The sequence below is a fragment of the Gammaproteobacteria bacterium genome (assembly GCA_028819075.1).
Taxonomy (GTDB): domain Bacteria; phylum Gemmatimonadota; class Gemmatimonadetes; order Longimicrobiales; family Gaopeijiaceae; genus BD2-11.
Genome location: JAPPMM010000036.1, coordinates 1 through 40,504 on the forward strand (window position 1 = coordinate 1; position 40,504 = coordinate 40,504).

Annotated in this window: 41 protein-coding genes and 2 tRNA genes; 20 read left to right on the forward strand and 23 right to left on the reverse strand. The window is 68.9% G+C overall.

What is annotated here, in order from left to right:
- The 12 genes from OXU32_07885 to OXU32_07940 all read left to right on the forward strand — a co-directional run.
- A partial coding sequence (locus OXU32_07885) for a hypothetical protein (protein MDE0073887.1) occupies nucleotides 1–689 on the forward strand: 689 nt, incomplete at its 5' end.
- A 12-nt stretch (nucleotides 690–701) separates the two neighbouring features.
- A complete protein-coding gene (locus tag OXU32_07890) occupies nucleotides 702–1,688 on the forward strand; it encodes a type IV secretion system protein (protein ID MDE0073888.1) in 987 nt (328 codons plus the stop codon).
- A 20-nt stretch (nucleotides 1,689–1,708) separates the two neighbouring features.
- Nucleotides 1,709–2,392, forward strand: a complete 684-nt coding sequence (locus OXU32_07895) for a VirB8/TrbF family protein (GenBank protein MDE0073889.1) — start codon at nucleotides 1,709–1,711, stop codon at nucleotides 2,390–2,392.
- Nucleotides 2,389–3,321 (forward strand): hypothetical protein, encoded by a 933-nt coding sequence (locus tag OXU32_07900; protein ID MDE0073890.1) that lies wholly within the window; start codon nucleotides 2,389–2,391, stop codon nucleotides 3,319–3,321. The genes OXU32_07895 and OXU32_07900 overlap by 4 nt, the downstream gene beginning before the upstream one ends.
- A gap of 295 nt (nucleotides 3,322–3,616) precedes the next feature.
- Complete coding sequence (locus tag OXU32_07905) at nucleotides 3,617–5,650, forward strand: type IV secretion system DNA-binding domain-containing protein (protein ID MDE0073891.1); 2,034 nt, start codon at nucleotides 3,617–3,619, stop codon at nucleotides 5,648–5,650.
- The gene (locus OXU32_07910; GenBank protein MDE0073892.1) at nucleotides 5,647–6,627 is read left to right on the forward strand and encodes an ATPase, T2SS/T4P/T4SS family; all 981 of its coding nucleotides are present in this window, start codon (nucleotides 5,647–5,649) and stop codon (nucleotides 6,625–6,627) included. Before OXU32_07905 ends, OXU32_07910 begins: the two co-directional genes overlap by 4 nt.
- Nucleotides 6,624–6,830 carry a hypothetical protein gene (locus tag OXU32_07915; GenBank protein ID MDE0073893.1) on the forward strand — a complete coding sequence of 69 codons (207 nt, stop codon included), beginning with the start codon at nucleotides 6,624–6,626 and terminating at the stop codon, nucleotides 6,828–6,830. Before OXU32_07910 ends, OXU32_07915 begins: the two co-directional genes overlap by 4 nt.
- Nucleotides 6,827–7,861, forward strand: coding sequence for a zincin-like metallopeptidase domain-containing protein (locus tag OXU32_07920; GenBank protein MDE0073894.1), 1,035 nt, complete (start codon nucleotides 6,827–6,829; stop codon nucleotides 7,859–7,861). The genes OXU32_07915 and OXU32_07920 overlap by 4 nt, the downstream gene beginning before the upstream one ends.
- Nucleotides 7,862–7,949: 88 nt before the next feature.
- Entirely contained in the window at nucleotides 7,950–8,771 is an 822-nt protein-coding gene (locus OXU32_07925) for a hypothetical protein (protein MDE0073895.1), read from the forward strand.
- A gap of 19 nt (nucleotides 8,772–8,790) precedes the next feature.
- A complete protein-coding gene (locus OXU32_07930) occupies nucleotides 8,791–9,105 on the forward strand; it encodes a hypothetical protein (protein MDE0073896.1) in 315 nt (104 codons plus the stop codon).
- 23 nt (nucleotides 9,106–9,128) lie between these two features.
- Nucleotides 9,129–9,506: a hypothetical protein gene (locus tag OXU32_07935; protein MDE0073897.1), complete on the forward strand. Its 378-nt coding sequence runs from the start codon at nucleotides 9,129–9,131 to the stop codon at nucleotides 9,504–9,506.
- On the forward strand, nucleotides 9,503–10,675 hold the full coding sequence (locus OXU32_07940; GenBank protein ID MDE0073898.1) for a site-specific integrase: 1,173 nt from the start codon (nucleotides 9,503–9,505) through the stop codon (nucleotides 10,673–10,675). Before OXU32_07935 ends, OXU32_07940 begins: the two co-directional genes overlap by 4 nt.
- A 46-nt stretch (nucleotides 10,676–10,721) precedes the next feature.
- Here OXU32_07940 and OXU32_07945 read toward each other — a convergent pair.
- The 16 genes from OXU32_07945 to OXU32_08020 form a co-directional block, all read right to left on the reverse strand.
- Nucleotides 10,722–10,795: transfer RNA gene (locus tag OXU32_07945), tRNA-Pro, on the reverse strand.
- A 115-nt stretch (nucleotides 10,796–10,910) separates the two neighbouring features.
- A complete protein-coding gene (locus OXU32_07950; protein ID MDE0073899.1) occupies nucleotides 10,911–11,555 on the reverse strand; it encodes a non-canonical purine NTP pyrophosphatase in 645 nt (214 codons plus the stop codon).
- Nucleotides 11,556–11,735: 180 nt separating this feature from the next.
- Nucleotides 11,736–12,209: a D-glycero-beta-D-manno-heptose 1-phosphate adenylyltransferase gene (gene rfaE2, locus OXU32_07955; protein MDE0073900.1), complete on the reverse strand. Its 474-nt coding sequence runs from the start codon at nucleotides 12,207–12,209 to the stop codon at nucleotides 11,736–11,738.
- Between the two features lie 29 nt (nucleotides 12,210–12,238).
- Nucleotides 12,239–13,177, reverse strand: coding sequence for a hydroxymethylbilane synthase (gene hemC, locus OXU32_07960; GenBank protein ID MDE0073901.1), 939 nt, complete (start codon nucleotides 13,175–13,177; stop codon nucleotides 12,239–12,241).
- Nucleotides 13,178–13,232: 55 nt separating this feature from the next.
- Nucleotides 13,233–14,936, reverse strand: coding sequence for a Na(+)/H(+) antiporter subunit D (locus tag OXU32_07965; protein ID MDE0073902.1), 1,704 nt, complete (start codon nucleotides 14,934–14,936; stop codon nucleotides 13,233–13,235).
- The gene (locus OXU32_07970) at nucleotides 14,926–15,282 is read right to left on the reverse strand and encodes a hypothetical protein (GenBank protein MDE0073903.1); all 357 of its coding nucleotides are present in this window, start codon (nucleotides 15,280–15,282) and stop codon (nucleotides 14,926–14,928) included. The genes OXU32_07965 and OXU32_07970 overlap by 11 nt, the downstream gene beginning before the upstream one ends.
- Nucleotides 15,283–15,316: 34 nt before the next feature.
- Nucleotides 15,317–16,795, reverse strand: a complete 1,479-nt coding sequence (locus OXU32_07975) for a proton-conducting transporter membrane subunit (GenBank protein MDE0073904.1) — start codon at nucleotides 16,793–16,795, stop codon at nucleotides 15,317–15,319.
- Nucleotides 16,792–18,273 (reverse strand): monovalent cation/H+ antiporter subunit D family protein, encoded by a 1,482-nt coding sequence (locus OXU32_07980; GenBank protein ID MDE0073905.1) that lies wholly within the window; start codon nucleotides 18,271–18,273, stop codon nucleotides 16,792–16,794. The genes OXU32_07975 and OXU32_07980 overlap by 4 nt, the downstream gene beginning before the upstream one ends.
- Complete coding sequence (locus OXU32_07985) at nucleotides 18,270–18,674, reverse strand: cation:proton antiporter subunit C (protein ID MDE0073906.1); 405 nt, start codon at nucleotides 18,672–18,674, stop codon at nucleotides 18,270–18,272. The genes OXU32_07980 and OXU32_07985 overlap by 4 nt, the downstream gene beginning before the upstream one ends.
- Entirely contained in the window at nucleotides 18,675–19,097 is a 423-nt protein-coding gene (locus tag OXU32_07990; GenBank protein ID MDE0073907.1) for a Na(+)/H(+) antiporter subunit B, read from the reverse strand.
- Nucleotides 19,094–19,699, reverse strand: a complete 606-nt coding sequence (locus OXU32_07995; protein MDE0073908.1) for a DUF4040 domain-containing protein — start codon at nucleotides 19,697–19,699, stop codon at nucleotides 19,094–19,096. Before OXU32_07995 ends, OXU32_07990 begins: the two co-directional genes overlap by 4 nt.
- Nucleotides 19,700–20,020: a monovalent cation/H(+) antiporter subunit G gene (mnhG, locus tag OXU32_08000; GenBank protein ID MDE0073909.1), complete on the reverse strand. Its 321-nt coding sequence runs from the start codon at nucleotides 20,018–20,020 to the stop codon at nucleotides 19,700–19,702.
- Entirely contained in the window at nucleotides 20,020–20,310 is a 291-nt protein-coding gene (locus tag OXU32_08005; protein MDE0073910.1) for a monovalent cation/H+ antiporter complex subunit F, read from the reverse strand. Before OXU32_08005 ends, mnhG begins: the two co-directional genes overlap by 1 nt.
- Complete coding sequence (locus OXU32_08010; protein ID MDE0073911.1) at nucleotides 20,310–20,801, reverse strand: Na+/H+ antiporter subunit E; 492 nt, start codon at nucleotides 20,799–20,801, stop codon at nucleotides 20,310–20,312. Before OXU32_08010 ends, OXU32_08005 begins: the two co-directional genes overlap by 1 nt.
- Nucleotides 20,802–20,850: 49 nt before the next feature.
- A complete protein-coding gene (lptE, locus tag OXU32_08015) occupies nucleotides 20,851–21,399 on the reverse strand; it encodes an LPS assembly lipoprotein LptE (protein MDE0073912.1) in 549 nt (182 codons plus the stop codon).
- Nucleotides 21,400–21,425: 26 nt separating this feature from the next.
- Complete coding sequence (locus OXU32_08020; GenBank protein MDE0073913.1) at nucleotides 21,426–22,136, reverse strand: hypothetical protein; 711 nt, start codon at nucleotides 22,134–22,136, stop codon at nucleotides 21,426–21,428.
- A 65-nt stretch (nucleotides 22,137–22,201) separates the two neighbouring features.
- On the opposite strand from OXU32_08020, the gene OXU32_08025 reads away from it, so the two are divergent.
- Nucleotides 22,202–22,981, forward strand: coding sequence for a UDP-2,3-diacylglucosamine diphosphatase (locus tag OXU32_08025; protein ID MDE0073914.1), 780 nt, complete (start codon nucleotides 22,202–22,204; stop codon nucleotides 22,979–22,981).
- Here OXU32_08025 and OXU32_08030 read toward each other — a convergent pair.
- Nucleotides 22,978–23,634 carry a hypothetical protein gene (locus OXU32_08030; GenBank protein MDE0073915.1) on the reverse strand — a complete coding sequence of 219 codons (657 nt, stop codon included), beginning with the start codon at nucleotides 23,632–23,634 and terminating at the stop codon, nucleotides 22,978–22,980. The two genes, OXU32_08025 and OXU32_08030, sit on opposite strands and share 4 nt — an antisense overlap.
- Before the next feature lie 376 nt (nucleotides 23,635–24,010).
- On the opposite strand from OXU32_08030, the gene OXU32_08035 reads away from it, so the two are divergent.
- From OXU32_08035 to OXU32_08045, 3 genes are read left to right on the forward strand one after another with little or no spacing between them, the layout of a single operon-like run.
- Nucleotides 24,011–25,684 (forward strand): pitrilysin family protein, encoded by a 1,674-nt coding sequence (locus tag OXU32_08035; GenBank protein MDE0073916.1) that lies wholly within the window; start codon nucleotides 24,011–24,013, stop codon nucleotides 25,682–25,684.
- On the forward strand, nucleotides 25,681–27,198 hold the full coding sequence (locus OXU32_08040) for an insulinase family protein (GenBank protein MDE0073917.1): 1,518 nt from the start codon (nucleotides 25,681–25,683) through the stop codon (nucleotides 27,196–27,198). The genes OXU32_08035 and OXU32_08040 overlap by 4 nt, the downstream gene beginning before the upstream one ends.
- Before the next feature lie 43 nt (nucleotides 27,199–27,241).
- A complete protein-coding gene (locus tag OXU32_08045; protein ID MDE0073918.1) occupies nucleotides 27,242–27,787 on the forward strand; it encodes a GNAT family protein in 546 nt (181 codons plus the stop codon).
- Nucleotides 27,788–27,809: 22 nt separating this feature from the next.
- On the opposite strand, the gene OXU32_08050 is transcribed toward OXU32_08045, so the two are convergent.
- The 6 genes from OXU32_08050 to OXU32_08075 form a co-directional block, all read right to left on the reverse strand.
- Complete coding sequence (locus OXU32_08050; protein ID MDE0073919.1) at nucleotides 27,810–29,714, reverse strand: prolyl oligopeptidase family serine peptidase; 1,905 nt, start codon at nucleotides 29,712–29,714, stop codon at nucleotides 27,810–27,812.
- Between the two features lie 10 nt (nucleotides 29,715–29,724).
- Nucleotides 29,725–30,501 (reverse strand): alpha/beta fold hydrolase, encoded by a 777-nt coding sequence (locus tag OXU32_08055; GenBank protein ID MDE0073920.1) that lies wholly within the window; start codon nucleotides 30,499–30,501, stop codon nucleotides 29,725–29,727.
- Nucleotides 30,502–30,577: 76 nt separating this feature from the next.
- Nucleotides 30,578–32,005: a sodium:solute symporter family protein gene (locus OXU32_08060; protein ID MDE0073921.1), complete on the reverse strand. Its 1,428-nt coding sequence runs from the start codon at nucleotides 32,003–32,005 to the stop codon at nucleotides 30,578–30,580.
- Nucleotides 32,005–32,274, reverse strand: coding sequence for a hypothetical protein (locus OXU32_08065; GenBank protein MDE0073922.1), 270 nt, complete (start codon nucleotides 32,272–32,274; stop codon nucleotides 32,005–32,007). The genes OXU32_08060 and OXU32_08065 overlap by 1 nt, the downstream gene beginning before the upstream one ends.
- Before the next feature lie 176 nt (nucleotides 32,275–32,450).
- A tRNA-Sec gene (locus OXU32_08070) sits at nucleotides 32,451–32,547 on the reverse strand.
- Between the two features lie 155 nt (nucleotides 32,548–32,702).
- The gene (locus tag OXU32_08075; protein MDE0073923.1) at nucleotides 32,703–33,392 is read right to left on the reverse strand and encodes a DUF2796 domain-containing protein; all 690 of its coding nucleotides are present in this window, start codon (nucleotides 33,390–33,392) and stop codon (nucleotides 32,703–32,705) included.
- A 265-nt stretch (nucleotides 33,393–33,657) separates the two neighbouring features.
- Between OXU32_08075 and OXU32_08080 the strand changes: the two genes are divergently transcribed.
- From OXU32_08080 to OXU32_08095, 4 genes are all read left to right on the forward strand, one after another.
- Nucleotides 33,658–34,983, forward strand: a complete 1,326-nt coding sequence (locus tag OXU32_08080) for an agmatinase family protein (protein MDE0073924.1) — start codon at nucleotides 33,658–33,660, stop codon at nucleotides 34,981–34,983.
- A 173-nt stretch (nucleotides 34,984–35,156) separates the two neighbouring features.
- Nucleotides 35,157–36,248 (forward strand): deoxyribose-phosphate aldolase, encoded by a 1,092-nt coding sequence (deoC, locus tag OXU32_08085; protein ID MDE0073925.1) that lies wholly within the window; start codon nucleotides 35,157–35,159, stop codon nucleotides 36,246–36,248.
- A 14-nt stretch (nucleotides 36,249–36,262) separates the two neighbouring features.
- Nucleotides 36,263–38,719: an aldehyde dehydrogenase family protein gene (locus OXU32_08090; protein ID MDE0073926.1), complete on the forward strand. Its 2,457-nt coding sequence runs from the start codon at nucleotides 36,263–36,265 to the stop codon at nucleotides 38,717–38,719.
- Between the two features lie 190 nt (nucleotides 38,720–38,909).
- The gene (locus OXU32_08095) at nucleotides 38,910–40,130 is read left to right on the forward strand and encodes an integrase arm-type DNA-binding domain-containing protein (GenBank protein ID MDE0073927.1); all 1,221 of its coding nucleotides are present in this window, start codon (nucleotides 38,910–38,912) and stop codon (nucleotides 40,128–40,130) included.
- The last annotated feature ends 374 nt before the right edge of the window (nucleotides 40,131–40,504 follow it).

The window sequence follows — 40,504 nt, forward strand, 5'->3', positions numbered from 1 at the left end:
TGGAGCGCGCCGCCAAGGGCGAGATCGACGCGCTCCTCCGACCGTTCTCCGACCTCGCCGCCGATCCCGTCGGCCTCGTGCGTGACGGACTCGGTTGGCGGTCCGACTTCACGGGCGCAGCCCGAGGGACGGTCGATGCCGTCCGCGCGATGGGGACCGGGCGCTCGTTCACGCGACACTGGCGCACCGCCCGCAACGCGGCCGACCGGGTGTCGGATGCCGACATTCTCGCTCTGTTCAGCAACCTTCCGCCGCAAGCCGCGACGCGGGCGCTGGAGAACCACCGCAGCGCCCGCGAGTCCGCCGACCGGCAGCGCGTGCTCGACTACGCGGCCCTCGACGCGGCGGCGGCGCTCGCCGGGACCATCGAGAGCGCGCAAGGCTCGTTCGGCGACCTCACCGCGAATGGGAACTTGTCCAACACGGCCCTCCAGCAGGCCGGGGTGGCGGCCTCGCTGAGCCAAGGGAGGATCAACGCGGCGCTCGGCCAAGTGCTCGCCCACGAAGCCGCTCGCGAGGCGAGCCGGGCGAGGCAGGCCGAACTCGCCCACCTAGAATGGCTCGGGCGCTGGCACGACGGTCGGGCGCGGGCGAACGCGCTCGCCGGGACGATGCGGAACGCGGCTTCGCTGAACCGGGCCGCGCTCCGAGACGGGCTCCTGTTCCGCGTCCCCTCGTTCTACCGGTAGGGCGCGACGGCCATGCAACTGCCCCCGCAGTCCATCGACCCCAACGTCCCGGCGCAGATCCCCGCCGACCAGCTTCAGGACTTCAAGAGCTTCCTCGACGTGGTGCTCGACACCGTCGTAGGCGGAGCCGCGCCCGACGTTCACACGCTCGGGCTTCAACTGTGGGGCGGGCTCGCCGCCGTGATGGTCGCCTGGACCGGGCTCAAGATCGCGTTCAGCGGCACGTTCCAGCCCTGGGAGATCGTCAAGCTCGTGATCGGGATCGCGATCCCCCGCACGCTGCTCCACTACTACGTCGTCCCGATCCCCGGCGTCGGGCTCACGTTCCCGGCCATGGTCGCCGGAGGCGGGATCTGGCTCCAGAACCTGTTCCTGTCCGACGTGGTGTCGGCCGGCTACACCGAGATGACCGCGCTCGTGCAGGCGTACTCCGCGCACCTGGGCGCGGCGTGGTCCACGGGCAACCTGCTCTCGGTCGTGACGGCGGGCGCGACCGTGATCTTCTCCTCGCTGGTCACGCTCGTGATGGGCGCTTCGCTCGTGGTTTGCCTGCTGGCGCTGTTCTGCGTGACCTACGCGCAGGTGATCTGGGCGCAGGTCGCCATCGCCATCGCGATCCTGCTCGGTCCGGTGTTCATCGCGTTCCTGCTCTTCGAGCCGCTCTCGTTCCTGTTCTGGGGATGGTTCCGGACCATGATGGTCTACACGCTCTACGGCGTCGTGGCCGGTGCGGTGCTCAGGGTCTTCATGGGCGTCGGCATGGGCTACATCACGACCTACGCCGATGCCCTGATGGGCACCGGCACGGCGGACCCGTTCGAGCTCTGGCTCTGGGCCGTCGTCCTCATGCCGCTCGTCGTCTCCGGCCTCATGGCCGGGCTCAAGGTCGGCGAACTCGCCTCGATGCTCGTCTCCGGTTCCGGCTCCGCCGGGTCCGGGTTCGTCGCGCTCGTCATGCAGGGAGCCGGCAAGGCCGCCGCCCCCGTCAAGCCCGTCTGAGATCCTTGGAGATGCCAGGAATGAGAAGAGCGCGAATGAACGGAGATGGAGACGCGGGCCGCGAGTACGCCGAGATCTGGGGCGAGGCCGTGCAGGCGAACCGGAAGCTCCGGACGATCCTGATCTTCCTCTCGGCAAGCATCGTGCTTGGCGTTTTCGTGCTGCTTCGGATCGCGGGCGCCGAGCCGCCCAAGCCGATCGTCGTCCGGGTGGACGAGGTGGGCCGCGCCGAGGCGCTGGCCTACGAGGCCGCGACCGCGCAGGCCGATCCGCTCGATCCGACAACAAAATACTTCCTGAACCGGTTCGTCCACGACTTCCACTCGCGCCGCCGCGCGACCGTCGAGGAGCACTGGACCCGCAGCCTCCGGTTCCTGTCGACGGACCTGGCGAACGCGGCGTTCCAGAGGGACGGCGCGGAGGTCGCGAGCGTGGCGGCGGGGACCGCCGACACCGAGACCGAGGTCGAGCAGGTCGTGCTCCGCATCCACCCCGCGCCCGAGCCGCCGCACGGCGCGACGGCGGACTTCGACCTCGTGCACCTGAGGGGCGAACAGGAGCTGCGCCGCGAGCGCTGGTCGCTCACGCTCCGGTTCGAGTTCCTCGACTCGATCCCGAACGAACTCGTCGTTCACAACCCGATGGGGCTCCTAGTCACCTACATGCGGGCCGACCGGGCGCTCGTGACGGGAGACGGGCGATGATCGCGCACCTGAAGGGACGCGAGAAGGCGCTGGAGGCGTTCGGGTGGACGGGCAGGAAGGCCGAGTGGATCGCGCTGGTCTGCCTGCACAGCGGCGTGTTCACCCGCGCGCAGTGGGCGCGGTTCATGGACGCGCATCCGGAACAGGTCCGGCGCGGCGTCCACGGGCTGATCGCCGAGCGCGTCGCGAGCGAGGAGACGGAGCCCGGCGTCGCCGGCATGGGCCGGGTTGGCCGGATCTTCGCCCGTCCCGTGTACCGGGCGCTCGGAGCCGAGCACATCCGCCACCGCCGCGGCGCTTCGACCGAAGTGCTTCTGCGCCGCCTGCTCTCGCTCGACTACGTGATCGAGCACACCGACCTGCCCTGGCTCCCCACGGAACAGGAGAAGGTGTCCGCGTTCGAGGCGCTCGGCCTCGAGCGCTCGCTCCTGCCCGTGCGCGTGTACCGGGGAGCCGCCCGTACCACCCGGCGCTACTTCCCCGTGAAGCTGCCGGTCGCGCTCGACTCCGCACGCGCCCTGTTCGTCTACGCAGACCCCGGCCACGACACCTCGACAGCGCTCCGCTCGTGGGGCAGCGCGCACCGCGGGCTCTGGCGCGCGCTCCGAGGACTTGGCCGCTCGGTCGAGGTCGTGGCCGTGGCGCGCACTGCACGGGAGCTCGAACGGGCGCGGCGGGTGACGCGTGGATGGTCCGAGCCCGGTGGTCCCGGCGAGTCCGAAATTGGTGCGGCCGAGGAACTCGCCCGGATCGAGCGGGCGATCCTCAAGGGCGCGGTCCACATCCTTGAGGAGTTCGGCGGCCTCCAGGCCGCCCTGAAGCGCAGCGTCGCGCTGGAGGAGCAGGCGCGGCGCCGGGGCGGGCGCGGATCGATCGACCGCGGGGCCGCATGGCGCACCGAGCGCCTCGCAAGGGTCCGCTACCGGTGACCGGAGCGCGTCCTATGCCGAACCGCGGCGTGAAAACGACGCGGGGGGTCGTTTCACGAATCCGGCCCCCGGCGATTCACATGCGGCCTTCCGTCCATCCGCTTGCGCGGTGGCGTCTTGCGGCACCGCGGCCCGCCGGCCCGACGCCGGACGGGCCACGGGGGCCGTGGCTGGAGCGACCCGCCTCGCCGAGGGCTCGGTGCGGCGTAGGGCCGAGTGTGTTTTCACAACTCGCCCCCCCGCCTCGACGGGTCGCTCCAGTGCCAGAGATCCCTCCGGGAAGGGTGTCCGGCCGATGAAGCCGTGGACCCTGGTCCTCATCGGGGCGGCGCTGACGGTGGCAGCCGTGCGCGCGCTCCTCGCGCCGTTTCCGCCCATCGGCGGCAACCCGTTTCTGGACCTGATCGCCCACAACGATCCGGGCATCCATGCGGCGATCCGCGCGTGGTATTACGTCGCGCCCGCCGCGGCCGTTGTCCTGGCCGGCAGCGTGATGCGCTCGGTCTCGCGGGTCTGGCTGGAGCCGCTCGCCATGCGCCGGAACCGGGGCAGGCTGCCCGCCTGGCCCAACTCGCCCAGGGACGACGCGCCGTCACTCGTCGTCGGCGAACTGCACCACCCCACCGTTGCCCGGGAGAGCGACAACCCCTCCTGGCTCGTCGTCCCCGAGAAGGGGCTCTACACGGGCGTCCTCGTCGTCGGGGCCGTCGGCACCGGCAAGACCACGGCCTGCATGTACCCGTTCGCGCGGGAGCTGCTCCACTGGCGGGCGGACGACCCCAAGCGCAGGGCGGGCGCGCTCGTGCTCGAAGTCAAGGGAGACTTTTGTCACCAGGTCCGGAGCATCCTGAGCGAGGCCGGGCGGGAGGACGACTACCTCGAAATCGGGCTCGGGGGGGCTTGGCAGTGGAACCCGCTCGACGATCCGCTGCTCGACTCCTACTCGATGGCGTACAGCGTCGCATCGCTCATCAACCAGCTCTTCGGCAAGTCACGAGAACCGTTCTGGCAGCAGGCGTACACGAACCTCGTTCGCTGGATCGTTGAACTCCACCGGCTCCTGCCCGGCGGCTGGGTCACGCTTCGCGACATCTACCGCTGCACGGTCGACGCGAAGCTCTTCTCGAACAAGATCGGGGAGGCGAAGGCGGAGGCCCTTCGGCGGTGCCCCATGCGGGTTGTCACCGCCGCGAAGGTTCTCACCAAGCACAAGAAGACGCTCGGTGCTTGGGATTGGGACATGGCGGCCGGCAGCGACACGGTGGCGTGTTCCCTCGATCCGGAACGCGCGGCGCTTCTCGCGGAGCTGAAGGTCGAGTACGCCACGGAGCCGGTGGGAAGCGGGGTGGGACGCGAGTACGCCGAGCAGGTGGAAGCCGTCGAGCGGTGGTATCGCAATGACTGGATGAAGCTCGACGCCAAGCTCCGCACCTCGATCGTCGAAGGCATCTCTGTGTTCCTCTCGCTCTTCGACCAGCCGGACGTGGCGGCCGTGTTTTGTCCGCCGCCGCCTGACGATCCCCCGGCCGCACGGACGGACGGCGGGGACGACGAGGAGGTCCCGGACGTGCAGCCCATGCCGGGGCTCCGGCGCAGGCTGCCGCCGCTCGCCGAGTTGATCGAGGGCGGCAAGGTGCTGGCGCTCAACATGCCCGCCGGCGCGAACCCGGCGCTGGCCCGAGCCATCGGCGTGTTCCTCAAGAACGCCTGGATGCAGGCGCTGCTCCGGCGTCCGGCCGCAGCCGCGCTCCGGCCCGACCGCTACATGCGGCCCGCCGTGTTCATCTGCGATGAGTACCAGGCTTTCGCCACCGTCGGACAGGACGACCCGTCGGGCGACGAGAAGGCGTTTGCCCTAACGCGCCAATGCCGGTGCATCCCCATCGTCGCCACGCAGTCGATCTCGTCGCTCCGCTCCGTGCTCCCCTCGGGCGAGGCGTGGCGCACGCTCGTCCAGACGCTCCGCACCCGGATCTTCCTGTCGCTGTCCGACGACGCCTCGGCCAAGATCGCGTCCGACATGTGCGGCGATGTCAAGAAGACGCAGGCGTCCTACACGTTCACCGAGACCTCGAACAAGCCCGAGTTCTCGCTCCTGTCTGGACGGGCCGGGGGCGGCGACGGCCAGCTCGGCGCGAGCAAGTCGTTCCGGCAACAGAGGGAGCCGGTGTTCACCCCCCGCCAGTTCGGCCTGCTCGCCAACTACCAGGCGATCTGTCTCCCGTACGACGGGGTGAAGTCCCTCCCGGCCCGGCGCGTCTACCTCAAGCCCCACTACCTGCCCAGGACCCAGGGCTACTGGCGGCAGCGCGAGGAGGGGCGGATATGAAGCGCGCCAGCGGCGTGGACCATCTCGCCCCGTTCCTGCCGGGTTTGGAATCCCTGCTTGGGGACCCGGAGGTCTCCGAGATCATGATCAACGGACCCGGCAACGTCTGGGTCGAGCGGGCCGGTAGGCTGGAGCCCCACGAGGCGCCCGGACTCACCGCCGCGTGGCTCCACCGCGCGGCCATCCACATCGCCCGGCCGCTCGGACTCGATCCCGCGGCCCGGCCCATCCTGGACGCTCGGCTGGAGGACGGATCGCGGGTCGCGATCTGCACGCCGCCCGCCGCGCCCGAGGTCGCGATCACCATCCGCCGGTTCGGGGGCCGGGCGTTCACGGCCGAGGATCTCGTCCGCATGGGCTCGCTGCCGGAGCAAGCCCTCGAAGCCGCCCGCCGGACCCTGCTCGCCCGCCGCAACGTGCTCGTCTCGGGCGGCACGGGGTCCGGGAAGACGACGCTCCTGAACGCGCTGATCGAACTGCTGCCCGAAGACGAGCGGATCGTCGCCATCGAGGACACCCTCGAACTCCGGATCGACCGCGCCAACTGCCTCCGGTTGGAGGCGGGAGCCACGCTTTCGGAGACGCCGGTCGAGATCCGCGATTTGGTGCGCCACGCACTCCGCCACCGGCCCGACCGCATCGTCGTCGGCGAGGTCCGGGGCGGCGAGGCCGCCGACCTGCTCCAGGCCCTCAACACCGGCCACGGCGGATCGCTCACCACCATCCACGCCAACAACGCCCGCTCCGCGCTCTCGCGTCTCGCGAGCTGCGCGATGCAGGCGGGAGATGCGCTGCCCTGGGAGGTCACCTGCCGGGGCGTCGTGGACGGAATCGCGCTCGTGCTGCACGTGACCCGCCGAGACGGACGCCGATTCGTCGAAGAGGCGCTCGAAGTGCGCGGCTACGACGCGGCCACCGGCCGCTGGATCACGGAACCGACATGGACCACCCAACCACCGAAGGAGGTGAACGCATGAGAGGCATCGACCGGACCATCCGAGTCAAGACGTTCGAGGACTTCGACCGCGAACTCGCCCGCGACAGCGGCGACACGCTCGAAGTCGACGCCTTCCTGGCCGAGCAGTACGGCCTCTTCCCCGAGGACGTAGGCGACGAGGACGAGATCGCCGCCGCCTGGGACGACCCGCACGGCGCCGCCGGCGAGGAGGTGGACGCATGAACCACGACGAATACCACCGCAAGTTCGCCGACGCGATCATCGAGCAGATCAGGCAGGGCACCGCGCCGTGGCAGAAGCCGTGGGCGCCGGGCGAGCGCGTGATGCCCATGAACGTGGACACCGACCGCTCCTACCGGGGCGGGAACAGCCTGCACCTCGCCTCCGTCCAGCAGGAGATGGGCTACGGCGACGTGCGCTGGGGCACCTACCGCCAGATCCAGACCCGCGGCGGGCAGGTCAGGAAGGGCGAGCGCGGCACCCGCATCCTCTCCTTCCAGGACAAGAAGCGGATCGCCGTGACCGACGAGCAGGGTCGGCCCAGGAGGGACGCCGAGGGCAAGAAGGTCTACCGCTACGAGAAGCTCAAGGCGCCGTTCGTGCGCCAGTACACGGTGTTCAACGCCGAGCAGGCCGACGGGCTGCCCGAGCGCTCGAACCCGACGCCCGAGCCGCTCTGGAAGGTGCACCAGGAGGCCGAGCGGGTCATGGAGGATGTCGGCGTCCCGGTCCGCCACGTCCAGGGCGACCGCGCCTACTACCACATGAAGCGCGACGAGATCGTGCTGCCCGAGCGCGGGCAGTTCCCGTCGGCGAACCACTACTACCAGACCGCGCTCCACGAGCTGGGCCACAGCACCGGCCACGAGAGCCGGATGAAGCGCGACACCCTCATCGAGGGGATCAACAACGGGTTCGGCTCGCCGGAGTACGCCCGCGAGGAGCTGCGGGCCGAGATCAGCGCGATGATGACCGGCGAGCGCGTGGGCGTCGGCCACGACCCGGCGCGGGGCGCGGCCTACGTCGAGGGCTGGATCCAGGCGCTTGAGGAGGACCCGCGCGAGATCCGGCGCGCGGCCGCGGACGCGCAGAAGATCTCCGACTTCGTGCTCGGCCGGCACCGCGAGCGCGTGGCGGCGCGCGATCCCGTCGCCGTGGCGGCCGTCCGCACGCCCGCGCAGGGGCCGCAGAGGATCGTCGTTCACGTGCCGCAGATCCCCACCCCGGCGCGCGGCGCCGGGCCGAGCCGCTGACCGACCGATGAGAGGGAGGGAGATGTTCGGCCGCACGGCCGAACCGGACCCGCGCCCGGCCGCGCCACCCAGCCGCAATCGATCTCCGATGCGGAAAGGCCACCGCCGAGAATACGCCGCGGACCGCAAGCGCGGGTCCATCCCCTTCCCCGAACGCTGCGCCGGGGCCCTGACCGACATCGGCGTCCACGGCGCGGTCTCCTACCGCGACCTCGCGGAGATCCGCTTCAGCGGGCATCCCTACGCCACTCGCCGGGCCGTCGACGCGTGGATCCGGGACGGGCTCGTCACCGAGGGCACGGCCCCAGGGCCGAACGGCAATCCGTTCAAGATCGTCACCCTCACGCCCGCCGGCTTGGCCGAAGCTCGCGAACTCGCCGCCAAGCGGGGGATGGACCGGGAGCAGCGGATCGACATCCCCCGAATCCGCGACGCCCAAGCCAGCCACGACACCGCCGTCTACCGCGCATGCGCCGAGGAACGGGAGCGCCTCCGCCGACGCGGGGCCAAGGTGCGCCGCGTCCGACTCGACGCCGAACTCAAGAGCGCCGTCGCGCGAGCGAGCGAGTCGGAGCGGAGGAGGAACGGCGACCGCGCGGCCGACCGCGAGCGGCGACGTGAGGCCGGGGAACTCGGGCTTCCCCTCGACGGGGCGGACCGGGTGCTCTATCCCGACGCGCAGATCGAGTACGAGGACGCCGAGGGGAGAACCGGGCGCGTCAACATCGAGGTCGCATCCGGGGACTACCGCGAACCGGCGCTGCGCGCCAAGGCGGCCGCCGGGTTCGCCATGCACGCCAACGGACCGGCCGCCGCGGGCATGCTCCGCAAGCTCGGCCTGGGGTCTGGGGAGGGCGGATCCTGGCTCAAGGGTCCCGCCGACCGCGATCCCGCGTCCGTCGAACTCTGACCACAAGGGAGCAACCGACATGCAGCCCTGGAAGATCAGCGCCGGACTCACCGCTGCGCTCGCCGGATCGGCGTTTCTGCTCGGTGGGTCACGCCTCGACTACCTCGCGCCCCTCTGGCCGCTCATCCTCGCCCGCCACAGCGTGGCGGTAGGCCTGCACGCGGCGTTCGCCGTCATGACCGTCGCCGCCGGCATCTACGGCGTCGGCCGAGCGACGGGACTAGCGGACCTGGGCAGCCGCGTCGATCTCGCCGAACGGTCCATGCGGCGCGGCGAAGGGGACCGGGACCTCGCCGACGCGCTCCGCAGGGACGCCGAGGGAGACTGGGAGTGACCGGGGGGCGAGGCGGCCCGGCCATGATACCAACCGTCGAAGGCCTGCCCGCCGACTGGCGCAGACGGGCCAAGGCGCTCCGCAGGTACGGGAGCGAGCCGCCCGCCCTCGCACTTGAACTCTGCGCGGGCGAACTCGAAGAGGCACTCGTCAACAGGGACGAGACCACCTACTCGCTGGTCGAAGCCGCACGCGAAAGCGGTTACTCGCGGGAACATCTCGGCCGCTTGGTGCGCGAAGGGAAGATCCCCAACGCCGGGAGGCCCAACGCGCCCAGGATCGCGCACGGGCACCTGCCCAGAAAGGCTCCGGCCGAGCCGCAACTGGCGGAGAGCCCCCGTCCTCGCCAACTTTCGGGCGCGCAGATCGTGCACTCCATCATCCGGAAGGGAATCGAATGATGGCACGCACGAAAAGTGACCGGCGCTCCTACAGCGCCGGCGAGTGGGGCCGGAACCGGGTTCGGGTCTTTCCCGATCCCAGGACCGGCATCATGCAGGTGCAATGGCGCGAGGACGGGCGCAGGCTCACGCGGTCGCTGAAGCACCGTGACTGGTCCAAAGCCAAGAGGCAGGCCGACGAGATCGCTGGCGGGCTCGCCGAGCCCGCGACGAAGGACGCGGCGGCTGCCGAGCCCGAGCCGCTCACGCTGGGAACGCTTTTTGACATCTACGGTGAAGAGGTGACGCCCACCAAGACCGTGCGGTCGCAAAGGCACGACCAGGCCATGATGAAGAGGTTCCTCCGGTTTTTCGGGAAGCACCGGAAGGCCGAGACCCTTTCGCAGCGCGACTGGGACCGCTTCATCCGCGCACGCCGCGCGGGCAAGGCCGGCGGCAGCCGGAAGCCCGTGTCCGAACGCACGATCGAGTACGACTTGAGGATGCTGCTCGCAGTGCTCAACTGGGCTGCCAAGTCGAGGGACGAGGAGGGAAGGCTCCTCCTCGCGTCCAACCCGCTCCGAGGGCTCAAGCTGCCCAAGGAGAAGAACCCGCGACGGGTCGTGCTCACCCAGGCGGAGTATAAAGCGTTGCTCGCGGTGTCCGCCCGGGTGAACTGGCGGTTCCGCGTGGCCTTGGTGCTCGCCCACGAAACCGGGCACCGGATCGGGGCCATCCGACAGCTTCGCTGGTCAGACATCGACCTCGACGGCCGGACCATCCGATGGCGGGGAGAGCACGAGAAGACCGGCTACGAGCACCGGACGCCGGTCACCGCCAAGGCGCTCGCGGCCTGTGAGGAAGCGCGAAGGCACAATCCCGGGATCGGGGACGCGCCGCTGCTGACCGCGCCGAAGGATCCGTTCGCGTGCATGAGCCGCTCGCTTGCGCGCGTCTGGTGGAAGCGGGCTGAGAGGTTCGCCGGGCTGGAACCCAAGCGCGGGCGCGGCTGGCACTCGCTCAGGCGGAAGTTCGCCAGCGACCTGATGGACCTCCCGCTGAAGGTGCTCTGCGACCTCGGCGGCTGGAAGACGGCCGAGACCGTCCTCCAGTGTTATCAGCGCCCCGACGAGGGCCGGCTCAGGAAGGCGATCGAGGAGTACCGGGGGGTTGGCTCGGCGTCCAATTGACATACACAATTGACAAACATCGAACCCTCAAATCACGTAAGTTCAATCGGGGCGGCCGGATTCGAACCGGCGACCTCCTGCTCCCAAAGCAGGCGCGCTACCGGGCTGCGCCACGCCCCGTCTCACCAACTCCCAAGGGAAGAATCAGTGTTTTCGGCGGCCGCTTCAATCCCCCGTGCGCCCACAGGTTGCCCGGGACGCCGCTCGAAGGCCGTGGGGAAGGTTCGTCCAGGGGCTAGTAGTGGAGGGTCTCGCGCAGGTGCGAGCCGAGCGCCCTGAAGGCCTTGCCCCGGTGGCTGCGGGCATCCTTCTCTTCGGGATCGAGTTCGGCGAACGTCTTGTCCGCGTCGGCATCCAGGAAGTGTGAATCATACCCGAAACCACCTTCTCCTCTTGGCTCGACGACGATGGTCCCCGGCGCCTCGCCCCGGAACACCAGGGGCTCGCCCATGCCGAAGTGCAGCACCGCGACGCACACGAAGCGTCCGGTGCGCCGATGCGGCTTGTGGCTCGCGAGCAGCTTGACCAGATGCTCGTTGTTGGCCCGGTCGCGCTCCTCGCCGGTGAGGTCCGCTGAAGGCGCAAAGCGCTTGGAACGCACCCCCGGGGCACCATCGAGGATGTCGACTTCAAGGCCCGAATCGTCGGCGATGGTGGCCGCTCCGCAGAGGCTGTTGAAATAGGCCGCCTTGGCCTTGGCGTTCTCCTCGAAGGTGTCGAAGGCTTCCACCTTGTCTTCCGCGGGGGAATAGGGGATGCCCGCTTCATCGAGGCTGAGGACGCGCAGTCCGGGGTCCGTGCCCAGGATGCGCCGGATTTCGTCCAGCTTGTGGGGGCTTCGCGTGGCGGCGACCAGCGTGAGTGCGTGCGACGGGCTCATTCGCGCGCTCCTGTTTGGCGGTTTCCTCGTTGGGGTGGGTTGCGAGTGCGCTCCGCTGCCGGGAGCGGACCTTGGCGTTTCGCGAAGAAACTCTCTATGGGAACGGGTGCCGACGCAAGGGACGCTGTGAGGCGGCCGTGCGTTCGCGAGCGTGGAGGGCCGGGTCCGAATGAGGCAGGTTCATTCCGATGGCGCGGGTTGCGCCCGGCGGATACGGCGCACGAGTTCGGTCGTGGATCTTCCCGGAAGGTACGGCACCACCACGACTTCCCCACCCGCGGCCCGGACTTCGTCGCGGCCGACCATCTTTTCGACGGCGTAGTCTCCACCCTTCACGAGCACGTCCGGAAGCAGGGCCGCGATGAGCGCGCGGGGGGTGTCCGAGTCGAACGGGGTGATCACGTCGACGCTGGTGAGAGCAGCAAGCACGGCGGCGCGGTCCTCGAGGGAAGCGTAGGGGCGGTGCGGCCCCTTGAGGCGAGCGACGGAAGCGTCGGTGTTGAGTCCCACCACGAGCGTGTCCCCCAGGGCGCGCGCGGCGGCCAGGTACTCCACATGGCCGCGGTGCAGAATGTCGAAGCACCCGTTGGTGAACACGAGGCGGCCGTTGCGGGGACGGCCGTGGCGGGCGAGAAGCGCGTCGACGGCGAGCACCTTGCGGCTCGGGGGGGCGGGGGCGGGCGTCACAGGTCGGCGGGTGCGGCCGGCGCGCGGCGAAACTCCGCCAGCAGGTCACCCGCGCCGCGGCCCAGAAGGATCGTCGCCACCTCGGCCGCCAGGCGCTCGGGCTCGGTCTGGCGGCCGGTGCGGTCGGCGCGGATGACCCGGTGGCCATCGGGGCTGAGCACCATCGCCCACAGCCGGAGGCCGCCCGGGTAGGGCAGCCCCAGCACGCCGACGGGCAGGTGGCAGCCCGCGCCCAGCAGACTGAGCAGCTCCCGCTCGGCCCGCACCGCCTGGCGGGTGGGGTGGTCGTCCAGCGACGCCGCCAGCCGCCGCGCCCGCTGATCGTCGCGGCGGACCACCACGGCGAGCGCGCCCTGCCCCGCGGCCGGCAGCCACGTCGTGCGCTCCAGAAGCTCGCTCGCGCGGTCGAGGAGACCCAGGCGCCCCAGCCCGGCGGCCGCGAGCACCAGCGCTTCGCATTCGCCCCTGTCGAGCTTGGCCAGGCGGGTGTCCACGTTGCCGCGCATGGGCACCACGGCGCAGTCCGGGCGGAAGGCGCGAGCGAGAGCGGTCCTGCGCGGGGAGCCGGTCCCGATGCGGGCGCCGGCGGGCAGCGTGGCCAGGGTGCGCTGGTCGTCCGGCGGCAGCACCAGCGCATCCCGCGGGTCCTCGCGCGCGGGCGTGGCGGCGACGCAGAGGCCCGGCGCCATGCGGGTCGGCAGGTCTTTCAGGGAGTGCACGGCCACGTCGACGTCACCGTCCAGAAGGGCGACGTCCAGTGCGCTGGTGAAAACGCCTTCGCCTCCGATGCGGGCGAGCGAGTCATCCGCCTGCTCGTCGCCCCGTGTGCGAACGACATGCAGCGACACGCTCGCTCCGGCGTCGCCCTCCAGAGCGGACGCCACCTGTCGGCTCTGGATCAGGGCAAGCGCAGACCCCCGGGTCCCCAGCCGCAGTCGGGGCGTCTCCGGTCTGACCTGCGAGGGACCTGCCGACACTTGAGACCCGGGGTCAGAACGCCCGCAGGATGAGGAACGCGGCAAGCAGCACGGCGACCCAAAGCACCATGCTCCCGGTAGGCCAGGAACGCGCCAGCGCACCGTGCGGCCCAGTGTGGCGGAAGGCGCCGCCGAGCGCCCAGTTCACTCCTCCCAGCACCGCGCCGCGGACGGTGGCATCCGCCGCGCGAATCGCCGATCCGAGCCGCCGCACGATCGCAGGAGCCAGCTTCCGGTAGGTCCACTCCACATCCAGGTTCACGGCGCGGATCTCGTCCGGATAGATGCGCGCCAGCCGGAACAGGACGACCGCACCGATCGCGAACGCCAGCAGTTGCAACTGGGTCACAACGTGCGTCACGTCGTAGGGATTGTAGTCGACGTCGAAGGGAAGAAGGTCATAGAGCAGCCATGGCATCGACCCGATCGCTACGCATCCGATGGCCCCCACGGTCATCGCGGCAAGCATGTTCCAGGGCGGCTCGCGCGTCCGGATGCCCGAGTCGTGGGCGAAGAAGGCGAAGAACGGGATCTTGATGCCCGCATGCTCGACCACGCCCGCGGAGGCGAACAGCATCGCCAGCCAGATCCAGTAGTGATGCTCTTCGAGCAGCGCGCTCATGATGAGCGCCTTGCTCACGAAGCCGTTGAAGAGCGGAACCGCGGAAATGGAGGCTGCTCCCACGATGCAGAGCGCCGTGGTCCATTTCATCGTCCTCCACAGACCGCCCAGCTCCGAGGCCTTGGTGGTGCCCGTCCGGTACAGGACGGCGCCCATCGACATGAAGAGCAGGCCCTTGAAGAGCACGTCGTTGAAGGCGTGCGCGACGGCCCCGTTGACGGCCTTCGCCGTGCCCACCCCGATGCCGCACACCATGAAGCCGATCTGGTTGATCATGCTGTAGGAGAGGACCCGCCTGAGGTCGTTCTCGATGACGGCGAAGAAGATGGGGTAGCAGGCCATCACCGCGCCCACGTAGATGAGCAGTTCGGTTTCCGGGAATCCGCGCGCGAGGGCGTACACCGCGACCTTGGTGGTGAACGCGCTCAGGAAGACCGTGCCCGTGGGCGTGCTCTCCGGGTAGGCGTCCGTCAGCCAGTTGTGCACCAGCGGGAAGGCGCCCTTGACCGCGATGGCGACGAAGATCAGCCAGCCCGACAGGCCCTCAAGGCCAATGTGGTTGAAGGCGATGTCACCGGTCTGGGCCGCCCGCGCCATCGCGCCGGCGAGCAGGGCCACACCCGAGACGACCTGGATCACCAGGTAGCGCATTCCCGCTCTGCGCGCCCGTTCGGTGCCGCGCGCGAAGATGAGGAACACCGAGCTTACCGCGAGCACCTCCCAGCAGAGGAAGAGCGTGATCAGGTCGCCCGCGAACACCGCGCCCAGCCCGCTCCCCGCGTACACGAGCGCGGCTGTGTGCTGGAGGGTCGCGGAATCCTCCTTCTTCAGGTGCAGCGAGTAGAGAATGGCGATGAACGCCCCGAGGTGGAACAGGTAGCCGAAGAGCAGGCTCAACCTGTCGGCCCGGACGAGCGACAGCTCGTAACCGAGAATTCCCACGGAGAGCCCGAAGCCTTCCTGGATGCCGGCCACGTTGAGCGCTCCCAGGACGGGAACCGCCAACAGCAGGATATGCCGCGGCCATCCCCGCACGAACGGCACCAGCAGGGCGCCGGCGAAGAAGATCGCGAACGGAGGGAGGCTAGTCGGCATCGTAGTAGTCCTCCGACCGCATCACGATGCGCCTCAGCCCCTTGGCGGCCAGGATCAGGCCCGCCACTCCGAAGAGTCCCCACAGTGGGTAGAACGCCTTGAGGTTTTCCCAGGGATGTTCGATGTACCGGTCCACGAAGAAGTCGGCGACCAGCAGCCCGGCCGAGATCAGGAAGAAGATGCCCAGAATGATGCGCGTGGCCTTCGGCCCGACGCTCGAAGGCGGATGGCCGTCTTCATGCCCCCCGTGGCCGCCGCCATGGGAGCCTTGGGGCCCGGAGCCACGGGCCGCCTCACCGCTTCCCGATCCGCGGGCGCCGGCGCGCCCCGAGTCTCGCCTGTTCATGGCATCGCCCCCTTCATCGCCTCGCTCCCCGCGCTCACGGCCCCGCCACCATCGAGATCAGCCGGAAGAAGGGATCCGGGTACACGAAGAGCGCGAAGCAGCACAGGCTGGTGATCACGATCGCGATCAGCGAAGGGAGCGGCGCCTCGCGTATCCCACCGTTCCCGTGCCCGTGCCCGTGCGGATTGGAGGCCGCCGGGCTGAAGAAGGCCCGCACCGGCACGATCATCAGGTATCCGATGGAGAGCAGAGAACTCACCATCAGCACGGCGACAAGTCCGACCTGGCCCGCATCCAGGGCTCCGAGCCCCAGGAACCACTTGCTCCAGGTGCCGCCCGCGGGCGGCAGTCCGATAATCGACAGCGTCCCCACAAAGAAGGCGGCGAAGGTTACGGGCATGGTGCGCCCCAGCCCCTTCATGTCGCTGATCTCGGTCTTGTGCGCGGCCACCATGACCGCGCCCGCGCAGAAGAACAGGGTGATCTTGCCGAAGGCATGCATGACGATGTGCATGCCCCCGCCGATGATCCCCATGGTGTTGGCCAGCATGGCACCCAGCACGACGTAGGAGAGCTGGCTGATCGTCGAGTAGGCCAGCCTGGCCTTCAGATTGTCTTTCCGGAAGGCCACCAGCGACGCCAGGATGATGGTCGCGGCGGCTACCCACATGAGCCAGACGCTCGCGCCCAGCTGCGTGAGAAAGTCGATGCCGAAGACGTAGATGACGACCTTGAGAATGCTGAACACGCCCGCCTTCACCACCGCCACCGCGTGCAGCAGCGCGCTGACCGGGGTGGGAGCCACCATCGCCGCGGGAAGCCAGCGGTGGAAGGGCATCACCGCCGCCTTGCCGATGCCGAAGACGTAGAGCGCCAACAGCACCGCCACCACGCCCTCCCCCGCCCTGCCTTCCAGGATTCCGCCCAGCTCGAAGTCGATGGTGCCGGTCAGCAGGTAGGTCCAGATGATGGCGAGCAGCTGGAAGCCGATCGAGGTGCTGAGCAGGATACCCAGGTATACGCGCCCCGCCCTCTTCGCCGCGTCGGTGCCCGCGTGCGTGACCAGCGGGAAGGTGGAGAGGGTCAGCGCCTCGTAGAAGATGAAGAGGGTGAACAGGTTGCCCGCGAAGGCAACGCCCATGGTGCATGAGATGGCCAGCGCGAAGAAGATGTAGAAGCGGGTCTGGTTCTTCTCGTGATGCCCGCGCATGTAGCCGATGGCGTAGAGCGTGGTCACGATCCAGAGGCTGCCCGCCACCAAGGCGAAGATCATCCCCAGCGGCTCCACCACCAGCTCCAGCGGGAGGCCGGGGAGGGGCTCCGCCAGCACGAAGCGCGGTGTTTCGCCGGCGCTCACCGCGCGGTGGATCTGCATCACCACGCCCAGAAGGACGCCGCCCGTGATCAGCGAGGCGGCCTCGCGCAGGTTGGGACTGGCGCGCAGCAGGCCCACCAGTGCCGCCCCGGCCGCGGGGATGACCAGCGCCAGGAGCGCGAGTTCGCCCGGGTTCACGGAGCGCCTCCCAGCAGGGCGCGCGCCGCCTGGCCGGCGACGTTGGTGGTCAGTGAGGCGTCGATGCCGAAGTAGAGGTTGGCGACGATAAGGGCCCAGGTGGGGACCAGCAGCCGCAGCGGAGCTTCGGATACGGAATCGGCCCGTGCGGACGGCTCACCGAAGTAGACGGCTTCCACCACCCGCCAGATGTAGACCACGGCCAGAGTCGAGGTGACCAGCACCAGCGCCGCGACCGGCCACATCCCCTGCTCCAGCGCGCCCAGCACCAGGTACCACTTGCTCACGAAGCCCACCGTGAGCGGGACCCCGATGAGGCTGAGACCTCCCGCCGTGAAGGCGGCCATGGTCCAGGGCATGCGCCGGCCCAGGCCGCGCAGGGCATCGATGTGCACCGAGCCCACCCGGTACATGACGCAGCCGAGGGCGAGAAACAGCGCCCCCTTCATGAGCGCGTGGTTGAAGAGGTGGAGCGTGGCCGCGGTCAGTCCGGTGACCGAGGCGAAGCTGATCCCGAGGATGATGTAGCCGATCTGGGCGACGCTTGAATAGGCCAGCATCCGCTTGATGTTGCGCTGGAATATCGCCACCAGCGACATGGTGAAGATCGCCACCAGCGCGAGTGGCAGCAGCCACATGCCGAGGCTGAGCTCGCCGAAGGAGTAGGTGACCCCGAAGACCGTGAAGAAAAAGCGCAAGAGGACGTAGACCGCGACCTTGGTGGAGGTGGCGGCGATGAGCCCCGTAACCGCCGAGGGTGCAAAGGCATAGGCGTCGGGCAGCCAGACGTGCAGCGGGAAGAGGGCCAGCTTGAGGCTCGTGCCGACGGTCAGGAAGGCGAACGCCACCAGGACGGTCCGTTCGCCGTACAGGACGGGAAGCCGCTCGGCCAGGTCGGCCAGATTGAGCGTTCCGGTCTCGACGTAGAGCAGCCCGATGCCGATCACGATGAACGACGCCCCTATGCTCCCCATGATGAGGTAGCGGAACGCTGAGACCAGCGCCCGCCGGTCGGATCCCATGGCGATCAGGGCGTAGGTGCCGAGCGACGAGATCTCCAGGAACACGAAGATGTTGAACGCGTCCCCCGTGATGGCGATGCCCAGGAGGCCGCACAGGCAGAGCATCCACGCGCCGTAGAAGAGGGGGATTCGGCGCTCGTCCACCTCGCGCTCGACGCTCGCGAGGGCGAAGAGGGTGACGACCACGCCGATGCCGGCGACGATGAGAAGCACCAGGGCGTTGACGGCGTCCACCCGGTATTCGATCCCCCAGGGCGCGGCCCAGCCGCCCAGCGCGTAGCGGATGTCCTCGCCGCCGAGCACGCGGGACAGAAGCCCCACGGCCGCCGCGAAGGCCGTGACCGCTCCGGCCATCGCGATGCCCCACGAGACGCGCTTCCAGGGGACCAGCACGCACAGGGCCGCGGCCAGAAGCGGGGCTACGATCTGGATGGCGGGAAGGTGCGCCGCGATCATGGCCGCGCGCCCTCGTACAGCTCGTCGGCGAGCACCTGTTCCTGTATCTCGTCGTCCTCGATGGTGCCGTAGGTCTCCTTGATGCGCACCACGAGCGCGAGCGCCATCGCCATGGTGGCTACGCCCACCACGATCGCGGTGAGCATGAGCACGTGAGGCAGCGGGTTGGAGTAGAGCACCTCCGCCGCTCCCTCGGCCACCCCGTGATCATCCTCGATGAGGATGGGAGCGGTGCCGCCCACGATCTTCCCGGTGCTCACGTAGAAGATGATCACCGAGGTCTGGAAGAGGTTCAGCCCGACCACCTTCTTGACCAGGTTGCCGCGGGAGATCAGGGCGTAGAAGCCGACCATCATCAGGAAGATGACGACCCAGTAGTTGAACAGGCCCAGGAACTCCATCTACCCGCTCCTCCGCCGCCCGGCGAAGCTGTAGAAGAGCGTGACCATGACCCCGAAGACGGTCACGAGAACCCCCGCCTCGACGAGAAGGATGCCGATGTGCTGGGCGTGCTCGGCGTCGTAAAGCAGGACTCCGTAGTCCAGGAAGTTCCCGCCCATGAACATCGCCACCACGCCGACGCCCGCGAAGATCAGAACGCCCAGGGTGCCGCACCAGGTCACGATACTCGTGGGTATTGCGGCCTTGGCGCGGTCGAGCCCGAAGACCAGGGCGTACAGAATGACGCCCGCGGCGAAGATTACCCCCGCCTGGAACCCCCCGCCCGGCCCGTAGTCGCCATGGAACTGGACGTACAGGGCGAAGAGCAGGATCGGACCCACGAGGATCTTCGCGGCGATGCGCAGAATGATCTGGTCCCTCATGACGCTCCGTCCCCGCCATCGTCGTCCGCAGGCGACCCTCGCGTTCGGCGCGGCCGGCGGCTCCCCACGAACAGGGTCAGCACCCCCACCATGGCCGCGAAGACGACGGTGGTCTCGCCCAGCGTGTCGTAGCCGCGGTAGCTGGCCAGGACCGTGGTGACGATATTCGGGATGTGCACCTCGAGCACCTCGCCCTCTTCACCGGCGAGGGGCACGTGCATCTCCAGGTACTCGGGAGCCACGTGGCCGTGGACCGGGTTGTCGGGCTGGCCCCATCGTGGCAGATCGTAGGTGCCGTACACCAGCATGCCGCCGGTGACCAGCACGATCAGCAGCGGGATGATGGGTGACTTCGCGTGGCGCTTCTGCCGGGTTCCCACCAGCGCCAGCGTCCCGAGCGCCAGGATGGTGGACACGCCGGCGCCCACCGCTACTTCGGTGAATGCCACGTCCACCGCGTCGAGCACCACGAACAGGGCGGCCGACAGGAAGCTGTAGATTCCCATCAGCATCACCACGGCAACGAGATTGCGCAGGTGCAGGACGCCGAACGCGGTCACGGCCAGCAGTCCGAGGAGTGCGAGGTCGACGACGGATTCCACTCAGTCTCCTCCCTCGTCGTCGTGCACGGCGGGCTCGACCTTGCCGTGCAGGGCGGCCTTGGCGAGCGCATGGGTCGCCACCGGGCTGGTGAACCAGAGAAAGCCCAGAATCATGATCAGCCTCAGGGTCACGCCGCTGATCCCGGCCTGCAGCATGAGCCCGGTGAGGATGAAGAAGCTGCCCATGGTGTCGGTGAGTCCGGCCGCGTGCATGCGCGTGAAGACATCGGGCATGCGCAGGACGCCGATGCCGCCGATGACCACGAAAAAGCTGCCGAGCAACAGGAGTGCGGCGCTGAGGTAGTCGAGAACCATCTCCATCAGCCGGACTCCGTCTCGCCCGGGTGCGGCCCCGAGGCTCCCAGACTACCGAACTGAAAGAACTTCAGCACCGCGATCGTGCCGATGAAGTTGAGAAGCCCGTACGCGAGCGCCAGGTCCAGGAACTCGGGCCGTCCCGTGAAGAAGCCGATGAGCGCGATGGTGAGGACGGTCTTGGTGCCGAACATGTTGACCGCCAGGACCCGGTCGTACACGGTGGGGCCGAGGAGCGCCCGGGCCATCGCCATGGCCATCGTGACCAGGACCGCGATCGAGGCGCCGACCACCATCATGATGCGCCCTCCAGGCGGCACACGCGACGGTCCATCTCGCCTTCCTCGGTGCCGTCCAGCGCTTCCCTGGTCAGGGCGTGGATGCGGAATCCCTCGGCGTCGAGGCGGACCGTGATGGTGCCCGGCGTCAGGGTGATGGAGTTGGCGTAGATGAAGCGCCCAAGATCGGTTTTCTGGTGCCCCTGGAAATCCACCACCCGGGGCCGGATGGGAAGCCGGGGCGAGAGGATCACGCGGGCCACGGCGAGGTTCGACTTGAAGACCTCGACGACGAGCCAGGGCAGATAGAAAAGGAGCCCCGGGACGATGTGGAACGGCGCCCCTTCCCTGTCGGGTAGCAGCATCCTCGTCACCAGCAGCGCCACGCCCACGACCGAGGCCGCGCCCAGGCTGAGAAGCAAGTTCGTGTAGTGTCCCGACATGAGCAGCCACATGGCGTACCACAACAGGCACAGGCCGGCTACGCGCGCGACGGGACGTTGGGTCAAGGGCGAATGCGGACGGCTGGGAGAGGTCGGGGGTTCGGCGACGGGCAAGCTACCAAGTGGACTGTGCCCCGTCAATGATCAGCTGGGCCAGTCGTTCGATCGCCTCTTCGCGCGCCACTTCCTCGGTCTCGGACGCTTCCAGGAACTGCCCCTGCGCGCTCAGTCCTCCGTTCTCCCACAGGATCTCGTTGTTGACCACGTCGATCAGCTCGACCTGAAGGCTGATGCTCACCTGGCGCTGCAGCACCTCGGGGCCGGCGCCCGCCTGTCCGGCACGAAAGTTGGGGGTCCGGAGGTCGTAACGGCTGATGGTGCCGCGCAGGATGGCATCCGCGTTCTCTTCCGCACCCTGGTTGACGCCCAGACCCCTGGGGACCTCGCGCAGCAGGAACTGGTGGATCTCCTGGGTGATCTCGAAGAGGCCGGTCTCGTTTTCGAACGGAAGGATGGCCAGGCTCCGGATATGATCCGGAAAGCTGCCCCCGCGAAAGCTGTAGTTGCAGCCCGACAGCAGCACCATGGACAGAAGCGCGGCTCCCAACACCACGCGCGGGAGAGTCGGCACGAGAGCGGGAATCGCCTGGGCGGGACGTTTCATTCTGGTCGGGACTCGGGGATTCACGCTTACTCCTGGTTGCGGGGAAACCAGATGTCGGACGGATACGGCTCCACGGTCTCGACCGTCTCGAGCGTGAAGGTCAGCTCGCGGAAGTCGATGAGATTCCGGTAGGTCGCTTCGGCGGGAAAGCCGTCACGCAGGGGAAGTGAGAGGGAGAGTTCGTCCACCGCCTCGCCGTCGCGCAGGAGAGCGAGGGCGGCCACGTCGCCATTGTCGTCGAGTTCGTACAAGAGATCCGGCCGACTGCTCGAGTCATAGGTGAGGCGAAGCGTGCCGTCTTCCGCTTCCCATCCCTGCGCCAGGCGGTAGTCGCCTCCGGGGCGGAAAATGCCGAGGGAGGACCAGAAGAGTGCCGGCGGAGGGACCAGTTCGTCCGATGCGCCCTCGGGAATCCGGAGGTCGTCGCCCACCAGAGCCGCGCGCAGCACGGTCTCGCCCCGCCCCGTGAAGAGGTCCAGCCGCGCGCGGTAGGGGGGTTCCAGCCGGGCGACCCCGCGACCGCCCGAGCGCAGCCCCGGTTCGCGCACGTTCCAGTCGAAGATGAGCCGTACCGGGGTCGTTAGCTGCGTGCGTGCCTCTACCAGCAGCGCATGGCGATGGTAGTCCATGGCCGGCGGACCGGCGGGCGGGGGCTCCGGCGCCCGGGGCAGCCAGCAGCTCGCGGTCAGCGCGGCGCCGGAAAGGAGGAACACGCGCCGGAAGCGGGAACAGCTCATTCAGAATCGCGGTTTCAAGGCCGATGCGCTTGCCAATTGGGGACCACTGCCTACAACGATAATCGATGTCAGACCGGAATCCGAGACCGAATCCGCAGGCTGCCGGGCCGGCCTACGTGGTGAGCGACGCTCACCTTGGTGCGCAGCCGGGCGCGCGCGCCGCCGATCTCGTGGACTGGTTGCGGCATGTGCGCGGACGCGCGTCGCACGTGGTCCTGAACGGAGACATCTTCGACTTCTGGTTCGAATACCGGCGCGCGATTCCGCGCGGGCACGTGCGCGTCCTCGGGGCGGTCGCGGAGGTGGTGGACGCGGGCGTGCCCGTGACCTTCCTGGGCGGCAACCACGACTGGTGGGGCGGCTCGTGCCTGGCGGAAGAGATCGGGGTGTCGTTCCATCGCGCCCCCATCCGCACGTCCCTCGCCGGCCGCAGCGCCTACATCGCCCACGGCGACGGGCTGGGCCGCGGCGACTACGGTTATCGGGTCGCGAGCGGCATCCTCAGGTCGCGCATGTTCCGCCGCGCATTCCGCTGGATCCATCCGGACCTCGGCGTTCGGCTCGCGGCCTTTCTCTCACGGACCGACAGCCACGAGGGCCGTCCGGGGGAAGGAAACCGACAGCGCGCCAGGGCGCTGGAGCTGCTTGCGATGCGGGAGCTCGAGCGCGACGAGACCCTCGACATCGTGGTCTTCGGGCACACTCATGTCCCTGCGGTTATTGAGGTTGCGGGCCGTTATTACCTCAACGCGGGCACATGGATGCGCGACCGTTCCTATGGGGTCGTCGAAGCCTCGGGGCCTCCCCGGATCGAGCACTGGGAGGGAGAGCCGCCTGCCTCCTAACGGCCCTGCAGGAACTCCGGGGTCCAGGGCAGCGACATGCCGACCTCGAGCGCAGTGCCGGAAGGACCCGCGACCGGTTCCACCGTCAGCGGCGCCGGGAAATCGGCCAGGTGCGCGGAGACGAAGGCGTCGGCGCCCCCGAAGAACGTGAAGAAAACCAGGAGCGCGACCCAGTCCTCCATTTGCTCGTCGCGCGCGGTGGCCAGCAGGCGAATGTCCTCGATGCCCTCGTCGGCCGCGAGTTCCGCCTCGATGGCCTCCGGTGCCACGTCGCCAGGGAGAAGCTCCGCGGTCTTCGCGGCCTCGAGCATCTGCTGGCGCCGTCTCGCGGTGCCGCGCAGCGAGTTGGTCTTGTAGGCCATCCACACGTTGCCCGCCTGGGCGAGAAAGTAGAAGGCGGCACGGCCGTACGAGCCCGATGCCGCCTGTCCCCAGCCGGGGACGAGGACGCTGCGCAGGAAGGCGCCGCCGGGGGATGGGCGGCCGGTCGACGGCGACGCCTCCACGGAATCGGCCGCTTCGGGCTCGACGTTGACCTGCGCTTCCTGGGCGCGGGCCCCTGCGGGCAGGGTCAGGGCGGCAATGGCGACCGCAGTCGCAGCAAGGATCCCCGCGGTCGGGACCGGGCGTGGGGAGGACCGGGGGAGCATCACCGCGGCTGGCTCGACGACATGTACCCGGCCGCAGGCTCAGACAGCTTCCAACTCATTGGTAAGATTATCAAATGCAACACTTTATGTGGCGCAACAAGTGTCTGGGCGAAAGGGTTCTGCCCGCCGGACATCGAACGCGCGTCTGCACCCATCGGCGAACGCGGCTGATACCCGCCAGCCACAGAGACGTTCTGCACTTTGGCCCGCAGTTCCGTTACCCAGGGGATCCAGGCGGCGATGGCGCTCGCCTCGCGCCCAATCGCGCTGCATCCTAAGGGGGCCTGCACGATCGAGGCTCCGATTTCGCACGTCCCGCGCGCAGCCGCAGGGATCGTGGGGTGAGACGCCTCGTCACCAAAGCACGAGGGCCACCTCCATGAGAACTCCGCTCGTCGTCCTTTTCGTCGGTGCCGCAGTCGCGGCAGCGTATCCGGGCGTGCGAACCTCACCGGCAGCGCCGCCTGCCGGGCCGCCGGCCCGCACCGCGCCGGCGCTCGCCCCGCAATCCCCTTCCGCACCGCTCCGGGTACAGGAGCACGTCCTCGACAACGGCTTCACGATTCTCCTCGTCGAGGACAATCGAACGCCCCGCGTGGCCGCGAACCTGTGGGTCCGGGTGGGGTCCATGCAGGAGGCGGTGGGGCTCCATGGCATCACGCACTTCCTGGAGCACGTCATCCACCAGGGGACCACGACCGTGGGCACCCGCGATCTCGCCGCCGAACTGCCCATCCTGCAGGAGATCCACGACACCGAACAGGAGCTCATCGCGGCACGCAATCGGGCGCGCAATCAGCTTCGCGAGCGCGACGTATTCTACGATGAGCTCGGGTGGCCGGTCACCCCCGACATACAGGTCCTCAGGGAGCGGCTCTACGAACTCGAGGACCGCGACAACGAGTACCGCGACTTCTGGACCTCGTACAAGTGGTACATGGAGCGCGGCGGGTACGTGCGCCACCTGGATCCCGTGCCGGCCAGCACCGAGCAGGACTACATGGAGATGAACATGGCGCTCCCCCGCGAGCACCTGGAACTCTTCTTCCGGCTCGAGGCGGAGCGCATGGTGAACGCGGTCTTCAGGGGCTGGGAGGCGCAGCGCTTCACCGTCCTCGAGCAGATCCTCGGCGGCAAGAGCCGGCCGCAGACGCGCTTCAACGAGGCGATCGACGGCGTCACCTCGCAGGGCCATCCGGTCTACGTCCCGGACGGCGGGCACCTCCGCGACTTCGACAACTTTACGCGGGCCGCGATGTGGCGCATCTACGACGACTACTTCGTGCCCAACAACGCGGCGCTGGTGCTGGTCGGCGACGCGACCCTCGACGACATCCTGCCTCTCGCGGAACGCTACTTCGGAGCACTGCCCCGGGGGCCCGAGCCGCCTGCGGATCTCGACATCGAGGCCGAACTGGTGCCCGGCGGCTCGATCCGGCTCGACTGGACGGAACCGCTCTCGCCACAGGTGCACGTGCGCTACCGCATTCCGGGAATGGGCCATCCCGACCGGCCCGTCCTCGACCTCATTGCCGCGCTTCTGAACGGACCCCACGGCATGGCCGGCCAGACGATGGCGTCAAGCGGCACGGCGGCCTCGGTGTCCGCCGACTTCCGGGTGATCCACACCTACCGCTTCGGGTCGCCCGGCGCGTTCAACCTCGTCGCGCAGGCGCGGGCCGATGGCGACCTGGCGGCGGTTGAGCGGGCGCTGCTCGACGCTGTAGCCGACGTCCGCGAGGGACGGATCGACAAAGGTGCGCTGGAGCGCGCACGCAAGCGTCTCCGCGTCGAGTGGGCCGAGTTCCTGGACAACCCCCAGGAGCTCGCGTTCCTGATCGGGCACCACCACACGATGAACCACTGGAGCGTGCTGCCGGAGCTCATCGAGGCTCGGGACGCGGCAACGGCGGCCGACGTGCAGCGTGTTGCGTCCACCTATTTCGTCCCCTCGAATCGGGTGATCGCCACGGCGCGCGCCCGGCCTCCGGAGGGAAGCGGGCCGAGCTGGCTCGACTTCCTGTGGGCCGAGCTGCCGGGGGACGGGCGATGAAGGGCCGCGGGAGCCGGGCGCGCGGTGCGGCCGTGGCCGTATTGGTCATGGGCATCCTGGCCACGGGTATCCTTGCCGGTTGCGGGGGCGACTCCCACGACACCCTCCCGGGGCGCTCAAGACCGATCCTGGACCACGATTGGCCGAGCCCGGGTGAGGTCGCGCCCGGTCCAGCCGCGTTCACGCCACCCGATCCATCGGAGGCTCTCTACGAGACATCGAGCGGCGCGCGGGCCTACATCGTGGCCGGCACGCCGGCCGACCCGTTGGTGCGCCTCACGGCGGCCCTGCCGGTGGGACGGCTCCACGAGCGCGCAGGTGAGGCCGGCGCGTCGGCCCTCCTGATCCAGCTCCTCACGACGCGAGGCCCCGTGGGCGCGAGCGACCCGCTCACCCTCCGGCTGGCCGAGCTGGGGGCGTCCCTCGGCCGCGTCGAAGCCCTCGACGCCGCCCATCTATCGCTGAGCGTTCTTCCGGAGGATTGGCAGGAGGCGCTCGAGTTGCTCGTGGAGCTCGTGCGGAACCCCGATCTCGACGTTACGACGATTCGCGACTACAGGACTGGCCCGGGCTACGACATGCCGATGGCCGGGATCGGCGGCAACGGCTTTCGTCCCAAGGTCGAACTGGAGCGCCGCATCCACGGTCACCCGCTGGCGCCGCCCGACCCGGGCACGATGGTCTCGCGGGAGGCGGTCCGGGCGCTGGCCTCCCGAAGCCTGGCGGCCGACCGGGTGATCTTCGGGGTCGGAGGACCTGTCTCCCGCGCCGAGGTGGAAGAGGCGCTGGAGGCGGCGACCCGGGGCTGGGCGAGGAGCGGCGAGCCGTTACCGGACCCCTCGGTGATCGAGCCGACCGCGACCTCGACCGGTACAGGCGGTTCCGCGACCCGCTTTCACGCCGTGGACGTGCCGAGCCTCGAGGGCTGGATCGCCATCGGGCGCGCGGTGGACGCCGTCCCCGAATCGGACCGGGCCGCCCTCTCCGTGCTCCGTTTCATCCTCGCCGAGCGCCTCAACATCGCCGCGCGCGAGATGCGCGGCCTCGCCAACCGGGACGACTTCGAGGTTCCCGTGACGGCATCCGGTACCGGCCTCCTGCTGGTTCGCACTGGTGGACGCCCGGAGGCTGTGGCGCCTCTGGTCCGCTACAGCCTGGACGAGGTGGAGCGCATGCACGATCCGGACGCGCCGGTGACCGAAGCCGAGGTCGCGCGAGCCCGGGGCTGGCTGGTGAACGCGGTCTGGCGGCGGTCGCTGGAACTCGCGACCAGCGCGAGTGGGACGTTCGCCCTGGAGCGCGTGCGCCGCGGCAGTACGGACCACCTCATGGGGTGGCCCGCCATGGTGCAAGCCGTCACGCCGGACGACGTGAAGGCGATCGCGCGGGAGTACCTGGACCCGGCGACCTTCGTGACCGTGGTGGCGGGGCCGCTGGAGCGCATCCGAGCCGCGCGCCACCCGCGCTGGCCCGTGGGCCTGGACGAGATGGAGGCGGAACTCGGCCGCCCCTGATCTGCTTTTTGAGGAAAGGAAACGCCCCCGGCGCGGACGAGTCATGACTACGCTCAGAACCGATCGGCTGCTCTTGCGCCCGTTCGAACTCACGGACGTCGACGACGTCTACGCCTACGCGCGCGACTCCGAGTGGGGCCGGTATTTGCCTGTTCCCAGCCCCTACGAGTACAGGCACGCCGTCGAGTTCGTGGCGCGCTCCGTGCTTGCTCCGTGGGATACCAGTCCCGTCTTCGCGATCTGCCTGAGCGGCAGGTGCGTCGGCGGTATCAACATCAGGGTCGACACGTCCGCGGGGACTGGCGAAATCGGATACAGCATCGCCCGCGCGCATTGGGGCAAGGGCCTCACAGCCGAGGCCGCGACAGCGGTCATGGACTGGGCGTTCAACGAGTTCGGGCTCGCCAAGATCACCGCGATGGCGGACCTCGCGAATACCCGATCCTCACGAGTGATGGAAAAGCTGGGGATGAGGCGGGACGGCCTGTTGAGAAGCGAACGGCCAAGCGACGCCGACCCGGGCACTCGGCAGGACATGGTGATCTACTCCGTCTTGCGCGACGAGTGGCAGGCGCGCGCGTCGGGTTAGACGGCCGGCCTCACTACTGCACTTACGGCCAGAGATCCACGTCTCCCTTCACGTGGCGATTTAAAAAGGCCAGCATCCTCGGCATCCACTCCAGGCGCGCGGCCCGGCCCGCAACGTCATCGTACCGCTCGTAGGTGACCGGCTTGTAGTAGCGCGCGGCCTCCGTGGCGAACGCGCGCATCTGCACGTCGCCCTCGCCGGCGATGATCAGCATTGGCATCCCCACATCCTGAGCAAACAGCGTGGGGGACGCCCGCCGAAAGGTCTCGCGGTTCTCCGCCAGCAGGCCAAGCTCGTACTGATACATGTTGATGTTGGCCAGCGCCGACTCGCTCTCCACCAGTTGAATGCGGTTGGCGTATCCCTCCCGCAGGGGCACGGCGGCCCGGAAGGCGTCCGGGGCGAAGGTGCTCGCGGCGAAGCTCAGATAGGCTCCGTAGCTCACGCCCGTGACCGCGACGCGGTCGCCGTCGATGTCGGACAATGTGCCGAGATACCTCGCGCCGGCCACGACATCATCCAGATCACACCGCGCCCAGCACCCGTTGTTCGCCTCCTCGTGCTCCCAGCCGAAGCCCGAGCTCCCCCGGATGTTGGGGGCCAGCACCGCATAGCCGTGCTTGATGAAGTAGTGGGCGTCGGCGTGTCGCCTCCAGCCATCCTCGAACTGCGAGGAGGGCCCCCCGTGGACCCAGACGATGGCGGGATACCCCCCGGGCGGCGGCGGCTCGGCAGGCCGGAACAGGTAGGAGTGGATGGTGAGCCCGTCGTTCTCGTAGCTCACCCGTTCGGGCATGAAGAAGGCGTTGGCAAGCGCCGGATCCGGCAACGAGTGCGTCAGGCGCGCCGGCTCGCCTCCGGCCGCATCCATCACGAACAGATCCGGGACCTGCGCCGGCGTGTCGAAGGTGAAGGCGATGCGGCGGCCGTCCGGGGACCACGCCGGGTTCGCCACGAGGCCTATCTCCGGAGCGAAGAGGGTCTGGACCGTGCCGTCGTCCACCGAGGCAACCCGCAGAATCTGCCGGCCCCTCAGGTTGGACGTGTACGCGACCCTCGTGCCGTCGGGAGACCAGCGGGCGTAGCCCCGGAAGGGCTTCTGGGAGCTCTGATCGGCTGCTTCGGGCGCGAGCGGACGGGGCTCTCCGCCCTCCATCGGCGCGAGCCACCAGTTGATCCAGCCGCTGCGGTAGGAGCGGAACAGCACCAGGTCGCCTCTCGGCGAGACCTGGCCAGGCCCGAACTCCTGGCCGGTGCGATAGTCCATCCAGTCGCGGTCGCTCACGATTAGACGCTCGCCGGCGCCGGTGGCGGCGTCTATGGAGATGACGTCGTGGTGGATCCACCACTGGTCCATGCGCACGAACACGATCCTGGAACCGTCCGGCGTCCAGGTGGGCTGCACGTCGTAGCGGGTGTCGGTGGTGAGCCGCTTCACCTGTCCCTCCGGCACCGACACCGTGTAGATGTCGTAGTTGCCGCGCAGCGAGTTGGAGAAGACGATGTGCCCTCCGTCGGGGGACCAGCTCCAGGAAAGCGTGCGGGCACCGAGGTCGGTCAGCTGGAGCGCGCGCTGCTTGGGGATGGACCAGAGCCAGAGCTCCTGCCCGTCGCCGGATGCGCTTGACACGTAGCCGATCCACGCGCCGTCCGGGGAGTACGCCGGGCTGGTGACTCCCTCCACCGGGATCGCCTCGGGATCGGCACCGTCGGCGTCGACGGTCCACAGCGTGGCGCGCCCGAGGAAGAGGATCGCAGAACCGTCGGGGGACCAATCGGGCACGGCTCCGTCCACGAGGGAGCTCGTGGACACGAACTCCTCCAGAGTGAAGTCGCCGGAGGTGCGGGTGGACGCTGGCGTGCCGCTGGTTTCGGCGCAGGCCGCGCCGGCGAGAGCAACGAGGAATGCCAACAGCGCTCGCTTCATCGGAACCTCCCTACTCTGGAGCCGGCACTGGGGGAAACGCTCCCGTCCTGAGAAACGCGATCACCGCCTCGGTAGTGAAGCGATCATTCATCAGGAAGGTGTGGGTCCGGGGAACCACGATCAGCGGCACGTCCTCGATTCTGGTGTTGTCGACGCCGACCATGCCGTCGTCGGGGCCCGGGATGAGCGCTGAACCGATGGGGTTGAGGCTGCGGTTGCCCGCGATGATTCCGACCTCGTACTCCGGGGGAGGCAGGCTTGCCGGGATGCCGGTTTCGCCGGTGCCCAGGCCCCTCCCCGCCGGTCCCAGGAGGTGCCCGAGTTCCTGCTCCCGGAACCAGTCCGCCACCTCGCTCCCCTGGTTGGGAGGCGCGAGCAGGACCACCCGTCCCAGGGACTCGGGCGGGGTATCGGCCAGGTAGCGGCGGATCACGAGCCCGCCGAGCGAGTGGCCCACGAAGTGAACGCGCGCAGCCGCGGCACAGCAGGCCGACACCTCGGCAGCGAGCGTCTCGGCGTGTTCGGCGAGGGTTCCGCCGCGCGAGTCGTAGTCCACGTTGGTGACATCGTAGCCGGCCCACTCGAGCCGCTCGGCAAGCAGTGTCATGGACGCCCGGGTGCGGCCGAGCCCGTGCATGAGGACGACGGACTCTTGCGCCGATCCCGTTTCGGTGCGAGACGCGAAGACGGCGACCGCCGCAAGAACAACGCAGCAGCCGACGAGCAGGGCATTCGACGGCCGCGGTCCGCGGGGATTCCGGCGGCTCGCGTGCCGCGCGGACGTCACACGGCGATCAGCGGCTCCCCGCCAATCCCGCAACCTCCGTCGGAGCGTCTGCCAGACCTCAACCAGCACCGTCGATTCACCCGTGCAGAGCCTCAATGCGCTCGACCATCTCCGTGGATTCCCGCGGCCCGAATAATCCCCCCAGGATCATGGCCGCGGCGCTGGCAAAGAGGGCGACCACCACCGGCGCGAGCCCGATGTCGATGACGCCGAACTGCACCAGGATGTAGACCCCCGCTCCCGACACCACGGCCCCGACGCCGCCCGCCAGGTTGGCCTTCTTCCACCACAGCCCGGCGATGGTGGGTACGAACAGGCTCGCGCTCAGGATTCCGACCCCCGCAGTGTAGAACTCGGTGATCAGTTCCGGCGGCGAGAATGCCCACAGGAGCGCCGCGATTCCGATCACCCAGGTCGAGCCGATGCGCACCAGGGTCATCGTCCGGTTGCTGGCCCGGCCCTTCAGCAGGCCTCCGAGGAGGTCGTGCGAGATGGCCGAACTGCACGCCAGCAGCAGCGCGTCGGTGGTGGACATGACGGCGGCGAGCACCGCCGCGACCGCGATCCCGCGGATGAGGGGCGGGAACTGCGTCTCCATCACGCGCAGGAAGAGCTGGTCGGCGTCCTGGAGTCCCGGAAAGTCGATCCGCCCGATCGGCACGATGGCGAGCACCGCCGCCAGGATCATCACGCTGTACACCAGCATCGACAGGTTCAGCGACAGCCGCGCGCTCTCGGCGTCCCGGGCGGTGAAGACCCTCATGACGATGTGGGGAATCACCGGGATGGCCGTGGCCCAGATTATGAAGTAGCCCAGGTAGCTCGACACGGGCCGGTTTGCGACCTGCCCGAGTTCCGGGGCGACGGCCGTGGCCTGACTCATGATTTCGAAGGGCGACCCCACGCGCCACACGAGCACGAGCGCGGTGCCCATGATGACGAAGAGCATGAGGAATCCCTGGATCACATCCGTCCAGGTGATCGCCACCATGCCCCCGAACGAGACGTAGATGATGAATACCAGCGTGGCCAGGGCCAGGGCCGTGTTGTAGGGGATGCCCAGCAGCGCCTCGGCAGTGATGCCGGCCGCCTTCAGCTGGGCCACGATGTAGATGGTGAAGGCTGCGACGATGAGGACCGGGACCAGGTACCGGACCAGCGCATGCGGGTAGCGGAAGCTCATGAAGTCGGTGATCGTGAACTTCCCGAAGTTGCGGAGCGGCCTGGCAACCAGAATGGACGCCAGGGGAAATCCGACGACCGCGCCCCCGAAGAGCGCGAGCGTCGCCGGAATGCCCTGTGCGTAGGCCAGGCCCATCACGCCGATGATCGATCCGCCGCTTGCGAGCGCCGCCATGATCGCCATCGAGTTCACGACCGTGCCGATGCGCCGTCCCGCGACCCAGTACTCGTCCCGCGAGCCCAGGACCCTCTTCGACACCGCGATCCCGATGCCGATGCACGCGGCGAGGTAGACCCCGACCAGGACGCGTTCGAGGAGCATCAGGCGTCTCCCCGGTCCTCTTCCGCGACCGCATCGGGTGACGCTCTGCCCGCTCCGGCCCCCGCGCCTCCCTTCCCGTCACGCCGCAGGATGGTGACGAGCGCCAGCGCCGGCGAAATCAGCATCAACGCGGCGATGAGCCAGCCGAAGACGGCCATGCCGCCCGCCTCGATGGTGCGCCACCGGGGGATGAACGCAAACGCGGAGAAGGCGATCAGGAAGACGAGGGTCGCACCCTCTCCGCGCCGCAATGGGAAGAAGGATTTCATGATGGGTACGGTGCGGGGTGCGGTTGGATGGCGCAACAGGGAAGGTATTGAAGCGCTGACGGCGTCCCACAGCCGCAAGGCGTCGGCCGAGGCCACGCGGCCTTGCGGCATCTGCGCGCAATAGCCGGTGTGTTTCATCGCCTTCGGCGAAGGCGGGCAACCTCGAAGATCCGGAGTGGCGGGAGCGTGTGAGAATCGAACTCACCAGCCCGGGTTCAAGCCGGGCCAGACGGTTTTGAAGACCGCTGGGGTCACCAGACCCCACCCGCCCCCTCGCTGCTCCGGCGGACGGACATCGGGAAGCTAACCCGGGTACGGCCTTGCTGACAGGCTGCGGGACGGGTGCCGCCCGCCCCCGCCTGACTCACGCGTGCCCAGCCACGGGATCGACGCCAACCCTGACGTAACGTTAGGGTCGTCTCGCCAGCTCAGAACCGGAACGAGGCATCGGGTGCGACGCGACCGGCCGCCTCCCCCGCCGCAGTGAACACCGTCAGGTCCACCTGCACCACGTCGGGCAGGAGGTCCGCGAACCGCAGGCTCGCCGGTCCGAGGGGCTCACGGGAACAGGTGAGGGAGGCAAGGAGGTGCACGTCTTCGTGTTCCTGGGCCTCATCCTCTTCGTGCTCCTGGCCCTCTTCCTCGTCATGCTGGTGGTCCTCGCCGGCATCGTCGTGGTCCTCGCCGGCCTGGTCATGGTCCTCGCCGGCATGGTCACCCTCTACACTTTCGGGCGCCTGCACCTCCGCCGAATCCAGCGCACAGATCGCCCCGTCCGGAAAGGCGATGAGACGAGCGCCACCGGTTCGGAGTCTGTCGAGGGCCTCCGCTGCGGTGGCCCGCTCCTGCGCCGAGCGGGGGGCGCGCTCGAAGCCGAACACGGATTCTGCGGGGAGGTGCAGGTCGACGGTGAGGCGGGTGCCGTCCACGGCCAGACCCAGTCGAGCGATGCCATGTTCGTGGGCCCCAACCGTCCCCAATCGTTCGCCCTCGACGAGCGGAGGACCGGGAAGCGACGAGGATGAATCGCCGCATGCGACGCACAGCAGAAGACACGGGATCGTCCACCCGACATAAGGCGAGCGGACCTGGGGTCGATCGAGTGTGGGGTAGGTCATGGTGAGAGAACGGGTGCGGGTTGCGTCCGTACGGCGTAGGTCCATTAATGATATCGTATTCTCGTTATCATATCTTGGTTCCCCGAAGGGCATCCTGGTTCCCGAAGGGCGAGGACCTCTGTCTACGTCAGGATGGATCACGTTCAACGCGTGCGAGCTGCGAACTGGCGGGCGAACTCCGACCATCGTAGTCTGGCCGAACCGCAGGGTCCTGGAGGCAGGAGCCGTCGGGGCCCGGGAGCGCCGAATCGACGGAGCGTCAAAAATGGGAGACAGTTCACCTCTTTCCCGCTCTGGTGCGGCGGGACCGACGGCTTCGCTTACCAGCCTGTTCCTGCTCGCCGGCGCGCTGGTCCTTGTTGCCTGCGAGGCGTCGCCCGGGGAGTCCGGGGACGAAGCATCACCCGGAGCGGAAGCGGACGTCGCAGCCGCCACGGGCGACGCCGCCGATTCCGCCGCGCAGCAGGCGGACAGCGCCGCTCAGGAAGCCCCCGACCCCGAAGCCGCCATCATCCGCCTCGACCCGAACGATCCAAACCTCGAGGTGTGGCGCGACCGCGACATCTCGGGTGACCCGCCCCGCGAACCGGGCCCGATCGAGGTCGGCTCGGTGCTGAGCTTCTTCGGGCTCCCCATCGCACGCACCATCGAGGACCTCGTCGCGGGCGAGGTCGAGGTGGCGTTCATGGGCGCGCCTGTGGACATGGGAGTCGGTTTCCGAGGCGCCGGCGAGGGTCCCAACGCGTTGCGCGCGATGCGGCGGAGCACCGGCAGCATGGAGACGATGATCAGCTGGCGCAGCGAGCTGACGGCGGTCGACTACGGGAACGCCCCCATCGATCAGTTCAGCGTCGAGCGCAGCATGGAGCCGATCCGCCGGATGGTGCGGGAGATCGCCGAGACCGGCGCGATCCCGGTGATCATCGGGGGCGACCACTCAATCGAGTTTGCCAACGTAGCCGGGCTCGCGGACGTGTACGGCAAGGAGAACGTCGGCGTCATCCACTTCGACGCCCACTACGACGCCGGCGGGACGCGGATGGGCCACCTGATCTCGCACGCACAGCCCGTGCGCCGTCTGGTCGACGATGGCCACATCCTCGGCAGGAACTTCATCCAGGTGGGGCTGCGCGGCAGCTGGCCCGGGCCGGAGGGTTTCGAGTGGATGCGCGAGAACGAATTCCGGTACCACACCATGGCCGAGATCGACCGCGACGGATGGGGCACGGTCATGCAGCGTGTTCTCGACGAGGCCAACGACGGGCCGGAGTACCTCCACGTCTCCTTCGATATCGATGTGATGGACCCGGCGTATACGTCCGGTACCGGCACACCCGTGCCCGGAGGCCTCACCCCGCGCGAAATCTTCCCCATGCTCCGCGGCCTCTGCTCCGAGAACAACCTGGTGGGCTTCGACCTGGTCGAACTCAACCCGCTGGTCGATCCGGGCTACACCACCGCCCTCAACGCCAAGCAGGTGGTGGACGAATGCCTCACCGGCGTCGCCCTGCGGAAGCTCGGGCTCGGCAATCGGGACTACCTGAGCCCGCTGACGAGCAGTGATGGGCGGCCCGGGGGAGTGGAGAGGTAGCTGACCGCCCGAGTCGCTCCAGTGGATTGTGCACACGGGCATCGGGAAGCCAATCCGGGTACCGCCTTGCTGACAGGCTGACGGAGACGGGTGCTGTCCGCACCGTTGCCCCGCGAGCTGCCCCCTTCGCCGCCCGGGTAGCAGATCACCTCGTTCCGGGAATAACTTGGTGAATGCCTGACGACATCACCCCCACCGGATCATCCGCCTTCGCCCGCAGAGGGCGCCGGTCGCCCGCGACCCCGGAAACCCGCGATGGGCGTCCGTCCGCGCGCGACGTCCCGGTGCCCTCGGACCAGACCGTGCATTCCGACCTCGCCCCCTGGAACCCGGGAACGCCGCTCGAGCTGGACTGGCTGCGCCACCAGCGCGTGAACCGGAGCGCTGCCGAGAGGCGCACCGCTTCCCTGGCCGGCCGCAGGAGCGTGAAGCGCGCGTGGCAGGCGGCCTGGCTCCTGCGCGCGGCGACCTGCATCGACCTCACCACCCTCGCGGGCGACGACACCCCCGGCCGTGTGCGCAGGCTGTGCGGCAAGGCCCGCAATCCCGTGCGGGCCGACCTGCTCGAAGCGGCGGGTGCGGCCGGGCTGCCCATCCAGGTCGCGTCGGTGTGCGTCTACCCGAGCATGGTGGCCACCGCGGTGGAAGCGCTTGCCGGGTCCGGCATCCCTGTGGCGGCCGTGGCGGCGGGCTTCCCCGCCGGCCAGACGCCCTTCCCCGAGCGGCTCGACGAGATCCGGACGGCCGTGGCGGCGGGCGCCTCCGAGATCGACATCGTCATCAGCCGCGAGCACGTCCTCCGCGGGCGCTGGGGCGACCTCTACGACGAGGTCGGCGCCTTCCGCGAGGCGGCCCGGGGCGCGCACCTGAAGACCATCATCGCCACCGGCGAACTCGCGACCCTCAGCAACGTCGCGCGCGCGAGCCTGGTGTGCATGATGGCGGGAGCCGACTTCATCAAGACTTCCACGGGGAAGGAGAAGGTCAACGCCACCCTGCCCGTCGGCCTCACCATGGTGCGCCAGATCCGCGCCTGGCGCGAGCGCACCGGCTACCGCGTGGGCTTCAAGCCCGCGGGGGGCATCGGCACCGCGAAGCAGGCGCTGGTCTGGCTGGTGCTCATGCGCGAGGAGCTGGGCCCCCGCTGGATGCAGGCCGGGCTCTTCCGCTTCGGCGCCAGTTCCCTCCTGGGCGACATCGAACGCCAGATCGAGCATCACGTCACGGGCCGCTATTCAGCCACCCATCGACATCCCATGGCCTGAGCGAGTCCCGCCAGATGCCGCGAATCTCCGAGATCTTCGAAACCCTCGAATACGGGCCCGCGCCCGAGAGCGCGGGGCGGGCGCAAGCGTGGCTCGACGAGCGCGGCCGCTCGTTCGGCCTGTTCATCGGCGGCGACTGGGTCGAAGGCGCGGGTGCGGAAGCGTTCGACACCGTCAACCCGGCGAACGGGACGGCGCTCGCGCGCATTGCACAAGGAGCCTCCGAGGATGTCGACCGAGCCGTGCGCGCCGCCCGCGCCGCGCAGGAGCCATGGGCGCGGCTCGGCGGTCACGCCCGCGCCCGCTTCCTCTACGCACTGGCCCGCCGCATCCACCGGCACGCGCGCCTCCTCTCGGTCCTGGAGACGCTGGACAACGGCAAACCCGTACGCGAATCGCGCGACATCGACATCCCCCTCGTGGTGCGCCACTTCTATCACCACGCGGGATGGGCGCAGTTGATGGATTCCGAATTCCCGGACCAGGTGCCCGTGGGCGTCGGCGGCCAGATCATCCCCTGGAACTTCCCGCTGCTGATGCTGGCGTGGAAGATCGCGCCCGCGCTGGCCACCGGGAACACGGTGGTGCTCAAGCCCGCCGAGTTCACGCCCCTCACCGCCCTGCTCTTCGCCGAGATCTGCCGGGAGACAGAGCTGCCCCCCGGAGTCGTGAACGTGGTGACGGGCGACGGCCGCACCGGTGCCGCCCTGGTGGCGCATCCCGACGTCGACAAGATCGCCTTCACCGGATCCACGGAGGTGGGGCGCCTCATCCGCAGCCGGACGGCGGGCAGCGGCAAGCGTCTTTCGCTCGAGCTGGGGGGCAAATCGCCCTTCGTCGTATACGAGGACGCCGACCTGGACGGCGTGGTCGAGGGAGTCGTCGACGCCATCTGGTTCAACCAGGGACAGGTGTGCTGCGCGGGTTCGCGCATTCTGGTTCAGGAGGGCGTCGCGGAGGCGCTGGAGCGCAAGCTCAAGGCGCGCATGGAGATGCTGCGCATGGGCGATCCGCTGGACAAGGCGGTGGACATGGGCGCCATCATCGCGCCCGTACAGCTCGAGAAGATCCGTCGGCTGGTGGACCGGGGCCGGCGGGATGGCGCCGACATCTGGCAGCCGTCTTGGAGCACGCCCGCGGAGGGGTACTTCTATCCGCCGACGCTGTGCACCCGGGTCGCGCCCGCGTCCGCCATCGCGCAGATCGAGATCTTCGGGCCGGTGGTGGTGATGATGACCTTCCGCACGCCGGAGGAGTCGGTTCGGCTCGCCAACGACACCCGCTACGGGCTCGCCGCCAGCATCTGGAGCGAGAACATCAACCTGGCGCTGGATATCGCGCCGAAGGTGAAGGCGGGCACGGTGTGGATCAACTGCACCAACGTCTTCGACGCGGCCTCCGGGTTCGGTGGCTACCGCGAGAGCGGCTTCGGGCGCGAGGGTGGACGCGAGGGGCTCCACGAGTACCTGCGGCCCGCGTGGCAGGCGCGCGACGGGGCATCGACAAGGGAGAACGTCCGTAAGGTCGTGCAAAAGGTCGCGGGTGAGTCCGTTTCATCGGATGATGGGCGGCCGGGCGTACCGCCGGAAGACGACGAGTCACCCCTTGCGGGCGACGCGATGCCGCGGGTGGACCGAACCATCAGAATGTACATCGGGGGACGCCAGACTCGTCCCGACGGCGGCTACACGATGCTTGTCCCCGGGGCCTCGGGCGAGGTGGTGGGGGAAGTGGGCCGCGGCAACCGCAAGGACATCCGCAACGCGGTCGAGGCGGCGAGGCTCGCCGGCGGATGGGCCGACCGCACCGCCCACAACCGCGCGCAGATCCTCTACTTCATCGCGGAGAACCTCGCCGTGCGCGCATCGGAGTTCGCCGCCCGCATCCGGTCACTCACCGGGCAGAGCGCCGACCGCGCGTCCGCGGAGGTCGATCTCTCGATCCGGCGGCTCTTCAGCTATGCGGCGCACGCGGACAAGTGGGACGGGCACGTCCACCGCACGCCCTACCGGAACGTCACCCTCGCCATGCCGGAGAGCCTGGGGGTGGTCGCCATCGTGTGCCCGCAGCGAAACCCGCTGCTGGGTTTCGTCTCGCTGATCACGCCCGCCATCGCAACCGGCAACACCGTGGTCGCCGTTCCCTCCGAGCGCTGGCCGCTCTCTGCCACCGACCTCTGCCAGGTGCTGGACACCTCCGACCTGCCCGGCGGGGTGGTCAACGTCGTCACGGGCGAGCATGTCGAACTGGCGCCAGTGCTGGCCGCGCACGACGACGTGGACGCCATCTGGTACTTCGGCGCGGATACCGGGGTGGAGGAGGTCGAGCGCCTCTCCACGGGAAACATGAAGCAGACCTGGACGGAGACCGGCCTCCAGCGGCGATGGCGGGCGCGCGAGCAGGGGGAAGGCGACGAATTCCTGCGCCGGGCGACGCAGGTCAAGAACATCTGGATACCCTACGGGGAATAGGCGCTTCCCTCCGCGTCCCGGGCAGTCCCATCGAGCCATGGGAGCGGACACCGAAAGTCCAGTATCATCCATAGGCGTCCTTAGAGTTCCGTAACAATCTGTATTTCAACACGTTAGATAGAGTGCCGCCCACTCTCGTCCGCCGGTTACTTCCCTTGCGATCCACTGCCATCCCGGCTACGATTAGGGAATGAATAATGTTACCAGCACCCGCCCCCAGCGCCGCCGAGGCAAGCCCAGGGGCCGCCATCCCCACAACCGGCTGTCCGCCGCCTTCGTGCGCTCCGCTCCGCCCGGTCGCCACTGCGACGGAAACGGGCTCTACCTGTACGTCAAGAAGGCCGGGACCCGGAGTTGGATCCAAAGGCTCGTGGTCCGGGGCCGCAAGCGCGAGATCGGTCTCGGCAGCGTCGTCCTCGTCTCGCTGGCCGAGGCCCGCGAGCAGGCGCTGGCGAACCGGAAGCTGGCCCGCGCGGGCGGCGATCCCCTGGCCGAGAAGCGCCGGTCCATCGGCGTCCCCACCTTCGCCGAGGCCGCCGTGCGCGTCATCGAGCAGAAGCGCGGCGGGTGGCGCAGCGCGAAGACCCCGAGGTTGTGGACCCGCTCGCTGGAGATGTATGCCTTCGGACGACTTGGGAAGCTGCCGGTCTCCGAGATCACCAGCGCCGACGTGCTGGAAACGCTCTCCCCGATCTGGCACGCGAGGCCGAAGGTCGCCCGCTCCGTCCGCCTGCGCATCCGGACCGTGCTGGAGTGGGCCGTCGCCATGGACTGGCGCACGGACAACCCCTGCGACCGGCTCCTGCCGGTGCTTGGCCCCCAGCACGATGTCGTCACCCACCGGAAGGCCCTGCCTCACGGCGAGGTATCGGCGGCTATCGCGAAAGTGCGGGCGGCGAAGCCGGGGAAAGTGGACACGCTGGCGTTCGAGTTCCTGGTCCTGACGGCGGCACGGGGCGGCGAGGTCCGCGGGGCGGTGTGGAGCGAGATCGACCAAGGTGCGGGCGTGTGGACGATTCCGGCAAGCCGGACGAAGACGGCGAAGGAGCACCGGGTGCCGCTGTCCGGGCGGGCGCTGGAGGTGCTTGACGGGGCGCGGCAGCTCGGCGATGGGGCGAGTCCGATCGTGTTCGTCAACGAGCGCGGCAAGCCGCTGACCCGCAAGCGGCCGGGGCGGTTGCTCCTGAGCTGCGGGATCTCGGCGGTGCCTCATGGGTTCCGGTCCAGCTTCCGTGACTGGGCCGCCGAGAAGACCGATCACCCAAGGGAGGTCGTCGAGGCGGCGCTGGCCCATGTCGTTCAGAACAAGGTCGAGGCGGCGTACATGCGGACCGATCTGTTCGAGCGGAGGCGTCGGCTCATGGAAGATTGGGCCGAGTATCTCGCGGGGAAAGCGAGAAACGGGGCCTGACCCCGCAACCGGCGCTCGGAAGCCGTTTCCGGCCGATCCAAGGGCTTTTCGGGTGATATACGGGCCACAGGATGGCCTCTAACGCACGATCTCGGGTCTCCGAGGGGTACGGTAGGCCGAAAACCGGGCGCTCGGCAGAGCGTGGCGCAGTCCCGAGGAGTCAGTAGCCGGGCCGGTCGCCCTCCCCGTCCTTGAGGCCGGCGACGAGGAGGCCGAGGACCTTGCCCGCGACGGGTCGGTCGAGCTTGTTCCGGGCGATGCTTGGTGGGACGTCTTTCGCGGGTGTCCCGCGGGGCTGGCTGACGGCCTTAAGGTCCGTAAGCCAGCATACCCCACAAACTCATACAGATTCGCATCTTCCTGTGTTACTTGAG

What these genes read in the sequence shown, in the direction of transcription:
- OXU32_07890 (MDE0073888.1), top strand. Translation starts at nt 702, where the DNA reads ATGCAACTGCCCCCGCAGTCCATCGACCCCAACGTCCCGGCGCAGATC.
- OXU32_07895 (MDE0073889.1), top strand. Translation starts at nt 1,709, where the DNA reads ATGAGAAGAGCGCGAATGAACGGAGATGGAGACGCGGGCCGCGAGTAC.
- OXU32_07900 (MDE0073890.1), top strand. Translation starts at nt 2,389, where the DNA reads ATGATCGCGCACCTGAAGGGACGCGAGAAGGCGCTGGAGGCGTTCGGG.
- OXU32_07905 (MDE0073891.1), top strand. Translation starts at nt 3,617, where the DNA reads ATGAAGCCGTGGACCCTGGTCCTCATCGGGGCGGCGCTGACGGTGGCA.
- OXU32_07910 (MDE0073892.1), top strand. Translation starts at nt 5,647, where the DNA reads ATGAAGCGCGCCAGCGGCGTGGACCATCTCGCCCCGTTCCTGCCGGGT.
- OXU32_07915 (MDE0073893.1), top strand. Translation starts at nt 6,624, where the DNA reads ATGAGAGGCATCGACCGGACCATCCGAGTCAAGACGTTCGAGGACTTC.
- OXU32_07920 (MDE0073894.1), top strand. Translation starts at nt 6,827, where the DNA reads ATGAACCACGACGAATACCACCGCAAGTTCGCCGACGCGATCATCGAG.
- OXU32_07925 (MDE0073895.1), top strand. Translation starts at nt 7,950, where the DNA reads ATGCGGAAAGGCCACCGCCGAGAATACGCCGCGGACCGCAAGCGCGGG.
- OXU32_07930 (MDE0073896.1), top strand. Translation starts at nt 8,791, where the DNA reads ATGCAGCCCTGGAAGATCAGCGCCGGACTCACCGCTGCGCTCGCCGGA.
- OXU32_07935 (MDE0073897.1), top strand. Translation starts at nt 9,129, where the DNA reads ATGATACCAACCGTCGAAGGCCTGCCCGCCGACTGGCGCAGACGGGCC.
- OXU32_07940 (MDE0073898.1), top strand. Translation starts at nt 9,503, where the DNA reads ATGATGGCACGCACGAAAAGTGACCGGCGCTCCTACAGCGCCGGCGAG.
- OXU32_07950 (MDE0073899.1), bottom strand. Translation starts at nt 11,555, where the DNA reads ATGAGCCCGTCGCACGCACTCACGCTGGTCGCCGCCACGCGAAGCCCC.
- OXU32_07965 (MDE0073902.1), bottom strand. Translation starts at nt 14,936, where the DNA reads ATGCCGACTAGCCTCCCTCCGTTCGCGATCTTCTTCGCCGGCGCCCTG.
- OXU32_07970 (MDE0073903.1), bottom strand. Translation starts at nt 15,282, where the DNA reads ATGAACAGGCGAGACTCGGGGCGCGCCGGCGCCCGCGGATCGGGAAGC.
- OXU32_07980 (MDE0073905.1), bottom strand. Translation starts at nt 18,273, where the DNA reads ATGATCGCGGCGCACCTTCCCGCCATCCAGATCGTAGCCCCGCTTCTG.
- OXU32_07985 (MDE0073906.1), bottom strand. Translation starts at nt 18,674, where the DNA reads ATGGAGTTCCTGGGCCTGTTCAACTACTGGGTCGTCATCTTCCTGATG.
- OXU32_07990 (MDE0073907.1), bottom strand. Translation starts at nt 19,097, where the DNA reads ATGAGGGACCAGATCATTCTGCGCATCGCCGCGAAGATCCTCGTGGGT.
- mnhG (MDE0073909.1), bottom strand. Translation starts at nt 20,020, where the DNA reads ATGGAGATGGTTCTCGACTACCTCAGCGCCGCACTCCTGTTGCTCGGC.
- OXU32_08005 (MDE0073910.1), bottom strand. Translation starts at nt 20,310, where the DNA reads ATGGTGGTCGGCGCCTCGATCGCGGTCCTGGTCACGATGGCCATGGCG.
- lptE (MDE0073912.1), bottom strand. Translation starts at nt 21,399, where the DNA reads ATGAAACGTCCCGCCCAGGCGATTCCCGCTCTCGTGCCGACTCTCCCG.
- OXU32_08020 (MDE0073913.1), bottom strand. Translation starts at nt 22,136, where the DNA reads ATGAGCTGTTCCCGCTTCCGGCGCGTGTTCCTCCTTTCCGGCGCCGCG.
- OXU32_08025 (MDE0073914.1), top strand. Translation starts at nt 22,202, where the DNA reads ATGTCAGACCGGAATCCGAGACCGAATCCGCAGGCTGCCGGGCCGGCC.
- OXU32_08035 (MDE0073916.1), top strand. Translation starts at nt 24,011, where the DNA reads ATGAGAACTCCGCTCGTCGTCCTTTTCGTCGGTGCCGCAGTCGCGGCA.
- OXU32_08040 (MDE0073917.1), top strand. Translation starts at nt 25,681, where the DNA reads ATGAAGGGCCGCGGGAGCCGGGCGCGCGGTGCGGCCGTGGCCGTATTG.
- OXU32_08045 (MDE0073918.1), top strand. Translation starts at nt 27,242, where the DNA reads ATGACTACGCTCAGAACCGATCGGCTGCTCTTGCGCCCGTTCGAACTC.
- OXU32_08050 (MDE0073919.1), bottom strand. Translation starts at nt 29,714, where the DNA reads ATGAAGCGAGCGCTGTTGGCATTCCTCGTTGCTCTCGCCGGCGCGGCC.
- OXU32_08060 (MDE0073921.1), bottom strand. Translation starts at nt 32,005, where the DNA reads ATGCTCCTCGAACGCGTCCTGGTCGGGGTCTACCTCGCCGCGTGCATC.
- OXU32_08065 (MDE0073922.1), bottom strand. Translation starts at nt 32,274, where the DNA reads ATGAAATCCTTCTTCCCATTGCGGCGCGGAGAGGGTGCGACCCTCGTC.
- OXU32_08075 (MDE0073923.1), bottom strand. Translation starts at nt 33,392, where the DNA reads ATGACCTACCCCACACTCGATCGACCCCAGGTCCGCTCGCCTTATGTC.
- OXU32_08080 (MDE0073924.1), top strand. Translation starts at nt 33,658, where the DNA reads ATGGGAGACAGTTCACCTCTTTCCCGCTCTGGTGCGGCGGGACCGACG.
- deoC (MDE0073925.1), top strand. Translation starts at nt 35,157, where the DNA reads ATGCCTGACGACATCACCCCCACCGGATCATCCGCCTTCGCCCGCAGA.
- OXU32_08090 (MDE0073926.1), top strand. Translation starts at nt 36,263, where the DNA reads ATGCCGCGAATCTCCGAGATCTTCGAAACCCTCGAATACGGGCCCGCG.
- OXU32_08095 (MDE0073927.1), top strand. Translation starts at nt 38,910, where the DNA reads ATGAATAATGTTACCAGCACCCGCCCCCAGCGCCGCCGAGGCAAGCCC.